Genomic DNA, 57034 nt, shown 5'->3' with positions numbered 1-57034 from the left:
CGGCCGCCGAAGTGCGCGGTTCGCCGTCTTCCAGAAAGGGCCACTGCAGGCTCCCGTGGAAGATGTTCCCACCGGACATGTTCAGTGCATGTTCAAGGTCCAGGGTGGTTTTGGCTTCAACGCAGGGATTTCCGTCGGCATCGGCCAGCAGCAGATCCTCAATGGGTTCGGCCAGGACGGAGTTAAGGGAAGCCAACACTGCGGCGAGCAGTTCAGCCCGCAACTGCTCGTTGTTCTCCTCGGTGACCAGCCGGTGGGGAGTGTGCAGCCCAAAAATGGTCAGGGTCTGTGCTCCGGCCTGGACGAGCTCGTCGGAGAGGATGCTGGGATCGGTCAGGGAGTGGCAGTAGATCTCGCAGGGCAACGGGTCCGGGATGGCACCCTCCAACGCTGCCTGGTAGGCGGCTTCCAACTGTCCGTAGTCCTCGTTGATATGGAACGTGCCCCCGAAAGCTGCTTCCGGGGCCACCGACGCGTCGCGGAGCTTCGGCAGGCGGCGAAGGAGCAGGTTGACCTTGATTTGCGCTCCTTCCGGGGCGCTGCCCGCAGCAGGGGAGCCCCCCAACAGGCCTTGCAGAACCCACGGTGACACATTGGACAGCACGCGCTCCGCGTTGAAGGCGTGCGATACGCCGCCGCGCTGGAACTGGACTTTGCCGTCGTCGGATATGGCGGTGACTGTCGCGCCTGAAATCAGGGTGGCGCCGGCCTCACGGGCCACCCGCTCAAGCTCCTTGGAAACCGAGCCCATGCCGCCGAGGGGGATGTCCCAGTCGCCGGTTCCGTTGCCGATCACGTGGTACAGGAAGCAGCGGTTGGCGTCGAGCAATGGGTCATCCAGGGACGTAAAGGTTCCGATGAGCGCATCGGTTGCCACGAGGCCCTTGACCAGCGGATGGCTAAGCCGTGCCGAGATGGCCTGGCCCAGGGGGTTTTCGATGTAGGCGTTCCACAGTTCGTTGTCGCCGACGAGTTCCCGGGCCTCAGAGCGGGTGGGAAGGGGATCGCAGACCGTGGGGAAGAGGGCTTGGGCCAGTTTTCCGGTCTCGGCGTATAGACCCTCGAGCGCATCAAAGTCCGCGGCAGCGTCATCGGAGACGCGGGCAAAGGAGGCGCGGCTTGCCGCAGGGTCGGCCCCATCTATGAGCAGCCCCGTTCCGGGGTTTGCCGGGTTGGGTGTGTAGGACGAGTAGCGCCTGCGGGCGAGATCGATCTGGAGTCCCAGTTCGCTGACGATCCGCTGCGGAAACAGGCTGACCAGGTAGGAGTAGCGGGACAGGCGGGCGTCCACGCCTTTGAAAGCGGCTGCAGAAACGGCGGCCCCGCCGAAGTGGCCTTCCCGCTCCAGGACTGCGACGCTCTTGCCGGCGCGGGCGAGGTAGGCCGCGGCAGTCAGGCCGTTGTGGCCACCGCCGACAATGACGACATCAAACTGTGTTTTTTCCATGGCACGAGGGTAGCCATGCATTGCCATTGCTTACTGAAACTGTTTTTTGACATAAGCAACACTTGGGCTCGTGACTAAAAGGCGGCGGGCAAGCGTAAGCCGCCTGCCCGCCGTCGTGCGTTACTGGACGGTACGGGTCGCCTTGGCGAGATTCTCCCGAAGTTCATCGGCGTTCTGCCGGATGACGTAGGCCGGGCGGTCGCGCTCTACTCGCCAGCTGTCTTCCAGTGGCCCGATGTTGACGGTGTCGAAGCCGAATTCGTCGTAAAGCCTGGTGACGAGTCCGGCGGCCTCCGGGAAGTCGCTCGCGGTGGCAAGTGCGCGCCGGTTGTCGGTTCCGGCGGGGGTGCCGTCCGTGGTGATGTCCTTCGCGAAGATGTGGTTGAAGCCCTTGGCCACCTTGGACGTGGGGAGGTGCTTCTGGAGCAGTCCGGACGTTGTGGCCTCGCCGTTGTCGAGCTCGGGGATCCGGCCGTCACGCTCCCAGTAATAGTTGTTGGTGTCGATGACGACTTTGCCCTCAAGCGGTTCCGCCGGGATATCGCGGTAGTTCTTGAGGGGAACGGTTACGACGGCGAAATCGCCTGCCGCTGCTGCCTCGGCTGCCGTCGCGGCGCGGGCACGCGGGCCGAGTTCCGATACGAGCCCGCTGAGCGTTTCCGGACCTCGTGAGTTGCTGATCACGACGTCATAGCCAAGTTCCACTGCCTTGCGTGCAACCTGGCTGCCAATGTGTCCTGCACCGATAATTCCGATTGTTGTCATATCCACGCCAACAAGAAGTTGCAGGCGCCTATTTCCCGCGTTACGGAATATTTCCAAGGGCTTATACTAAGTAGTCTTACTAAGCTGTTTTTCATCGAACACGAGGAGGTAGTGATGGCCGGGCGCTTGGAACTGGTGGAAACGCCTGATGGGGGATACCGGGTTTTGATGGTGGACGGCACGGATACCTTGATGGGTCTGTCCAAGCGGTTCTCTACGGTGGATGAGGCCGTGGGAGGGGTGGCTGCCATCCGCGAAGTAGCAGGCACTGGCCTCCTTCAAACCGGCTCCGCAGAACGGTACGCCGTGCTGATGCTGGAAGAACCCGCGATCGATTCCGCGCTGGCGGACCAGGGTGCACGGAAGCAATCGAAGGTGGTCAGCTGTGAGCAGTGAACCGACGGCAAAGACGCGCGGCGTTCTGTTCGACGTGGACGGCACGCTGATTGATTCGAGCTATTTCCACGCCATGGCGTGGTGGCAGGCCTTCCGGCGCGAGGGATTCGACGTCGAAATGTCGGCTATCCACCGCTGCGTGGGAATGGGCGGCGACCGGCTCATCCAGAGCCTGGTTTCCGAGTCCACCGAGGAGCTGCAGGAGGCCTTGAAGTCCTCGCACAGCGCAGTTTTCTCCACCTTTTGGCCCGCACTGCGGACTTTCGACGCCACCCGGGACCTTTTGGCGGCATGCTCGGAAGCGGGCCTGGCCGTCGGGCTGGCGTCCTCGGCGCAGGACCGCGACCTGGAGGTCAGCCGAAAGCTTCTCGACGCCGGTTCCTCCATAGATGCGTGGACCAGCTCCAACGATGCCAAGGAGAGCAAGCCTGCTCCCGACATCCTGGAGGCGTGCCTGGAGAAGCTCAAGCTCAGTCCGAAGGATGTGGTCTTCGTTGGCGACGCGGTCTGGGACGTAAAAGCCGGGGCCGCAATCGGGGTTCCTGTTGTTGCCCTGACGTGCGGCGGAATCAGCGAGGCCGAGTTGCGTGACGCAGGCGCCGCGGAGGTCTACGACAATCCGCGGCACCTGCTGGAAAAGCTTGAGGGCAGCCTTATTGGAAAGCTGGCCTAGCGTTCGTCGCTGATTCCCTTGTCGCGGCCGCGGCGGTTTCGCAGGGTCCAGATGATCAGGGCGAGGATGATCACGGCCGCGACGCCACCCAAGACCCAAGGCACGGCGCTGGTGCGGGTCTGCTCCTGGGGGTCGGATTCTCCGGTTCCCGGGTTGGCGGGTCCGCTGCCAGCCGGGTTGGGGGTGCTTGGGGCTCCCGAGGAGGGGGCGGGGTTGGTGGGCTTCTGCGTTGACGGGCCGGAGGGGTTGCTGGGCTCCGGCGTAGGGGTCGCCGTGGTGGCGCCTACGCGGCCCTGCGTGTGGACTGTTGCCGTGGCCGCTGCGTTGGCTGCGACGGCGGTGGAGGCCATGAACCCCGTGAAAAGGGTCAGTGCCAGGGTGGTCGTGGCTAATTTACGAAGCATCGGTATCTCCTGAGTAGGGGGCGTGTTCGCGAATCCTCATACTCGTAAGCATACTGACTAAATTGGCGCAGTGGATGTTCCGGGGGTGCCGCCTTCGCAAAAGGCGGCACCCGTGCCCGGACTACCGGTTCAGCTTGTCCGCGTCCGGCTCCTGGTCGCCAATATGGCCAGGTGCGTTGGCCGCAAGGACACGCTGGACGAACGCGCTGTACTCCTCCATGTAGTGCCGCAACAGCGCAGCGGTGCCTTCATCGCGGACGGAACCGTCGGCGTCGTAAGCGTCTGCGACGAAGCGGATGTACGCCTCCGGCGCGTTCAGCTGCGGAGCGTCAAGGAAGCTCAGGACGCTGCGCATGGAGGACTGCATCACCGCCGTGCCGATGCCGCCCGGCGAAGCGCCGATGATTCCGGTAGGTTTGCGGGCGAAAGAATTGGTTCCCCAGGGCCGCGACCCCCAGTCGATCGCGTTTTTCAGGGCGCCCGGGATGGAACGGTTGTATTCCGGGGAGATGAACAAGATGCCGTCCGAGGCTGCGATTGCATCCTTCAATGCCTTGCCTGCTGGCGGGAAGTCGGCGTCGTAGTCCGAGCTGTAGAGCGGAAGGTCCTTGATTTCGATCTCATGGAACTCAAGTTCAGGCGGTGCCACGCTGATCAGCGCTTTGGAGAGGGTCCGATTGATCGAATTGCTGGCAAGGCTTCCAACGAAATAACCGATTTTGAAAGTGTCCATAGCGGCGTTCCTTTCCGACGGCACGGCCGGAACCGGCTCGTCGACGGTGTTGTTGCGGGTTGACCCGCTCCAACCGACCCTAGTGGACATGTGCGCGGAGCGCAGCCCCTGCTCCTGCCGCCGCCATCTCCGCTGTCACGCCGTGAAGGCAAAATCCTTGGCATGCAGCGGGTGGAGCAAGGGCTTGCGGCAGGCAACTCTCAGGGCCTCCTCAATGGTGCTTGCGGCCATCCGCTCAAGTTCGGTGCCCAACGAACCCGCCGCGTGCGGGGTCAGCAGCACATTGGGGTGCGTGTAAAACGCGGACCCAGGCGGCAAAACCCACGGCGTGGTGACGTCCAGCACGGCGTACAGGGTGCCCTCCTGGATGCGCGCCAGGAGCGCTTCCTGGTCCACGAGCTCGCCGCGTGATGTGTTGATGAAGGTAGCGCCCTTTCGCAGTTGGGCGATCAGCCCGGCATGCAGGAGGTTCTCGGTGGACGCCAACGACGGCGCGTGGAGGCTTACGACGTCGGATGTCGCCACGAGCGCTTCCAGGCTGACGCGTTCGACGCCGAGGGCAGCTGCCGCTGCATCGTCCAGATAGGGGTCGGAGACAACGACGTCGAGGTCATAGGGTGCCAAAAGTCGGATGACATGGCGGCCGATCTTCGAGGCGCCGATGATCCCCACGCGCTTGCCGTAGTTGCCCATGTCGGGGAACAGCTGGTCCGGTTCCACTGCCTTCTTTTCCACGTGGAGTTTTTGGGCCAACTGCAGGATGCGTTTGTTGGCCAGCAGGATCATCGCAACGGTGTACTCGGCCACCGGAATGGCGTTGACCTCCGCCGCCGTGCTGACCTGGATGCCGCGCTCCCAGCACGCTTCCGTGATGTGGTGCTTGGTGGTCCCGCCGGCGTGGAGGATGTACCGGAGCCGGGGCGCGGCGCCGAGGACGGTTTCATCGATGACGGGACAATTCCACCCGGTGATGAGAATGTCCGTGCCCGCCAGGATTTCCCGGGAGCTTTGGCTGGTGAATTCTTCCATGGGCTCTTGGTTCAGGAGCAGGAGGTCCGGGGCCAGCGTGGCAAGCGTGCTGGGTGGGAAGATCCGCGGTGCGACGCCCGGTCCCATGGCCAGGGCTACGTTCAACGGTGTGTGGTTCACTTGACGCTCCCTGCGGTGAGGCCGGACTTCCAGAAGCGCTGCAGCAGGATGAAGGCGACCAGCAGCGGAATGATGGACAACAGCGAACCGGTAATGACCATGGGCGTGAACTCCGGCTGCGGGACCGAATAGCCCTGCCAAATGGAGATGCCGACACTGACGGGAAGCAGTTTTTGGTCCTGCAGCATCACCAGGGGCAGCATGAAGTTGTTCCACACGCCGACGAACTGGAACAGGGCGATGGTGATGTAGCCGGGCATCATCATGGGCAATCCCAGCGAGAAGAAGCTGCGGATTGGTCCGGCGCCGTCCATGCGGGCTGCTTCCAAGGTTTCTCCCGGCACGTAGGACGCCGAATACACCCTGGCCAGGTAGACGCCGAACGGGTTGCACAGGACCGGGATGAGGATGGCCCAGACGGTGTTGGTGAGTCCGAAGACGGAGGCCAGCAGGTACATCGGCAACACTGTGGCGGTGTTCGGGATGAGGACGCCCACCAAGACGAAGCCAAACAGGGAATCCTTGCCGCGGAACTGGAACTTGTCGAACGCATACCCTGCCATGACCGAGATCAGCCCGCCGAAGACAGCCCCGACGCCCGCGTAGAGAACCGAGTTGGCCAGCCAGCGGAAGAACAGCCCGTTATCCTGCTGCGCCACCGCTGCGATGTTTTCGAAGAGGGAGAAGTTTCCGAAGGCGTAGGCGCTGGTGCCGTAGAGGTCCGCCGCGTTCTTCGTGGACGCGAAGACCAGCCACAGGACGGGCACCACCATGTAGGCGGCTCCGATGACCAGGAGGCCGTTGACGGTGAGCTTGCTGGCGAAGCCTGCATTGTGTGGCTTGCGTTTGCTTTTAGGTGGCGTTGATTGCTGTGCCGTACCCCGCGGGCGGGAGAGTGTGGTGGTGCTCATGACTTGTTCATCCTCGAGCTGAAGCGGGTGACTATGAGGGAAAGGACTGCGGCGAGAGCGGCGATGATGATGGAGGCAGCTGCCGCCTGGTTCAGGTTGTGCCTGATGAAGGCTGCATCATAGGCCCAGAGATTGGGGACCCATGTGCTGGTCACCGATGCCGTTGCCTTGGAGATGATGGACGGCTCCGTGAAGAGCTGCAGGGTGCCGATGATGGTGAAGAGCATGATGACGCTGAGGGCCGGGAGGATCAGGGGGAACTTGATGCTCAGGGCTGCCCGGATCTCACCGGCGCCGTCGACGCGGGCCGCCTCCAGGATTTCCCGGGGCACGGCCTGCAGCGCGGTGAAGAGAATGATGACGTTGTAGCCCGTCCACTCCCACACGCCGATGTTGACGATGGAAGGCAACACCAAATGGGCATCCAGGAAGTTGAGTTGAATGCCGCCGCCCTGCAGTACCTGGACCAGGGGGCTGATCCCCGGAGTGTAAAGGTAAGCCCAGATCAGGGCAGCGATCACGCCCGGAACAGCATGCGGAAGGAAGACCAGGAGCTGGAACAGTTTCCTGGCTTTGGCCACTGTGGCATCCAGCAACAAGGAGAACACCACGGCGCCGCCCACCATGGCCGGGATATAGATCAGGCAGTACAGGGCAAGCCTGCCGATGCCCTCGATGAAGGTCTCCGACTGGAATACCTGAAGGTAGTTCTCCAACCCGACAAAGACGGTCTTGGGTTCGCTGAACCCGAGTCCGGATTTTTGTTGCGCGTGGAAGCTCAACACCAGCGAGTAGATCACCGGGGCGATCATCGCGAGGGCGAAGACTGCAAAGAACGGGACCAGGAACAACGCTGCGGTCGGGCCGCCGGTTCCGGCCAGTGCGCGGCCTGATCGGCGCTTGATGGGGGCCTGGGTGGCCATGGGATTCTCCTAGCTGGCCGGGAGCTTCTTCGGGGAAGCTCCCGGCGGGGATGGCTATTCGGTAACGGACAGGCCCGATTGCTTCAGGCCGTCAACTGTTGCTGTCTGTGCGGTGTCCACCGCCTCGCGGATGGTGCCGCCGGTGGTCAACTTGCCGTAGGCGTCCTTGAGGGCGGTGTTGGTGGAATCCCAGTTGGGTCCCCACTGCCAGCCCGGGGTGATGGTGCCGTACGCCTTGTCGAAGACCGCGTAGATGTCATTGCCGAAGTAGCTCGCGTCGTAGGCCTGCTGCGCCACGGGAGTGAGGCCAGGGAAGGCCAGGAACGCCGAACCGGTGTTGCCGCGGGCCTTGATGGCCTCCGGGTTGGTAGTGAGGAACTCTACGAACTTCGCGGCAGCTGCCGGGTTCTTGCTGCTCTTGGTCACGTTGAAGCTCGAACCGCCGTAGAACGCACCGGCCTCCGAGCCCCAGTTGGGGAGTTCTGCCGCGATCCATTGGCCCTTCTGGCCGCTGGCTTCTGTGCGCTTCTGGATGCCGGTGGCGCTCCAGTTCGCACCCACCACGCCGACTACCGTGCCGTTGGCAAGGTCCAGGCTCCACTCATCGCTATAGGCCTGGCTGACTTTCACGATCTTTTCGTCGATCAGCTTCTGCCAGTAGGTGGCCACCTTCTTGGTTGCTTGGTCATTGATGCCGACCTTCCAGCTGTCGCCCTCCGTCCCGAACCACTTGGCGCCGGCTTGCCAGGCCAGGCCGGCGCTCGCAGCCACTTCGTTCGGGTTGAAGCTGGCCAGGTACGCACCGGGCTGCGCGGCCTTGAGCTTTTTGCCCGCCTCTTCGAACTCGTCCCAGGTCTTGGGGACCTCGACGCCGGCCTTCGCGAGCATGTCTTTGCGGTACCACATGATCATCGGGGCGGCGTCGTAGGGCAGGCCGAAGGTCTTGTCGCCGAACTGGACCAGGGCCTTGGTCTCGTCGGTCAGTTTGTCCACTGTGGAGGCCTGGTCGATCAGGCCATCCATGGGAACTACCTGTCCGTTGCTGACGAACTGGGGCAGTTGGGGGTACTCGATGGTGGAGACGTCCGGACCGTTGCCCGCCGTGATGGCCGTGGAGAGCTTGGCATAGCCGCCGTTTGCACCGTTGGGGATGGTCTCGAAAGTGACCTTGATCTTGTCCTGGCTGGCGTTGAATGCTTCTGCCACCTTGTCCATCCCGGCGAGCGATGACCAGAAGGTGATCGACCCGCTGGGGTCCTCAGTGGGTGTTGGCGCGGACGCGGGGGCCGGGCCCGTGCCGCAGGCTGCGAGCAAGAGCGTGCTGGCGGCCAGGCCTGCCACTCCTGCGAAGAGTTGGCGACGCTTCATGGTGTTCTCCTTTGAAGACTTGCGATGCGAACGACGAATTGTGGTTGGGGCCACACATGAGTCCATGAAAGCTCCATGCTTCGAACAACTTCAAGATTTCAAACATTTTCAAACATGGCGATTGAACCGTTATTCGCGCTGTGTCTGGTGAAGTTGATAGGACGCCACTGCCATTTTTGTTCGAACGAACAAAAATGCTGGACGATGCCTCCCTGTGGCTGTTAGATCTTTCGGACACGTTCCCAACCCACACCTACGAAATCGGGGCTCCCATGGACACATCGCACATCAGCAGACGACTGGTCCTGCAGGCAGGTGGAGCAGCGTCGCTCGCTGCCGCGCTTGGACTGGCAGCCGGCCACCCGGCGTCGGCCGCTACCCAAGACCAGCCCGGCGGAAAGGAGACGGAGATACTGGATCTGGGGCCCGCCGTCGTCCAGTTCTCGCTCATGAGCGGTCTGCTGGTGGGCGATACCCTCTACATTGGTTCACGGAACCTGGACCCCGTGCGGATCATCGCTTTCCACGTCCCCAGCGGCAAGGTCACCGGCCAGACAGAACTCAGCAACGGGCATTCCATTCAGACCCTCGCTGCCGATTCATCGGGCCGGTACCTCTATGCCGGTGTGCTGCAGAAGGACGCAGGCACGAAACCGAACTTGTTCCGCTGGGACCTGACAAAGCTGTCCACCGAGGCGACGGCGCTGGGCTACATTGGCGATCGAGATGTCCGGGACATCAGCGTCGCACCCGACGGCCGGGTCTATGCAGTGGGTGGAGGCAGCCCGACCGCCCCCGCGCTGTGGGAATACGATCCCGCCACGGCTCAGATCGTAAGCCTCGGCATTCCGGACCCGGGAGCTACCTTGGCACGGGCGGTTGCGGCGACAGACGCGACCATATTCTTCGGCGCAGGCAGCACCCTCAACGGTGGTGGCAGCGCAAGCCGGGCATGCCTGTTCGCCTATGACCATGCGGGCAAAACCTTCAAAAACGTCACGCCCAAGGAGATGCTCGTTGATCCAAGCATCCGGGACCTTGGCATCGTCGGGGACAAGGTTCTGGTCAGTTCCGCAGGATCGGTGCAGAACTCCAAGGTGGCGGCACTAAGCGTCACCGATCCGTCGTCGTACCTTGTGGCGGCATCCGAAGGAAAAACCTCCAAAAACTTCGCCGAGCTGGGCGGGAAGGCCTACTTCGCCAATGAAACCGGCCTGCTCGCCTACGACCCCGTGGGCAATACGATCTCCGTGATGCCGTACCAAGGCCCGTCCCTGGGCGAAATCTGGGGCGTCGACGCCCGGATGGGCAAGCTGCTGGTGACCTCTGGCTATGGGTTTGTGGCGGAGATCGATCCCGTCACTGGTGCCACGAAGACCACGGACCTTGGCGAGGCAGGTGCCCCGTCCGATCCCCAATCAGTCATGGGCATCGCGGCTGGAGCGGGCTACGTGTATGTGGGCGGCAACGGTGTCATCGCACGCCACGCGCTCGGGTCAGGGCAGGTGACCAATCTGACCGCGCCCGGAGAAGCGAAGGATGCCGTGGTGGTCGACGGCGTCCTGTACACAGGGCAGTACAGCGGGCAGGGCATCTGGAGCTACGATCCGCGAAGCGGCAAGCCGATCTTCCAGGTGGCGTCCTTCCCGAAGGAGCAAAACCGGCCCCTTGATGTGTGCTGGGACGAGGTCAACAAGTTGGTGCTGGTGGCGGCGCAGGCGGACACTGAGGGCGGCGGATCGCTCTGGACGTACGATCCCCGGACCGGCAAGAAGGGCTTCTTCGTGAACCCGATTGACAAGGTCCAGTTGCTGCGTGCCGTGGCTTCCCGGGAAGGGGTCGCGTATCTGGGCGGCGGGAATCCCGGACTGGAGGGTACCGGAACAGTGGTGGCGTTCGACCCCGTGGCAGGCAAGGAATTGTGGCGCTTGGACGCCGGGGCCGGTGCCGGCATCTCGGCGCTGGCTGTGCAGGGGAAGTACCTTTATGGCGTGACCCGCAAGGGCGGGTTGTTTGTCATCGACCTGCCCAAGCAGAAAGTTGTGCACCGCTCGGACATCTCCGCCGCCAGCCATGGCTTCGCCGCCCTCGTGACCAACCGTGGGGTGGTGTACGGCGTCTCCGACACGAGCGTCTTCCGCTTCAATCCCAAGACCTTCGCGGTAACCACAGTTGTGGCGGACATCGACGGCGGCTGGTACAGCGGCTCGCACATCAACAACGACGAGGACGGTTATCTTTACACAATGCGTGGCCGGAACCTGGTGCGCATCGACGACCACCCCCGGAAGTAGTTCGTTGCGAGGCCCGCTCTACGCGCTTCCCGGGCAAAATAGCGCGTAAAGCGGGCCTCACAGCGCGTGCATTCGGTCACCTATGCTTGTTTTGAACTTCTGTTGTTCGAACTTCACTTCGCCTGGAAAGAGAGTCGGCATGCTCAGCGGAGAACGCCACGCGAAGATCCTGCGCGAGCTGGAACTGCGCGGAACACTGACCGTGAACGAGTTTGCCGCCAAGACCGGGCTTTCCACCATGACCATCCGCCGGGACCTGACGCAGCTGGCCGGACAAGGCTTGTTGCGTCGGGTCCATGGCGGGGCAGTCAGGAATGCTTCCGAGCGTTCCGGGGAGGCCGAGTACAGGAGATCCCGGCAGCCCCTTGCCACGCTCGGGCTGATCGTGCCGACCACGGGCTACTACTTTCCGGAGATCATCCGTGGAGCAGAAGCCGCAGCCCGGACCTTGAACGCCCGGCTCATTCTGGGTGTCAGCAACTACTCTGTGGAGGACGAGTACCGGCAACTCCAGCGGGTTGTGGCCAACTCGGTGGACGGTATCCTTCTGGCCTCGGCCGGTCCCGTGGAGCCGGGATCGCCGACGTTCGAGCTGTTGGCAGGGCTCAAGATTCCTGTAGTCCTGGTGGAACGGTCCAGCCGGGCATTTGAGTCCGTGATGTCTGATCACAGCTATGGCGCAGAGCTGGCCATGGAGCACTTGGCCGCGCAGGGGCACCGCAGGATTGCACTCGCCGTCGCAAAGAGCCCTACCGCGCCATGGCTCAAGGAGAGCCACGCGCGGATGGTCGCCAAGCTGGGACTCGAGAGCGACGCGCCCGTCATGGAATATGACCGGCTTGGCCCGGTTGGTGGAAACAATCAAGCAGAGTTCTCCCGGTTCCTGAAGGACTGCCGGCGGACAGGTACCACCGCCGCGCTGGTGCTCCCGGACGAGGAAGCCATCACGCTGATCCACCTTGCGGAGGAGTCCGGAATGGAGGTGCCGCAGGACTTCGCCATCGTGGCTTATGACGACGAAGTGGCTGAGCTGGCAGCTGTGCCGTTGACCTCGATTGCGCCGCCCAAGCGGGATGTCGGCCATGCCGCCGTCACCATGTGCATGGAGCGGCTGGCTGGCAAACAGGGGGCCGGTCTCTCTCCAGCCCTGCGCCGGGTGAACCTGGCGCCGAAGCTCATTGTGCGGGAGTCGTCGAGGACGGCCGAAGAGGAATAGGGGCTTGGGCGCGCACTACCCCTCTCCCTACCCACGGAGCCCCTAGCGCTGAGGCTGTAGCACCGTCTCCACCTCCGGCGCGTCCACACGTCCACGGATGAAGAACAACGACACCAGACCCACGACGATCACCACGATGTTCCCCAGCCCGGCAATCGCGGTGAGCGGGCCGTCCACGGCGTGTGCGGTCTGCAGGAAAATGCTGGGATCGGTGCTGGCGTGCAGCAGGATGGGCACAATCAAGCGGCCAGTCAGCCTGTAAGCCAGATACATGCAGATGCCGAAGGCGAACGTGTACAGCAACTGGAAGGCTGTGACGAACAAAGACTGCCCGGAGAGCAGGTTGGTGGCGTGCAATCCCGCGAACACTGCCGCGGAGATGACGGCCACCACGATTTCCCGGTACCGTGCCCTGCGAAGGAGCCTGATGACGAATCCACGGGTCAGCGTCTCTTCAGCGAAGCCTATAAACAGGCCCGCAAGCAGCCATGTGGCGATGACATCGAAGCCAATGGCGGTGTAGTCAATCGTGGCGAAGCGGAGGAAGTTGAACGCCAAGACTGCGACGACGGCGATCCACATCCACCCGCGGCCACCGATCGGCTGGCGCGCAAAGAGCTCTCGAAGCCAGCCCACGGACCATCCGAAAAGAACCAGCAGGATGCAGCCCACCAGGATTGGCAGTGCGTACACAACAAGAATGAACCCGGCGCCTTCGGGATCGGAGATTTCACCGAGCAGCGGCCCGAAGGCCAAGGAACACAGGTTGTAGAGGATGACGTACGCGACTGCCAGCAGCGCAGCCCGCCACCATCCACCCTTTTCCCAAAAAAGCTTCCACCGAGACGTGCCTAGGTACCCCATTTGTATTGCCCCCTTTTGCGCCGTTCTCTCTGCTGGAAACCGGTCCTCCAAACTTACCCGAGCCCGAGCCCGGCCACCCCGGCACGGGCCATCCGGTGGTAATCGGCGTGCTGCAGCAGGGCGGCTGCTTCCTCGTCGACGATCACCGTTGCACGAGGGTGGAGCTGGACGATGGAACCAGGGACTGACGCCGAAACCGGACCATCCAGGGCGGCAGCGACGGCCGATGCCTTGGCGGGTCCAAACGCGAGCAGAACCAGCTGCCTGGCACGCTGAATGGTGCCGAGGCCCTGGGTGACGCAGTGAGTGGGCACGTCCCCGGGAGAGCCGAAGAACCTGGCGTTGTCCGCCCGTGTCTGTGCAGCCAATGCTTTGATCCGCGTGGTCGAGGCAAGGGAGGACCCCGGCTCATTGAAGCCCACGTGCCCGTTGGTGCCGATGCCCAGGATCTGAATGTCGATGCCACCGGCCGCGAGGATGGCGGACTCGTATTCGTCCCCGGAAGCCTGGACGCCCGTCCCGAAACCGCGAGGGGTATGGATCAAGGATGGCGTCAGCCCCAGCGGCACAACCACTTCGGACGTGATGACGGAGCGGTAGCTCTGCGGGTGCTCCGGTGGCACTCCCAGATACTCGTCCAAGGCGAAGCCACGCACCTGTGAAACGTCCAGCCCCATGTCCCGGATTGTTGCGGCCAGAGCAGCATAAGTGGACAGAGGCGTGGAGCCCGTGGCCAGTCCCAGGACGGTATCGGGTTTGCGCTGCAGCTGCTCGACGACCAGGGACGCTGCGATGCTTCCCGCCTCTTCCTGGTCACGGACGATGATGACTTCTGCCATGGACTGTTCTCCCTTGTTATTGGTTATCGAGCTCGACGCAGCGTCTGCATGGCCTGCTGGTCATCGATCCGGACGAGGTTGGGTCCTTGCAGCGTGTACAGGAGGCCGTCCTCATCCGCGGTGATGTGTGGGCCGCTGTACCAGCCGCCATTGATGCCGGCCACCACCACGGTCACAGCGAACGTCATGGGGTCGATGCGGAAAACGGTGGTGTCCGAGACTCCGTACACAATGCCGCGGCTGACCTGCAGGGCGCCGAAGTCGGTGCACACGCTGCTGAGGTCGCCACGGTGGACCACTTGCCGGGTCTCAAGGTCGACGACGAACAGGCCCGCCGCACGACGCGACATGCCGTAGAGGTACTTTCCCTGGACGGCCATGGCGGCGATGCCCGCGGTCTGGCCAGGATCGATACGCCACAATTCCTGATTGGCCACTGGATCCCAAGCCACCACGGTGCTGCGTGGGCCGTTGGCGTAGATGTTGTCGCCGCCAAGGTATGCCACGCCGTTCCGGGTGGCCACCGCACGGACCATTTGGAGGTCGTCGATCGGGTTCACTTTGGTGATGACCTGCGTAGTCGCGGGGTTGTAGGCCGCGAAACAACCACCGCCGCCGGTGTCGTTCTGGGCGCCGGCGATCACCAGGCCGTTGACGGCGTCCCAGCAAACATCCAATGGCCTGTTCTGCCCGGTTGGAAGCGCAGCAACCTGGTAGGGGAGTTGGCCGGTGGTGGGATCGTAGGCGAGGATTCCGCGGGAGTTGTACTGTCCTGTGAACAGCACACCACCCACGACCACGGAATCCTTCGCTTCACCGGTGGCACGAAGATAGGAGACGCTATCCGAAGCCAGTTGGTGCCGTGCGATCACGCCGGTCCCGCCTACGTAGACATCCCCGGCACCTGCGGCCAGGCCCATGCAAAGCTGCGGCCCACCCGGCGCTCCGGCCTCGGTGAGATCGTGCTTCACCGCGGTCCTGGCCACGGGGTCGATCTCGATCACGTCGTAGGAGGAAACCGTCAGCGCCTTGCCGAGATAGACATCCAGGCCCCACATTGCACCAACATCCTCGGTAAGGATCTGCGTGATCTTTTTGGTGGTCATGTTGTAGGCCCACACGCCCGGTTCCTTGACGAAGAAGACCTGATTTCCCAGCTGCCGGAACATGACTCCGGTCTTGGCGATGATCGTGTACTTCGAGTGGTCCGCGAGGTTGATCAGCACGGACTTCCCCGGCCCCTTCACGCCAACGCCGAGCTGTCCATCGAGCACACTGAGCGAGGTGACCGAAACCCCGGCTGCGACCTCCGCTGGGAGGATGTTGGTGAACGCCTTCGTGGTCCGGTCAAAGGCGAACAAGCGCCCAGGACCGGATCCGTTGCCTCCGCCGAGCGTGCTTCCGGTGCCGAAGTACACGTAGCCCGCCGTGGCGGCAACGGCCTGGGCGATGGTGGCGCCCGGGTCGGGGATCCCCCAACTGGTGGTGGCGTTCGTGGCGGGATCGTATTCCCACAAGGACGGGGCAGTCGTCGTGACACCGCCACCGGCCGCGTACACCTTGCCGTCGGGCGCTACTGCAAGGGCGCGGATATCGCGATCGCCCGTTTCACCTACGCCCACCGCTGGAGAGGAGGGCGTGCTCAAGTCCCAACGGTAAATGTTCGGCTTGCCGTCGATGCCGTCCCGCAGCACGCCGGCGTAGAGGTACCGGCCGCCCGGATCGGCGGCAAGGGCCTGGATGCTGTAACCCGAGCCCAGATCCGTCCGGGATGTCACCCGCCCAGTGGGCAGGTGGTAGCCGATGATCCGGACGGGATTCAGGTTCCGCGAACCGATGTACACGGTATCGCCCACCAGGAGCGAACTCATCAGCGAGAACTGCACGACGGCGGGTCCGAGGTCAGTGATCTGCGGACCTGAGGCGTTCAAAGGCCGGGCGGCGTTGGCCGTTCCGGAAGACATTGAAGCGAAGGCGGTGGCCAATCCGGCGACTCCGCCGGTCTGCAGCAACTGACGACGATTCAGGGAAAAGGACATGGAAGGTCTCCTCGTTGAGTATCCCGTTGGGGGTCCAGGGGGTGGTAGCTTCCGAGACGTTCCGGATACGTTCAGGGCACCTGCGAACAATGTTCCCGCCCTCGGTGCGCGAATTCCAGAATTCGAACATTTTCAAACCTCCCTACGCCTATCGCCGTCCCGCCCGCGTGCATAAACTCGTGGCAACCACGTTCTGGTCGGTTCCGGAGAGGGGCGGCGTTGAAAGCAGGCATTGCACGCGAGGCGCTCGACGGCGAGCGGCGGGTGGCGGCCACCCCGGAAACCGTCAAACAACTGACGGGGCTGGGACTTGACGTCGAGATCGAGTCAGGTGCCGGCGTCGCCTCCGGCCACAGCGACGCCGACTACCAAAACGCCGGTGCCGCCGTCGTCCCTTCCCTGGACCTCGGCACGCTCGACATCTACTGCCACGTTCGTCCCATGGATCCGACGACGGCGGGAGCCCTACGCCGGGGCGCCGTCACCGTGGGGCTGGGGTCGCCGTCGTCGGAGTTGCCCACCGTCCGCGCGCTCGCCCAAGGTGGCATCACGTCGTTCGCGCTTGAGCTGGTGCCCCGCATTTCCCGGGCACAGTCGATGGATGCGCTGACCTCGCAGGCCCTCGTTGCCGGCTACCGTTGTGTTCTCGAAGCAGCAATGCGCCTGCCCCGGTTCTTTCCCCTGTACATGACCGCCGCGGGGACCATCCCGCCGGCCCGCGTGCTCGTTTTGGGCGCAGGTGTGGCCGGGCTGCAGGCGATCGGCACGGCCAAGCGCCTTGGGGCCCGCGTCTCGGCCAACGACATCAGACCAGCCTCGGCCGACGAGGTCGCGTCAATGGGTGGCACCTTCATCAAACTCGACCTCGAAACCGCCGAGGCCTCGGGAGGATACGCCCGCGAGCTCAGTGCCGATCGGGGTGCGCTGCAGCGGGCCCTCCTCGCCCCGCACGTTGCCCAAGCAGACGTCCTCATCACCACCGCGGCAGTTCCCGGCAGGCGTGCGCCGCTGCTGGTGAGTCGCGAAATGGTGCAGGGCATGCGCGCCGGGTCCGTGGTAGTGGACCTCGCGGCGGAGTCCGGCGGCAACGTGGAGGGCGTCATTCCCGGGCAGGACCAGCACATCCCCACCGCTGACGGCCAGGGCACCATCACGCTGGTCGGCCTCAAGGATCCCGCGTCCGCCATGCCCGCCGATGCCTCCCGTCTCTTCGCCAAGAACGTCTCCAACCTGCTTGCGCTCATCACGAAGGACGGGGTGGTCGCCCTTGATTTCGACGACGAAGTGGTGTCAGGCACCTGCTTGACGCACGACGGCGTCATCCGGCACGCGCCCACGGCGGAAGCTCTCGCGGCGCTCGCCGGGGAGACGGCCGGGGAAGTACATGGATCGGAAGGAGCACACTGATGGATGGCCTGAGCTTGCTGACGATCACAGTGCTGGCGGTTTTCGTGGGATTCGAGGTGGTCTCCAAGGTCTCCAGCACCCTGCACACGCCTCTGATGTCCGGGGCCAACGCCATCCACGGCATCATCCTGGTGGGCGCGATCATCGTGGCGGGACAGGCGGCTGACATCTGGGTCCTGGTTATCGCGCTCCTGGCCGTGGTCCTCGCGACGGCCAACCTCGTCGGTGGCTTCGTGGTGACAGACCGCATGCTGGAGATGTTCCACGGAAGGCGGCGACCGCCGTCGGACGTTAACCCGGTGGGGAAGGCAGGCCGGGCAGCAGAGGGACGCCGACCGTGACGCTCATGAACCCGACGTGGACCGCCCTCCTGTACCTCGGGGCGGCGGTGTGTTTCATCCTCGCGCTGAAGGGGCTCAGCTCGCCGAAGACCGCACGCCGCGGCAACCTGATTGGCGCGTTCGGGGCGCTGGTGGCTGTACTGACAGTCTTCCTGTCCGTGAAGCTGGACAACATTCCGTGGATCCTCGGGGCGATCGTGGTGGGCTCCGGGATCGCAGCACCGGTGGCACGACGTGTGCAAATGACCCAGATGCCGCAGCTTGTTGCCTTGTTCAACGGCGTCGGCGGCGGTGCGGCCGCATTGGTTGCCCTGCTTGAGCTGCCCCACACGGAGGACCCGTGGGTGCGCCTGGCCATTGTGTTCACGTTGCTGGTTGGCGCGGTGTCGTTCGCCGGCTCGGCTGTCACTTTTGGCAAGCTGCAGGGGATCATGACCACGCGGCCTGTCACCTTTCCGGGGCTTCCGGTGCTGATGGCTGTGGTGTTACTGGCGGCTGTTGCTGCTGGTGTGGTGGTTATTGCCAGCGGGGCGCCAGGCTGGGCTTGGGTGTTGCTGCTGCTGGGACTCGTGGCTGGTGTCCTTCTGGTCCTTCCGGTGGGCGGCGCCGACGTGCCGATCGTGATTTCGCTGCTCAACGCTTTTACCGGCTTGGCCGTGGCCGCTTCGGGCCTGGTGCTGGGGAACGTGCTGTTGGTGGTCGCCGGAACGTTGGTGGGCGCCTCGGGCACCATCCTCACCCGGGCCATGGCTGCGGCCATGGGCCGCAGCGTTGCCGGCATCCTGTTTGGCGCCTTCAAGGGAGGTTCGACGGCAGGATCCACCGCAGTGAGCGAGCGTCCAGTGCGCTCGTCGAGCGCAGAGGACGTGGCAGTGCTCCTTGGCTATGCACAACGGGTGATCATCGTGCCCGGCTACGGACTGGCCGTGGCGCAGGGGCAGCACACGGCAGCAGAGCTTGCGTTGGCGTTGGAATCCCGCGGAACTGAAGTGGATTTCGCCATCCATCCCGTGGCCGGACGCATGCCGGGGCATATGAACGTGCTGCTGGCGGAGGCGAACGTGCCATACGAGTCGCTGAAGGAGATGGGCGACATCAACTCCGAATTCAAGACCGCCGACGTCGCCCTGGTGGTGGGCGCCAACGATGTGGTGAATCCCGCGGCCAAGACCACTTCGGGCTCGCCCATCTACGGGATGCCCATCCTGGAGGTCGCCGATGCCCGGCAAGTGGTGTTCCTCAAGCGTTCCATGCGCCCCGGCTTCGCCGGCATTGAGAACGATCTCCTGTACGAACCCCAAACGACGTTGTTGTTCGGCGATGCCAAGGACTCCCTGACCAAGGTGCTTGGCGCGGTGAAGGCGCTGTGAAGCCTATTAAGTTGTGGACATAAATTAAATAAGTGGGGGAATCGCGTCAGAATTTCCGCGTTGGCGGCACACCTTCTGTAAAGGGTTTTGTAGACGCGAGGAGTGATCCGTTGCAAGAGGGTGGGAACAATTCGCTGTTCGGGGCGCGTTTTGACCGGGCTGTCGGAAAACGGGTGTCCGACTGGAAGTTGCTCGCGGGCCAAACTGTCCAGATCCTTCGGGGAAAGGAAATCGTGGACGAAGGCATCGTGGATGCAGTGACCTTTGATGGCAATGTCCTGTGGCTTCGGCAGAAAGGGCCCATCGGCCGCCGGATGGTCCTGAAGGAGCGGGGCACGGGCATCAGGGTGCGGCTCCTCAAATAGGGCTGGGCTACTGCTTCCTGCGGCGCCGACGCTTTCGGAGTGGTGGGCCATCGGCATATGGTGAAAGGTGAGAAGCATCCTGTCCTTTTACCAATGCACTCCGAATCGAGGGTTGAGAAATGGCCGTGAAACTCAACAAGAAGGCATTCGAGAACGCAAAGCACCTCATCCGCGACGGCAAGGCTGTCAAGGACGAACGTGATGACTGGAGCGAGCACGCACCCTCCACCAAGGAGGAGAACGCCTTCCTGGACAAGCACGATTTCGTTGACTACGGCAAGTGGTACCTCGGCGTCGACGACGACCACCCCGACGACCAAAAGGGCCACTACAAGTTCCCGATCGGCGATTTCACGAAGATCCACCGCTGTGGAGTCATCTCTGCGGAAAGCCGCGCCGGCCAGAACGACTACGACGACATCCGGGACGCCCTGGGCAAGCTCCTCGAGCTGATCGACAAGGACTGAGACGATCCCGAAGGAGTTGCCCGAGGGCCGCCCTGACGCCCTATGCCAGCAGCCGGCCCCACTTCGGGTCCAGCAGCGGTGCCCCGGCCAGCTTCAGGGCATGCCAGAGGGTGACCGCCACGGAATCGAGAACGGGTACTCCGGTGCGGGCCTCCACCTCCGCCGTGATGTTGGCGCCGTACAGGTTGGTGCAGAGGTACACCAAGGCATCCGGATGCGATGCGGCCAGTTCGAGGGAGCCGGGCAGCATCTCCTGGTCCGTCACCCGGGCAAAAGATTCGTTGTCGCTGAGATCCAGATGCCTGTGGTCTATGGTTTTGATGCCCTCTCGGGCGTAGGAAGCGATCACGGCGTCGTTCACGTCCGCCGTGTACGGGGTGAAGAGCCCAATCCGCTCGGTGCTGAACGCCTCAAATGCGGCCAGATAGGCCAGAGTCGAGGTGGTGGCGGGGATGCCGGTGGCTTCGGTGATCTCGCGGACGATCGCGTGGTCGTGTTCAGCTCCAAGCCAGGAACCCGAGGTCCCGTTCCAAGCGATGACATCCACATTCGCGGTGGCGAGGAGTTCCGCGGCGTCGCGCATCACGGTGGCATCGAATTGCTTGTCCGAGGAATCATCCAGGGCAATGCGGGTGACGGGAATGCGCGTGGAGTGGACGGTGACGTCCCGGCGCTCGCCGAGAATCCGGTACGTCTGCGGTTCAAGGCAGGTGTTGGAGGACGGCACAATCATGCCGATGCGGGTGGGTCGGTCAAGGGTAGGCATGAGGACTCCTTAGACAGAAGCGGAAATGGGCACGGACAGGGCATCGCGGTGCTCGGTGAAACCGTTCCGCGCGACGAAACGGCCCACGGGGCCGGGATCGTGGAAGCCCTCGGTATCGAGGACCACGCGTCCGGCGGAGACCACGACGGCGGGCCAACCGTTCAGCGTTTCTCCTTCGAAAGGTGAGAAATCAGTCCCCATGTGCAGCGCACCGCCGTCGACGGTTCGCTGTGCGGCGGGATCGAAGATCACCAGGTCCGCGTCGAAGCCCTCCACGATTGCGCCCTTGGAAGGGAGCGCGTTGATGCGGGCGGGGCCCGCCGAGAAGACCTCAACGAAGTCCTCCACGGAGCCACCGGCCTCGGTGACCAGGGCAGTGAACGTGACAGGCATGCGGGTCTCGACGCCGGGCAGGCCGTGGGGCATGAAGCGGATGTCGTCGGTGCGTTCCCGCTTCTGGGAGAGGTCGTAGCAGGAGTGGTCCGAGGAAACGGTGTGGATGGCGCCCGCTGAGAGGCGTTCCTTCAACGCAGCTACAGTTTCGGCGCTGCGCATGGGTGGGCAGCAGGCATACCATTCAGGGAAAGTCGAGCCGTAGACCGTGTCGTCCAGGGTCAGGTAGTGCGGGCACGTTTCGGAATACGCCTCCATTCCCCGCGTTCGGGCCTCGCTGACCAGATCCACCGCGCCGGGTGTGGACTGGTGCACGAAGTACACAGGAGCTCCCGTGTACTCGGCCATGGCCAAGGTTTCCTTCACGGAAATCTCCTCGGCGAGCTCGGGCCGCGTGCGGTGCAGATGCTCGATACCGATCAGTCCGTCCGCGGCGTGCTCTTCCGTGCAGTCGGTGATAATGGCGTCGTGCTCGGCGTGGATGTAGGTCAGGCCGTCCAGCCGCACCATCTCACGCATCACCTTCAGGATGGTGTCGTTGTCCGCCATGGTCGATCCGCGGTTGGTGGTGTACATCTTCACTGACCGGATACCCTCGGCAGCCAACTGTTCCAATTGCCACGGCACGGTCTCGTCCCACGAGATCACCGAGCCGTGCAGGGCAACATCGCAGCGGGATTCCGCGGCGAGGCGCTTCTTGTTGAGGGCTGCATCCAACGGGGTTTCCTGGGCATCGCGTGGGATGCCGAAGTCGATGATGGTGGTGGTTCCGCCCCACAAAGCAGCTGTGGAGGAGATGTTGTAATCGTCCAGCGTTCGGAAACGGCCGGTTACCTGGGCTACATGGCAGTGTCCGTCCACGCCACCGGGGATGACCAGCATGCCGGCAGCGTCAATGGTCCGGCTTGCGGCGGGTACGGGCTCGGCGGCGTCGATCAGCGCGGTGACTTTGCCGGCGTCGACGACGACATGGGCGGCCTGCCGCCCGAAGCTGTTCACCACCGTGCCGTTGGCGATCACGAGGTCTGGGAGTTGGGACATCATCGTCCTTCTTTCTGGAGAGTCTTAGGCCGTGGGGGAGAGCTGGGCCGACTGCGCGGCCGTCAGTGCGGCGTCGAGGTTGGCGGAAAGGCCGCGTCGGGTCTTCACCGGCGGAGCCGCGAACGAACCACCACGGTGGACGCCGGACTTAAGCGACACCACGGCTTCGGCCATGCGCACACCGGCGGAGATACCGTCCACAACGGGCACGGGGATCTGGCCTTCAAGCTCACGGGCCAGCCCCGCGAGCGGCGCACCGGCCAGGATCACGACGTCGGCGCCGTCCTCTGCGACGGCCTGCCGGCTCAGTGCCAGGAGGGTTTCCTTGAAGTCTGCCTGGACCGAGCCGATGGAATTGAGGGACTGATTGATGGAACGGATGGACGCGAGGCGGCCGCCGAAGCCGAAGCGCTCCACGCAATCGCGGTACCAGGCCTGGATGCGGTCCGAGATGGCGATGATGGAGAAGCGCTGGCCCTGCAACGCGGCTGCGCACAGGGCGGCCTCGGTGATCCCGATGATCGGCACGTCCACGAGTTCCTTCAGCGCGGGCATGCCCGGGTCGCCGAAGGCTGCCACCACTATGCCGTCCACGGCGGGACCGGCGCTGGGCTCACCAAGGGCCGTGCCGCCGTCGTGCGCGTATTCGGCGATCAGCTCCGCAACCGCACCCGCGGCGATGAGTGACTCGAAGCGCGTCTCGATGTACTCGACGCCGTGCCCGGCGGTCCGGACGATCAGCTCGGTGTCCGCACTGGCGGAACGGAGGGCTTCGGCTTCGATGAGCGCCGTGACGTCGTCGCTGATGTTGGGGTTGATGACCAGGAGTTTCATGGTTTCTTCCGTAGCTGGGGCTCCGTGGCGCTGTAGTCCTCGGGAAACTGGTCGCGGTACTTGCCAACGTGTGACGCCGACTGGGCGGCAGCGCGGTCGGCGTCACCGCTGGCGATCGCTGCGTAGAGTTCGCGGTGTTCGCGGATCAGTTCGGGGAGGTCGCTGACGTGGCGGAACAGCCAGTGCATGCGGCCTTGGAGGGGTTCGAGCGCGGAGCGGAGAAAATCGTTGTTGGCGATGCCGGTGATGGCATCGTGGAATTCGCTGTTGGCGCGGTGGGCTTCCAGGACCGAGCCCTTGGCGAGGAAGTGCTCGGCCTGGTCCAGCAGCCCGGAAAGGTGTTGGAGGTCCTCCGGCATGGCGCGCTTCGCGGCGAGCCGGCAGGCCAGGACTTCCAGGGATTGGCGGACATCGAACAAGTCCTCCACATCCTTGGGGCTCAGGCCGCTCACTTCGGTGCCCCGTCCCGAGCGGTCCCGGATGAGCCCTTCCTGCCGGAGCATCCGGAGGGCTTCGCGGATAGGCAGTCGGGAAACGTTGAACTCGGCGGCGAGGTCCCGCTCCACCAGCCGGGTGCCGGGCGCATAGTGGCCTTCGAAGATCCGGGTACGGAGCGTGTCACGCACGGATTCCCGAAGGGGGCGGTCCGTGGTGTTCGTGTCTTCTGCGGTCAGCATGTCAGCTCCATTTCCGTGATGTGTAAGGCGATGCGCCCGGCCCGGTGGTGTCCGGCGTTGGGTGGTTCAGGACCCTCGGCCGGCCCGGTGAGTGCGAGTCAGACCGGGAGCCGCTTGTTGTAATCCAGGGCCAGGACGGAGACGCCCATGACTACCGCGGACCCAACAAAGTAGATCAATGCCCAGGTGTAGGAGCCGGTTGCCCCGACAATCAGGCCTACCACAATCGGGGTGATGAACCCGGCAATGTTGCCGCTGAAGTTCATTGCCCCACCGAGGACGCCGGCGTTGGTGCGGCCGCCCAGGATGGACGGGATGGACCAGAACAGGCCGACCCAGCGGAGGAAGAACAGGACTACCGAAAGAAGCACGACGGCGGTGATCGGGTCTGCGACGACGGTAACGCCAACCAGTCCGCCCACTACTACGACGCTGGAAATGCCCAGCAGGGTACGCATGACCTTGTTGGCCGAAGCGCCGGCGGCACGCCACTTGTCCGCAATGGTTCCACCGAGGATTTCCCCGACGAACCCGGCGCCGAAGATCACGAACGTGGACCAGCCGATGGTCTTCAGGTCGAAACCCTTTGCCTGTGCAAGGTAGAGCGGGCCCCACGTCAGCAGGCCGTAGAACACTCCGTTGAAGCCGAGCCAGCCAAAGCACATGGCCCAGAAGGAGCGGAATTTCAGGTAGGGCAGGAGTGCGCGCTTGCCCTGGGCGCCTTCGCGGGCGGCTTCTGCGTCTTCCTCGGCGTGGGAAGCTTCGATGTACTCCGCTTCGGCGTCGTTGACGCCCTTGTGCTGGCGGGGATTGTCGCGGATGTACCACCAGACGGCCAGGCCCATGAGGATGGTGGCTGCGCCGGCGATGATGAACGACATCCGCCAGCTTCCGGTGGAAGCGATCAACCAGGTGATGAGGATGCCGCCAAGGCCTGCGCCGAGGGGAGCGCCTGCGTCAAGGATCGTGGCGCCGCGGCCCCGCTCCTTCTTGTGCATCCAGATGGCGTTGAGCTTGCCGCCGGCGGGCATGACGCCAGCTTCAGTGACGCCGATGCCCAGGCGGGCGATGAACATGCTCAGGAAGCCTCCGGCGAAACCGGAGGCGGCCGTGGCCGCGCCCCAGCCGATGCAGGACGCCGTGACCACCTTGCGGGGGCCGAACTTGTCGATCAGCCAGCCGACAGGGATCTGCATGAGGGCGTAGGTCCAAAAGAAGGCAGAAAGGAGCAGGCCGACGAGTTCGGGAGCCAGGTTGAATTCTTTTTGGATGATGGGCAGGGCTACGGAGATGGAACCGCGGTCGATGTAATTGACGGCGACCAGGACCAACAACAGGATGAAGAGCTTCCAGCGGACGTTCGTGCGTCGCTGCACGCCGTCCTTGCCGGGCTTTTGTTCGTTGTCCTGGGTTGCCACTTGGGTGTTTTCGAGAGACACAGCTTCTCCTTCAGTAGGAGTCAACGGGTGGGAATGTCTTTGGGGCTTTTTGGGGCTTTTGGGGGGATGAGCCGGGCGGGATACCGCTGCAGCCTGACCCGTGCCGGCGGCAACTGTTGCGGTCCCTGCCCGTTGATTGAGCCGGGCCGCAGCCGGTGCTGGATCTTTTGGGATCCCGTTTTGGGATCCCAAAATCAAAGGTAGATGTGACGGGCGGCACTGTCAAGGGGTTTGGTATACAGATCGTCTCAGCAGAATGTGACCGAGGCGGGCTTAAGAACCTGTTGCTGAGCACTTGAGACCTCTCGACAGGGCCTTGGCATGGGAAAACCCGACCATCCCGCGAAGGGAAGGCCGGGTTTTGCACGAGATTCCGGAAGGAGTGAGTCGCGGCTTGGGATACCGCTAGCCCGTGGCGGACCTTCCGACCGCCGGGTTGTATGCCAAAATCTCAGCCAGTTCGGCCAATCTGTGGGCCCTTGCCGACTCCGCCGGGGTGAACGGCTCGCCGGGCCGGGAGAACAAGAGCGGGCCATGCCAGGCGGTAGGAATCTTCAGGATGTCTGCGGAACGTCCGACGGCGGTGCCAGCCCCGGGTGCCGGGTGTTCAGTACCTGTGGGGACCACTTTGGCGGACAGGAGTTCGGCGACGGCCAATGGCAGTTCCTGCGGATTCCCGGCAATCCGGGCCGCGAGGCTGAGGGCTTTGGTTTGCCCGTCCGCCATGGCCAGCGCAGTGGTGGGCCAGACGTGGGACTCGCGCCCGCCGCCGTCGTGCATTGCCTGAAGCAGTTCCTGCTCGGTGAGGTGCCCCGGCGCGGACAGGACGAACTCATCCATCACGCTGCCGGGGAGTCCCGCCCCATCCATGGGGTGGACGTGGATGCTCAGAATGTTCGTGTCCAGCTTGGCGAGGGACTGGGTGATCTTTTGCAGCGAACCCGGTTGGTCGCGCAGCAGGGTACGGGCACGCCAGAGAGCGGGTGCTGTCTGCAGCCTGCGGCGGTGTTTGAGCGCCGGGGCATGCAGCCAACGCCGCAATACTTTGGCGGCAGACGGCTCGGCCACCCAGATCACCAGGACAGTCGCGGTGACGGTCAGGAGCAAGACCTTGGTCACATAGGGCAGATGGGTCTCCACCACCGCCGCGTGTACCAGCAGCTCAATGGGCAGCATGACGGCGATGTTGGCCAGGGTGAGCCGGGCCTTGGGAGGTTCAGGCAGCTGGCCGCAGACCTCGCACAGGAGGTCGGCCGTGACGGGAGAGCTCGCGTTGGGCTTCATGGACCCATGCTGCCGCGCAGGTGTTTCGTCTGCGTTGCTCCTGCGTCACGGTCTCGCGGCGGGTGCTGCCTAGCGGATCGGGTCCTCGTCCAGGTCGCGGTTGCCGCCACGGGCTGCTGCGGCGTCCTTGAGGAGGTCGCGGATCTCGGCCAAGAGGGCGGTGTCCGCCGGAATCGGCTCTTCCTCGGGCTCTGCGGTGGCCAGTCGGTCCTTGACCATGGAGTTGATCTTGTTCATGGGCGCCACGAAGATGAAGTAGACAACGGCGGCGGTGATCAGGAAGGTCACCATGGCGGTCAGCACGGCGCCGATGTTGACGAACGTGGCCTCTTTGTCCGGCCAGATCCGGAAGCCCAGTCCGTCCGCGTTGACGCCACCGGCCGCGGCGATCACCGGATTGATGATGTTGTTGGTGAAAGCGGCTACCAGTGCCGTGAAGGCACTGCCGATGACGACCGCGATGGCCAGTTCGATCACGTTGCCGCGGAGAATGAAGTCCTTGAAACCCTTAAACATGGAGTGTCCTCTGGTCGGTACGGGGCGTATGGCTCGAGCAGAGTTCAAACTACCATTCCCGCGTATCAGCGGGTTGTCACGTCGGTTGCCGCTGTGATCGCCTGGGCAGCTGACGACGGCGGCCCAGCCACCTTTCGGCGGCGCCCATGACTTTGGTGACCAGCGCCCAATAGCCGATGCCCGCTGCAAGCGATGCCGCAACGGCCAGGCCGAGGGCGGCGTCCGGTGCCGACCCGGGCTTGCCCTCGACGATCAGCGGATAGACGAGCCAGTGCGTCACGTAGATGTACAGGGAGGAACTGGCCAGCAGTGCCGTCAGCCGATGCAAACCCCGTGGCACAGGCAGCGTGGCTACCCATAGAAGCACGAGGAAGCCAACCAGGACTGTCGCGCTGCGTGGCTCGCTGGTGAAGAACCCGGGGATGGTCAGGAAGGCTGCCACTGTGGTGGCCGCACGTTGCCACCATGTCCTGGACAACGCGGCCACCCAGCCGAGCGCGAAGAGCCACAGCACCGGACCTTGGCCGGGATACGGCAGCTCAACGATGTCGAAGCGTTGCAGCAGGTCCGCGCCCCCGAGTGCCAGGGGGAGCAGCCAGGGCCACCGTCGCTGGGCCCTGTCCAACGCCGGAATGGCCAGGAGGGCAGCCATGCCCAGGAGGATGTGAACAAGGATTTCGATGAACCAGAACCGTGACATGTCGGTCCAACCCTGCGGACCCACCAACGTGTTGAGCAGGAAAATGTTGTGCCAGCCGTAATCGTCCGTCACCGCGAAGGCCACGCTGATCACCACGATGCTGGGCAACGCGATGCGCGCGACGGCTTTGAGATGGCGCGTCAGCCGCTCCCGGCACGAACCCGCCAACTGGAAACGGGCAAAGTTGTAGCCGGCCACGGCGATCAGGACATGCGCGGTCCCTTCCCACCGGAACAATCCAACGTGGGAGGAGACGATGAAGATGATGGCGACGGCGCGAAGGACGATTCCTGTTTCCAGGCGGGCCGTGAGCTTTTTGGGACGCCGTTTTCGTCCGGTGCCGGTTGAAGCCTGGGGTTCCTTGACGCCGGACCCGGCATTGGGCTTTTTCTTTGGGTGCACGCCGTTCGTTCCGGCGGCACCACTGCGTTCGCGTTCGACGGCGGGCGTCAGTTCGCAGACGGGCATCAGGTGCCATCCGTGGGGAAGGTAGCCGAGTGCACGCTCCAGCCTGACCGAGGCGGCGACGTAGGACAGTGAGTCTCCGCCCAGGGAAACGAAAGTGTCCGTATCCGCCACGTCGTCCCGTTCCAGGACGTCGATGAAGATCCTGCGCGCATCGTCCGGCGACTCTGCGGCGGAAGGTCCGGGGCCGCCGTCGTACTTCTCCGCAATCGGGGTGGTCGCTCCCGGAGGCGCGTAGGCATCCGCCGGGGCGAGGGCGAGAATGGCCTGGTAGTCCGTTTTTCCGTTGGCCAGGCGGGGGATCGTTTCTACGCGGCACAGCGTCAGGGCCGACCTTGGGACGCCGAGATCGTGCGCGAGCGCTTTGGTCAGGAGCGGGAGCTCGTGGTTACCTTCGACGGCGGCGACGAGTCCGACGTCGGTCCCGGCCACGGCCGCTGTCACGCCGAGATCCTGAAGGATCTGCTCGACCTGGCCCAGGTCGATCCGAAGCCCCACGATCTTGACGAAGCGGCTGCGCCGGCCAACGATTTCGTAGAGCCCGCTTGGTCCGATCCGGGCGAGGTCGCCTGTGCGCAGCTCGGTGATGTCCCGGCCCCGGGCGAGGTCCGCCGGGTGTTCGGCGTAGCCCAGCATGACGTTTGGCCCGGAGAAGACCAGCTCGCAATCGTCCAGTCCAGGAACAGGTTCCAGCCGGAAGGATCCCCCGGGAATGGGGACGCCGATGGCATGGGGATGCTCCTCGGCCTCGTCCGGCGGGAGGTACGCCATCCGGGCCGTCGCTTCGGTTTGGCCGTACATGACGAAGAGGTCCCAGCCTTGTTCCTGTCCGAGCTGGGCGTAGCTGCGTACCCGTTCAGGCGCCAAACGCCCTCCGGCCTGGGTGATGTACCGCAGGCTGGGCAGGTCCATGCGGTCGAAGCCCACACGCTCCAGAAGATCGAAGGTGTAGGGAACCGCGGCGAACGAAGTCACGGATTCGCGCCGCATCAGATCCCAAAAACACGGATCCACCACGGACAGATCGGTGAGCGCTATCGACGCCCCCACCAGGAGATGGCTGTGCACGACGCTCATGCCGTAGCAGTAGGACAACGGAAGCGTCGTTGCTGCCCTGTCTTCCGGGCGGAGGTGCAGGTACTGGGCGATGGCGGCCGCGTTGGCCTGGATCGACCCTGCCGAGATGCGGACCAGTTTCGGGGCACCCGTTGAACCGGAAGTGCTCAGCAACAGGGCGAGGTCAGGATGGAGTTCGTGGCCGCTGCGCTCCCGGCGCACGTCCAGCGAGACGCCTCCATCCACCGAACGTGCCACAATGTCCGGCTCATAGGCCGAGATCAGCGCTTCCGCGGCCTGCCCGCCCCCGGAAGGAAGGACCAGCAACGGTTGTCCGGATGCCAGTGCTGCAAGGTACACGGTGAGGGAAGGCAACGTGTTTTCCGCTTCGAGGGCGATAAGGCGCCGGCCGTCGCCAAAGGACCTGGCCATCTCCTCGACACGGGCCGCCAACTGCGCGTAGGTCACTGTTTCGGCTGCCAGGCGTACTGCGGGCCGGTCTCCAAACGATGCCAATCGGGCGGCAAAGGCTACTCCGGCCACATCGGACTGAATACTCACCCGGAAAAGTTAGAAGGTATGGCTAACCTAACTCAAATGGATTTGCGCGGGGGACCGGAACATGACGTTGGCGTGATGTGAGCGGGGGATCGGGAATTGGCGGTGGGATGTGAGCGAGGGATCGGGAATGGGCGGTGGGATGTGAGAGAGCGATTGGTATCAGCAGACGCTCGCTCACATCCCACCCGTTTTTTCGGGACCCTCGCTCACATCCCACCCGTTTTTTCGGGACCCTCGCCACGGGTTCGAATTTAGCCGCTGAGGCGAGCGAACGACGTCGGCACCCGGGTGGGTGCCGACGTCGCGGTTTTTGGGAAGGTTGTTCGCGCTTCTGCGCCGAAGCGTCAGAGCGCAGCGGCCTCAAGATCGAGACTGGCCGGCGCCGCCGTCTTCCCGCGGTTGACCATGAGTGCCAGCAGGTCGAAAACAACGGTGGCGGCGGCCACGCTGGTGATGTCGGCGTGATCGTAGGCAGGGGCGACCTCTACTACGTCCGCTCCCACGATGTTGATACCATCCAGGCCGCGGAGCAGGGCGAGAAGCTCGCGTGAATGCAGGCCGCCCATCTCCGGAGTTCCAGTGCCGGGTGCATAGGAAGGATCGAGGACATCGATGTCGATGGAAACGTAGACGGGCGTGTCGCCAAGGCGTTCCTTGACCCGCTCAATGGCGGCCGGCACGCCGATGACGTCCAGGTCCGAGCAGCGGATGATCTGGAAGCCGAACTCGTGGTCCCGGAGGAAATCGTTGCGGTCATAGACAGGTCCGCGGATACCAACGTGCATCGACTTGTCCTCCACAAGAAGGCCTTCTTCAAAGGCGCGGCGGAAGATGGTCCCGTGCGTGATCGGCTGGTCGAAGTACGTGTCCCAGGTGTCCAGGTGGGCGTCGAAATGCAGGAGCGCGACCGGCCCGTGGACCTTGTTCAGTGCCCGCAGCATCGGCAGGGCAACGGTGTGGTCGCCGCCGATGGATACCAAGCGCTTCGATTCGCTGATGAGGGGCAGGGCCTGTTCCTCAATTTCGCGGACGGCGCGGGTGATGTCGTAAGGGGTGCAAGCGATGTCGCCTGCGTCAACAACCTGGGCTTCGTACACGGGCTCGACGTCGAGCTCCGGGTGGTAGCCCGGGCGCAGGAGCCGCGATGCCTCGCGGACCGCGGCAGGACCAAAACGCGCCCCGGGCCGGAAGGAGGTGCCGCCGTCGAACGGCACACCCACAACGGCGATGTCGTAGTCCGGAACGCGGTCGATCTGGGGGAGTCGGGCGAAGGTGCCGAGGCCGGCGTAACGGGGAACCTTGGTTGCGTCGACGGGGCCGATGGGCTGGTGCGTGGTCATGAGAGGGATCCTTCGTTGATCTTGCTGTCATTGGACGTGCTGGGCTGGTGTTCGGTGGTGAGCTCCGAAAGGGACTTGTTTGCCGTTTCGGGAGCCAGGAGGAAGGTGGCGATGAGCCCGATCAGCGAAATGACCGCGCCGATGAGAAGCGATCCGGCCGCGCCAAACGACACGATCGCCAATGGCATCAGGTAAGTGCTTGCCGCCGATCCCACCCTGCTGATGGCGGTGCCGAAGCCGACGGCCGTGGCGCGGACTTCCGTGGGGAAGAGCTCGTTGGGGTAGACGACTTCAAGGAAACTCGATGCTCCGGACGCCAGGGCAAAGACGGCCAGGGCAATAAAGAGCGGTGCGGCTTCCACATTGGGGATGAAAGCCGGAATGGCTAAGGCAACAACAATGATCCCGAACGTCCACAAAAGCAGCTTTCGGCGCCCGATCTTCTCCACAAGCCAGAGTCCGGGAATGCCGCCGACAACAAACAGCATGGAGATCAGGAATGAGCCACCGTAGAGGTTGGCGTCGCCATGCATGCCAAACGAGGTCAGCAGGTCCGGGGCGAAAGTGTAGACGGCAAACAACGGAATGACCTGTGCTGTCCAAAAGATGGAGACGAACAGGGTCCGCTTCCAGAACTGACCTCGGAAAATATCCAGGAAGCTGCCTTGCTTCAAGGGTCCCTCGCTGTCGGAAGAGATATCAGCCAGTCCATACTGAGGGCCGTAAACCTTCTTGAGGACGGCATCGGCCTCATCGCGGCGCCCTCGTGATAGCAACCACCGTGGAGACTCAGGCGTGCCGAGCCGGCAGAGCAGCGTGATGATGGCGAAGACAGCCGGGCTGGCAACCATGAAGCGCCAGGCCTCCGGTCCCGCATCGCGCAACAAGTAGCCGACGGCGTAAGCCGCCGCGGCACCTATGGCCCACACCACGAACGTGGCACCGAGCAGGCGTCCGCGATGTTTTTTGGGAAGGAACTCGGCCAGGAGCGAGGTAGCGATGGGGTAGTCGGCGCCGATGGCCATGCCCAGGAAGAGCCTGCACAAGACCACTTGCCACATGTCGGTGGCAAAGCCGTTCAGGACGGAAAACACCGCAAGCGCAATGAGGTCCGCGATGTACATCTTGTGGCGGCCGATCCTGTCGGTCAGCCAACCAAAGATGGCACCGCCGAAAAAGATGCCCACCAGGCTTGCCGCACCCACCAGGCCAATTTCAGCGGGGGTCATCTCCAGTCCGGGGGCCATGGTGATGAGTGCGATGCCAATGATGGACAGCGCGTAGCCGTCGATGAACGGACCGCCGGACGCGAAGAACGTCAATTTCTTGTGGAACCGGGTTAGTGGGGCGTCATCAATGAGGTTGCTGGTTGCGCTCATTGCCAACCCTCTCTCGTGAATGCTCGTCTTTGAGCGGTGAAGTAAGTAGTTCCAGTTTTGGTGATACAGCTCACCGGGTATACTCATCCATTGTTTACATCTGACGAAGTCACCTAGACAAATGTCTAAGATCAAGACAGGACGCAGAAATGGCCATCACCGTCGCCGAACTCGTGGCTGAGCCGCAGCTCGGACTCACGCTCCTGGCCGGATCTGCGGGCACCGGCAACCGCATCACCTGGGCCCACACCTCTGACCTCCCGCGGCTGTGGGAGTGGGTCACCGGCGGGGAACTCATGATGACCAACGGCCTCTCCATTCCAGCGGATTCGGACGGACAGGTGGAGCTTGCTGAGGCCCTGGTGGACGCCGGTGCCAGTGCGTTGGCGATCGGCGAGAAGATGCACGCGCCTCCACTGACAGCTGAGTTCCTGGCTGCTTGTGAGCGGCTGGCCCTGCCCCTGATCAACATTCCCTACCCGCTGCCGTTCATCGCCATTGCGCGGTCCGTGGCCGAGTCGTCGCTGCTCGAAGAATCCCGCCGTCTCCGCCAGACAGCCCGCGTCTACGACCTCCTGCGCACCGCCGGCGCGTCCGAGGATCACTGGCAAAGTCTGGTCCTTCGGCTCGCTACCGAACTGGATTCGGAGCTGTTCGTGGTGGACCGCCGCTGCCTGCACCCGTGGCATCCGGAGGGCCATCCCCTGCCGGAGTTCCTTGTGGAGGAATGGTCGCCGCAACCGGGCCGCGTATCCGTGGCGGGCAAGAACTTCCAGTGGCACCGGATCCGTGGCCGGCACGTGCTGACCATGGACATTCCCACCCACGCGAATGCGCTCCTCGTAGTGCTGCCCGGCAGCGAACCGCACCCTGACGCCGTCGTACTTCTGCATGCCGCAACCGTGCTGGGACTGCAGTTGGCGCGCATCGTACTCTCGCTCGAAGGGCGGCACCGGCTCGCCGGCGAGTTCCTGCTGCAGGCCCTCGATGGGCGGCTCGGAACGGGCGAGATCGAGCGGCGGTTGACGGCTTTCGAGGTGCCTCCCCAGGAGTTTGTGGTCGCCTCGATGTTGGCGGACGACGGCGGCAGGCTGGCCAACGTGCACGTCGAACTCTGGCGGCATGGCGTTCCGGCGGCCTCCCTGCGGCGGAACGACCGGCTTCATGTGGTGGTCGCCGCGGACGTCGCGGATGATCTCCTGGTCCACTGCGCCGGGTCTGAAAGCGTCATCGGCGTCAGTTCAGCGGCCTCCGTCGCGGGACTCCAACAGGCCCTTCAAGAATCGTTGTGGGCGCTGGGTTCGGCGCGTGCCAACAAGCTGGGGCTGGCCCGCTACGCCGAGGGTCCCAGCTGGCTTGGACTGACGGGATTCGAGGAAGGAACCGCGTTGGTGCAGCGTCTCCTGGGGCCGGTTTTTGCGTACGAGCAACGCCAGGACGGCGACCTGACGGTCACATTAAAAACCTATTTGGACTCGCAGCGGTCGTGGCAAAAAACCGCGTCCGCGCTGTTCACGCACCGGCAAACCATCATCTACAGAATCCGGAAAATCGGCGAACTGACGGGGCTGGACATGGGTGAAACGTCCACCTTGGCGCAGCTCTGGCTGGCCTTGCAGATCCACGAGGCGATGCGCGGTTGAGCCGTGTGGAAAACAACCGCCTTGCGCTTTTTCGAAATGACCCGCTATGGTGTGAAGCGTGTCACTGACGTGGCGCAAACGCTTTTGATCTGCGGCGGGAGAGTCCTGCCGGGTACATCCAGTCAGGCGCCGTAGGAGCAAATCCTCCCCAGGAATCTCTCAGGCCCATGTACCGCCGCGGCGAGGCAACTCTGGAAAGCAGCCCGGGCAACCGGGCTCACCGACGGTGCAAGTGGGCAACCAAGTCCACGGAATCTCTCAGGTCCAATACAGAGCGGGGAGGAACCCATATTCAACGTGGCGTCTGTGGGACGCCTGAATCCTGGAGTTCCTCTTGACTGTTCAATCCTCCCCAACCGCTTTCGCGGACCGGCATATCGGCGCCCGCCGCCAGGCCGATGTTGACACCATGCTCAAGGCGATCGGCTACGACTCGGTTGATGGCCTGGTGGATGTCGCCGTCCCCGATTCCATCCGCCAGTCCTCGCCCCTGAGCCTGCAAAAGGCGCTGAGCGAGACGCAGGTCCTGGCCGAGCTCCGCAAGCTCGCGGCGAAGAACAAGACCGCCGTGCAGATGATCGGCCAGGGCTACTACGACACCATCACCCCGCCGGTCATCCGCCGCAACATCCTTGAATCCCCGGCCTGGTACACCGCCTACACGCCGTACCAGCCGGAGATTTCCCAGGGCCGCCTTGAGGCGCTCCTGAACTTCCAGACCATGGTCCAGGACCTCACCGGGCTCCCGATCGCCAACGCTTCCCTGCTGGATGAAGCCACCGCCGTGGCCGAAGCCGTGTTGCTGATGCGCCGGGCCAACAAAGCTGTGAAGGACGGCAAGACCGTCCTGGACGCCGACCTCCTCCCGCAGACCATCGCGATCGTGAAGGGCCGCGCCGAGGCGCTCGGTTTCGAGGTCCTCGTTGCGGACCTTTCGGCCGGATTGCCCGACGGCGACATTAACGGCGTCGTCCTGCAGCAGCCGGGCGTTTCGGGCCGGGTCTTCAACCACGCTCCCGTGATCGCTGAGGCAAAGGAACGCGGTGCACTTGTCACCGTCGCGGCCGATCTGCTGGCGCTCTCCCTCATCACGCCCCCGGGCGAACAAGGTGCCGACATCGCCGTCGGAACTGCGCAGCGCTTCGGTGTTCCGCTGTTCTTCGGTGGCCCGCATGCCGCTTACATGGCGGTCCGGAACGGTATGGAGCGCACGCTTCCCGGCCGCATCGTGGGCGTGTCCAAGGACAACGCGGGCGTTCCCGCCTACCGCCTCGCCCTGCAGACCCGCGAGCAGCACATCCGCCGCGAGAAGGCCACGTCCAACATCTGCACGGCGCAGGCATTGCTGGCCATCGTTGCCTCGATGTACGCCGTGTACCACGGCCCGGACGGCCTGAAGGCGATTGCCGAAACTGTCCACGGCCACGCCCGCGTGCTGGCTACTGCCTTGCAGAAGGCAGGCCGCGAACTCGTCGCAGACTCCTTCTTCGATACCCTCACCGTCCGCGTTCCGGGCAAGGCCTCAAAGGTGATCGGCGCGGCCGAAGCGCGCGGCATCAACCTCCGCTACATCGATGAGGACACCGTAGGCGTCTCCGTCGATGAAACCACGACGCCGGAGGTCCTCTCCGCTGTCGCCGTCGCCTTTGGTGCGGGTCCCGTAGGGGACGCCGCCGGGTTCGAGCTGGCTTCCGACGTAGTCCGAACCTCCGATTTCCTGCAGCACCCGGTGTTCAACACCCACCGCTCCGAGACGCAGCTGTTGCGCTATATCCGCAAGCTGTCCGACCGTGACCTCGCGCTGGACCGCACCATGATCCCGTTGGGCTCCTGCACCATGAAGCTCAATGCCACGGCTGAAATGGAGGCTATCTCCTGGCCGGAGTTCGCCTCGATCCACCCGTTCGCGCCGGATCACCAAACTGAAGGTTGGCGTGAGCTGATCTCCGGTCTGGAAGCCGATCTGACCGAGATCACGGGCTACGACCAGGTCTCCATCCAGCCGAACGCCGGTTCCCAGGGTGAGCTGGCAGGCTTGCTCGCGATCCGCGGATACCACCTGTCCCGCGGCGATGACCAGCGCAACGTGTGCCTGATCCCGGCTTCGGCGCATGGCACCAATGCTGCCTCGGCTGTGCTGGCAGGCATGAAGGTTGTCGTGGTGGCTACGGCTGCCGACGGAACCATTGACCACGCTGACCTTGCCGCGAAGATCGAAGCCAACCGCGATGTGCTCTCGGCCATCATGATCACGTACCCGTCCACGCACGGTGTGTACGACGCCGACGTCGTTGAGGTGTGCGACGCCGTTCACGAGGCCGGTGGCCAGGTGTATGTGGACGGTGCCAACCTCAACGCGCTGGTTGGTTTGGCCCAGCCGGGCAAGTTCGGCGGCGACGTCTCGCACCTGAACCTGCACAAGACCTTCTGCATCCCGCACGGTGGCGGCGGACCGGGTGTCGGCCCCGTTGCTGCGAAGGCCCACCTGGCTCCGTTCATGCCGGGTGACGCGAACAATGCTTCCTCCTCGGAGGGCGGCGTGGCCATCTCCGCATCCCGTTTCGGTTCCGCCGGCGTGCTCCCGATTTCCTGGGCCTACGTGAAGCTCATGGGCGGCGAAGGGCTGACCGAGGCCACCAAGTCGGCATTGCTGGCCGCCAACTACGTTGCTTCCCGCCTGGATGAGCACTTCCCTATCCTCTACACGGGCGAAGGTGGACTCGTGGCGCACGAGTGCATCCTGGACCTCCGTGAGCTGACCGCGCGTACGGGGGTCACGGCCGAGGATGTGGCAAAGCGCCTGATCGACTTCGGCTTCCACGCCCCGACGCTGGCGTTCCCGGTTGCCGGCACCCTCATGGTGGAGCCCACCGAATCCGAGGACCTCGCCGAGATCGACCGCTTCATCGAGGCCATGATCACCATCCGCGCCGAGATCGAGCAGGTAGCTGCCGGTGACTTCTCCGTGGAGAACTCTCCGCTTCGCAACGCGCCCCACACGGCAGCCGCCGTCGTGAGTTCCGCCTGGGAGCGCGACTACCCGCGAGAGCAGGCCGCCTTCCCGGTGCCGAGCCTCAAACAGGACAAATACTTCCCGCCGGTCGGCCGGATTGACGGTGCTGCGGGCGACCGCAACCTGGTCTGCTCCTGCCCTCCGATCGAAGACTTCGAGAACTAAAGGACCCTGTGATGTCTGAGAACTACACCGCTCTCTACGAGCAACACAAAAAGGCCGGCGCGTCCTTCACGGACTTCGGCGGCTGGCAGATGCCCCTCAAGTACGAGTCCGAGTTGGCTGAGCACCACGCGGTACGCCAGGCGGCCGGCTTGTTCGACCTCTCCCACATGGGCGAAGTCTGGGTGACCGGCCCCGAGGCAGCCGCCTTCCTGGACTACGCCCTGGTGGGCAAGCTGTCCGCGATCGCCGACGGCAAGGCGAAGTACTCGCTGATCTGCAACGCCGACGGCGGCATCATCGACGACCTCATCACGTACCGCCGCGCGGAGGACAATTTCCTCGTGGTACCGAATGCGGGCAATGCTGCGGTTGTCGCCTCGGAGTTGAAGAAGCGTGCGTCAGGATTCGATGTTGTTGTCGAGGACGCCTCCGCTGAGACCTCGCTCATCGCCGTCCAAGGCCCTCTTGCTGAAGCCATTCTGTTGCGCCTGGTCCCGGCGGAGCAGCACTCCCTGGTCACCGGGCTGAAGTACTACGCCGCTGTGGAGGTGACCATCAGCGGACAGGACCTGCTGCTGGCTCGCACGGGCTACACGGGCGAAGACGGGTTCGAGATTTACGTCCCGAACCCGGACGCTGCCTCGCTGTGGGAAGCGTTCCTTGAAGCCGGCGAAGGCCACGGGCTTATCCCGGCGGGCCTGGCCGCCCGCGACTCGCTTCGCCTCGAAGCCGGCATGCCGCTGTACGGAAACGAGCTCTCCCGGCACGTCAACGCCTACGCAGCCGGACTGGGCCCTGTGGTGGCGCTGTCCAAGGAGGGCGACTTTGTCGGCAAGGACGCGCTGGCCGCGATCAAAGCCGCAGGTGTTGGCTCCACGATCGGGCAGAAGCTGGTGGGCCTCAAGGGAGCCGGCCGTCGTGCAGCCCGCGGTCATTACTCGGTCCTCAAGGACGGTTCCCTGATCGGTGAGGTGACCTCGGGGCAGCCGAGCCCCACGCTCGGTTACCCGGTGGCCCTGGCGTATGTCGACGTCGAGCATTCCGCCGTTGGCACCGTGGTGGACGTCGACCTCCGAGGCAAAGCCGAACCGTTCGAAGTAGTTGCCCTGCCGTTCTACAAGCGTTCCAAGTAGTCACGAGAGAAGGAATTGACATGAGTAAAGTTGTTGCCGAGCTGAAGTACTCGGCTGAGCATGAATGGGTTGCCGTCGATGGTGGCGGCCCGGTGGGCATCGGCATCTCCGCCGTCGCCGCCGACGCCCTGGGTGACATCGTCTACGTGGACCTTCCCGAGGTTGGTTCCACGGTGACCGCGGGGGAGACCTGCGGCGAGGTGGAGTCCACCAAGTCCGTGTCCGACCTCTACTCACCAGTGACCGGTGAAGTGACCGAGATCAACGACGCCGTCGTCGCAGATCCGGCGCTCATCAACAACGACCCCTACGGTGCGGGCTGGCTCTTCAAAGTCGCTGCCACCGAAGAAGGCCCGCTCATGACGGCCGAGGAATACGCAGCAGCCAACGGAGGCGAACTGTGAACCCGGTATCCGTGAGCGAGTTCGAGCAGGTCGTGTCGCCGTCGCTGGACGCCCAGCTCTCGGAGCTCGACCCCGAGATCGCGGCAAAGATCGACGACGAGCTGGCTCGCCAGCGCGGTGGCCTGGAAATGATCGCCTCCGAGAACCACACCGCCGTGGCAGTGATGCAGGCCCAGGGTTCGGTACTGACCAACAAGTACGCCGAGGGCTACCCGGGCAAGCGCTACTACGGTGGCTGCGAGCACGTGGATGTCATCGAGCAGCTCGCGATCGACCGCATCAAGTCGCTCTTCGGAGCCGAATACGCCAACGTCCAGCCGCACTCCGGCGCACAGGCCAACGCCTCCGTGATGCACGCGCTCATCAAGCCGGGCGACACCATCATGGGCCTCAACCTGGCACATGGCGGCCACCTCACCCACGGCATGCGGATCAACTTCTCCGGCAAGCTGTACAACGTGGTTCCGTACGGCGTCCGGGAGGACACCCACACGGTGGACATGGCTGAGGTGGAACGCCTGGCTCAGGAACACAAGCCTGCTTTGATTGTGGCCGGCTGGTCCGCATACGCGCGGCAGCTGGACTTCGCCGAGTTCCGCCGGATCGCCGACTCCGTTGGCGCGTACCTGATGGTGGACATGGCACACTTCGCGGGTCTGGTCGCGGCCGGCCTGCACCCGTCGCCGGTTCCGCACGCCCACGTCACCACCTCCACCACGCACAAGACCCTTGCCGGTCCCCGTGGCGGAATCATCCTGTCCAACGACGCCGACATCGCCAAGAAGATCAACTCGGCGGTCTTCCCGGGGCAACAGGGTGGACCGCTGGAGCACGTGATTGCGGGCAAGGCCGTGGCATTCAAGATCGCCGCGTCCGAAGAATTCCGTGAGCGCCAGAGCCGGGTTTTGGCAGGTGCCCGCATCCTCGCCGAACGCCTGGTCCAGCCCGACGTCGCCGCGGCAGGCATCTCCGTGGTCAGCGGCGGCACCGACGTGCACCTGGTCCTGGTGGACCTGCGCAACTGCGAACTCGACGGCCAGCAAGCCGAAGACCGCCTGGCAGCGATCGACATCACCGTCAACCGCAACGCCGTCCCGTTCGACCCCCGCCCGCCGATGGTCACTTCCGGCCTGCGCATCGGCACGCCTGCCCTGGCGACGCGCGGTTTCGGCGAAGCGGCCTTCCGCGAGGTTGCGGACATCATCGCTGAAGCGTTGATTGCCGACGCCGGCACGGACCTCAGCGGACTGCGTCACCGCGTCGAGGCACTGGCTGAAGCGCACCCGCTCTACCCGGGAGTCGCAACCCTGGGATAGTCGCCAGGTTCGCCCGCGGGTGGTTGGGAAGGCGAACCGCGCATATTGATCTACCCGGGTGGGGCATTTGCTGGGAACGAATGCCTCACAGCAATACCGGGTTGGAGGTTCGCACTGGGACCTCCGGGGGCTGGGCCGCCTTGGCTCGGGATTGGCCCAGCCCCCACCTTTTTGTTTGTTCTTTACTCCTCCCTGAAAGGGATCACGGCTATGGCTGTTGGTGTTTTCGATCTGTTCTCCGTGGGTATTGGCCCGTCGAGCTCGCATACCGTGGGGCCGATGCGTGCCGGGGCGGTGTTTGCCCGGGAACTGCGTGAATCCGGCGTGCTGCCTGCCGTGGCGTCGTTGCGGGTGGATCTGTATGGTTCCTTGGCCGCGACGGGCAAAGGTCATGGCACGTTCACTGCCACGCTGCTGGGTCTGGAAGGCTACGAACCGGAGTTGATCCTGCCTGATGAGGTGGAGGAACGCCTCGCGTCGATCGAGGAAACCGGCAAGCTGAATCTCGCCGGAGAAGTCCTGCTGGAGTACGGCGTTGCGGATATGGTGTTGCATCCGTTGACGGTGTTGCCGCGGCATACGAATGGGATGAAGTTCGTGGTCTCTGATGCTGAGGGGGCGGTGCTGAGGGAGGCGACGTTTTTTTCGGTGGGTGGCGGGTTCATTGTGCGTGAGGGTGAGGAGAGCACGGCCCGGGCGGAGTTGGAGGAGTCCAAGGCGGAGTTGCCGTTGCCGTTCCGGACGGCGGCGGAGTTGTTGGGCCGGTGCTCATCCAAAGGCTTGGGCATCAGCGACATCATGTTGATCAATGAGCGGGCGTCCCGGTCGGAGGAAGAGATCCGGGAGGGTCTGCTGCATATTTGGTCGGTGATGGAGGCCTGTGTTGAAACGTCCCTGAAGCGTGAGGGGGTGCTGCCGGGCGGGTTGCGGGTCCGTCGTCGTGCTCCTGACTGGTTGGAGCGGCTCCTGAAGGAGGACAAGGACCGGAACGATCCGAAGTATTGGCAGGAGTGGGTGAACCTGATCGCGTTGGCGGTCAATGAGGAGAACGCTTCCGGGGGCCGGGTGGTGACGGCCCCGACCAATGGTGCGGCGGGCATCATCCCGGCTGTTCTTTACTATGCGTTGAATTACGCTCCGGGCATGGATCAGGCCACCCAGGCCGATAAGGACGATGTGGTGGTGCGGTTCTTGCTCGCCGCGGGCGCAGTGGGGGTTTTGTACAAGGAGCAGGCGTCGATTTCGGGTGCTGAGGTGGGGTGCCAGGGTGAGGTTGGTTCGGCGTCGTCGATGGCTGCTGCGGGGTTGGCTGAGGTGATGGGTGGTTCCCCGGCGCAGGTGGAGAACGCGGCGGAGATCGCGATGGAGCATAACCTGGGGCTCACGTGTGATCCGATTGGTGGGTTGGTGCAGATTCCGTGTATTGAGCGGAACGCGATTGCTGCGGCGAAGGCGATCAACGCGGCGAAGATGGCGTTGTGGGGTGATGGGACGCACCGGGTCTCGTTGGATGAGGTCATCGTGACCATGCGGGAAACGGGCAAGGACATGTCCCATAAGTACAAAGAAACAGCGATGGGCGGCCTCGCCGTCAACGTCGTCGAATGCTAGGCAAGGAAGCACCTCACATGACTCTCGCCCCTGAAGGCCGCAAGTTGCTGCGTGTTGAGCAGCGTAACTCGGCGGTTCCTGTTGAGCGTAAGCCTGAGTGGATCAAGGCCAAGGTCCAGATGGGTCCGGAGTTCGTCGGGTTGAAGAATCTGGTGAAGAAGGAAGGCCTGCACACGGTGTGTGAGGAGGCCGGGTGCCCGAACATTTTCGAGTGCTGGGAAGACAAGGAAGCGACGTTCCTGATCGGCGGGTCCGAATGCACCCGGCGCTGTGATTTCTGCCAGATCGATACCGGCAAGCCGTCCCCGCTGGACCGCTTCGAACCGACCAAGGTCGCCCGCTCCGTGCAGGCCATGCAGCTGCGCTACGCGACCGTTACCGGGGTGGCCCGTGACGACCTCGAAGACGAAGGCGTGTGGTTGTACGCCGAAACGGTCCGCAAAATCCATGAACTGAATCCCGGCACCGGGGTGGAGTTGCTGATCCCGGACTTCTCCGGCAAACCCGAACACATCGCCGCGATCTGCGACTCCAAACCCGAAGTGTTCGCCCACAACGTCGAGACCGTGCCGCGGATCTTCAAGCGGATCCGGCCCGCGTTCCGCTACGAGAGGTCCCTGGATGTCATCACCCAAGGCAGGGACCTGGGCATGGTGACCAAGTCCAACCTGATCCTGGGCATGGGCGAGACCCGCGAGGAAATCTCCGAAGCCCTGCGCGACCTGCACGCCGCCGGATGTGACCTGATCACGATCACCCAGTACCTGCGCCCGTCCGAACGGCACCTGCCCGTGGACCGCTGGGTCAAACCCCAGGAATTCGTGGACCTCCAGCACGAAGCCGAAGAGATCGGCTTCCTCGGCGTCATGTCCGGGCCCCTGGTCCGTTCCTCCTACCGCGCCGGCCGCCTCTGGGCCACCGCCATGCGCAAAAAGGGCTGGGACATCCCCGAAGCCCTCGCCCACATCGAGTCCTCCGGCACCACCCGCCAGGAAGCCTCCACCATCCTCGCCGCCCACCACTGAACCTGCGCTGCAGGGAATCCTGCGGGCGGTGGCCGGCCTGGCCAGAAAAGCAACTTTACGACGGCGGTCGGTCGCCTTAACACGGCGACCGACCGCCGTCGTGGTGTAAGACAGGGTGACAAAACCATCGAACACCAGCGCAAGTTTTGCTCAAGATGAGCACAATGTTCGCGCAGCGACGCGGGACTGACGAGCGGGGCCCACGCAGAGGTGGTGTCAACTCCATGGACACCGTTCGAGAAGGCGAGTACCGCCGGTCCCGCCATGGCAGGGATGACAGCAGCCTTACTAAGTAGTCCTGCCCGAGAAGGCGAGTACTCGCATCCCGCAGGTGGGTATGTGAGGGACGTTGTTCGAACGAAAAATTGAGGTATTCCGAATCGTAGCCATCGGACTTGCCATGCCTGAACCATTGGGTGCATCGCTTCATCCGCCAGCAACGGACGGATGCTGGGGGTTGCACAGCGGCTCCCCGGACCAGACCAACCAAGGAGTCACATCATGCGCAAGCTTTCCAAGAAGAGCCGGATCACCGCCGCGGTCGCAGGCGTCGCACTGGTAGCAGTGGGTGGCGGAGCCGCCTACGCCTACTGGACCACTACAGGCTCAGGCACCGGAACTGCGACCAACTCGGCCGGCGGCGGAACCGTCACCCTGCACGCCAACTTCGCGGGCGGCCTCGCTCCGGGAAACTCTGTCCCGGTGACGTACACCGCTGACAACTCCACCACCTCGGGCACTGTGGTCGGAGCCCTGACCGCCAGCGTGACCACCAATGTGGACGCTTGTCTGCCCGCCTGGTTTGCGGTCACTGCCGTCACGTCGAACAGCTCCGTGGCAGCAAACACCACCGGTACGCAGGTGGGCACCGGAACGCTGAAGTTCAACGACAGCACCACCGTCAACCAGGATGCCTGCAAGTCGGCCATCGTGACGGTCACCGTTGGCAGCGTCTAAAACCTCGACGCCGGGGTCCGCCTTGTGATGGCGGGCCCCGGCTCACCCCTTCCACCCTGCTTTCCCAACGCACCCAAGCCAACGTCCGAAAAGAGCTTCCATGGACCACCGCCCAGAGCGCACCGTACCGTTCCACCGAGGTGGAGTCATTCGTGCGTTGCTGCTGGCCTTGCTGGTGGCCGTCACGCCGGTTGCGGCCCTCGCCGCCAGCAACAGCCAGTCGGGCGGGCAGGGGAGCGCTGCGAAAGTACCGGCCGGAATCACTGTGGCGTTGTCGCCGTCGAGCCGAACGGTTGACCAGGGACAAGCCGCCACGTTCACGGTGTCCGCCACATCAACAGGTGGATTCGCCGGAACAGTAACGTTCACAGTTAGCGGGCTCCCGGGCGGGGCCACCGCGACCTTCGCGCCGGCGTCGGTCAACCTCACCTCCGGAGCCACCGCGCAGGCAAACCTGACTGTCGGCACTGCCACCACGACACCGGTCGCCAAGACCGATTTCACGGTCAAGGCGAGCAGCGGAACGGTCGTGTCCAACACGGCACCCGGCCAATTGCAGGTCCTTGAAGTCAAGAGGAATTTCGGCGTATCAGGGGCCGTGAACGGGTCGCTCGCCCCCGGTGTTTCGAGGTCACTGGAGCTGCAGATCTCCAACCCGGAGAAAAAGAGCATCGCCGTGACCAATCTTTCCGTCTCCATCAGCCAGGTGGTCCGCACCCAGGCGGCAATAGCGGCCAACCTTCCCTGCACCACGGCTGACTACAAACTCACCCAGTACTCCGGCGCGTACCCGTTGACTGTTGAACCGGGCAATCGGGGGCTTTCGGCCCTCGGCGTGCCGGAATCAAGCTGGCCCCGGATCACGATGCTGGACACTCCAAAACTCCAGGATGGCTGCAAAGGCGCCACCATCCAGCTCACGTACTCCGGCACGGGACAAGGCAACTGACATGAAGACCACAGTCCGGACACCGCGGATGGCCCCGACAGGCCGACTCGCACGAACCGCTGCAGCCACTGTTGCCCTGTTTGTGCTTGGTGGGGTTGGAACGGCCTACGCCTACTGGACCGCTACCGGCGTCGGGAGCGGATCCTCTACCAATGGCACGATGCAGAACGTTACGGTGAGCGCGCTGGTCACGGGGGACACCTTGCAAACCAGTTTGGTTCCCGGAGGAACCGCCGACGTCCTGGTGCGCGCCACGAACCCCAATCCCCATGCGGTCACGATCTACGGATTCACAGCCAATGGGCCTGTTTCTGTCGACGACGCCCACGCATCCTGCACCACCACCGGAGTAACTTTCACGCCCCCCGCCGCGCCGCTCAGCCCGCCCATCTCCATCGCGGCAAACAGCTCCATCCTGGTGACGTTGCAGGGTGCAGCAAGCATGGGTGCCGCATCGATGTCTGCCTGCCAAGGCGCCCAATTCGCCATCCCCGTGACGCTGGAGGTACGGAAGTGAGCAAGGACCGTCAGCCTTCGCGCATCACCATGGGGCGGTGGAACCGCTTCATGGTCATTGTCTTGGGCATGCTCCTCATCTCCTTTGCCGGCCCTGCGGCCAGCGCCTTCTGGGGTTCCGTCAGCAGCGGCTTCGGCGCCGCAAAGGCCGATTCCGTAGCGCAAGGGGCAAAGCCGACCACCATCGTGACCGGCACCACCGTGACGGTCAATTGGGCGGCCAGTACGACGGCGGCCGGCAAGTCAGTGACCGGCTACAGCATCGGCCGCTACAGTTCGCTCAGCGGCGGTACGCGGATGGCTGCCACAGGAACGTGCCAAGGTACGATTTCGGCTCTTTCCTGCACTGAGTCCAACGTCCCGGCCGGGACCTGGTACTACGCTGTGACGCCCATGTTGTCCCTCTGGCAGGGCGCCGAGAGCGTCCGTAGTGCGGGGACCACCCCCGTTACGGACACCACGCCACCCAACGCCCCGGTGGTCAGCGCCGTCACCGTGATCAATGCGGCCCTCGCGGACAAGGTTCCGGTGAGTGGCACCGCAGAGGCCAACTCGTCGGTCACCCTCACTGTTTCAGGTACGGGTGGCCAGCCGATATCGCAGACCTTGGCGGTGAATGGTTCAGGGAACTGGACGGCTTCGCCCGTTGATGTCAGGACCTTTGCCGACGGCACCATCAACTACTCGGCCAAAGCCACGGACGCGGCCGGAAACGTCAGCATCGCCGGAACGGCGACGTCGTCCAAGGATGCGACAGCCCCGACTGTGACAAACGTCCAGCTTGGCAATGGCACCGGCGGCACAGTGGGCAAGATCGACACGGGCGACACTGTGACCATCACATTCTCCGAGCCACTCACGGCCAGTACCATCTGCAGTACGTGGACCAGCAACACTGGCCAGACCCTGAGTGGTGACAGCCAAGTCAAGGTCAATATCTCGACGGGCAGCGTGATGACCTTGTCCACTCCCGGATGCGCATCCTCATCGGTCGGAAGCGTGACGCTTGGAGCCTCGTACAACAATGGCTCCACGGTCCTGACTTACTCGGGCGACTCCAAGCTGGTATGGAACCCGACGAGCAAGACGCTGACCGTCACCCTGGGATCAACTGTGACGGGAACTCCGAGCAACGCCAGCCGCAACCAGTTCCCAGCCGTTTACACTCCGGTTGGACAGCTGACTGACGTGGCGGCCAATCCGCTGGGTACCGGTCCGGTGTCAGGAACTCCGTCTCGCTTCTAGGTGACGTGGGGCACTATCTTCCCCATAAGCCGCAGTAGCCCAGCAGCCCGGGCGTAACCTTGAGAGCGGACGCCAGCGCCGCCGTCGTACGTTTGATCCTGCGACGAAAGGCGAGCCGCCCCTTGAAGGCTGTAGCGGAAATGTTCACGATGGGTCCTGGAAACAAGGACCACCATCCCGCCCTCCGCTGCGCAGTAGGTGTGTTCGTCCCGCTGATCACGCTGATGCTGATCGGCCGCCTGGACCTCGCAGTGTTTGCCTCGTTTGGTGCCTTTACGGGTATTTATGGGCGCAACGAACCCCATAGCGTCCGGTTCCGGAGTCAGTTGCGGGCCGGTGGCTTCATGCTTTTCGTCATTCTCCTGGCGACGTTGACCGCCCGGCTTGCTCATTCCTGGGGCATCGAAGGTGTGACGTATTCATGGCTTCTGACCGCTGCCACAACCCTGGTTGCGGGCGGGTGTTCGGTGGTGGTGGCTGCATGGCGTTTGCGGCCGGGCGGCTCGCTCTTTCACATCTTCGCCTTCGCCGCCATCGCCTCGATCCCGGCCCAGCCCCCGCTTGGGGAAGCCCTTCTGGTTGCTGTGGGGACCACGGTTCTTTGCCTTGCGATCGGCATGTCGGCCCGCGTGGTCAAGAGTCACAGAACTCCGTGGAAACGTCCGCCGCCGATTCGGCACATCCCCGCCGAGCGCAGGGCGATCTGGTTGGAAGGCGGCGGTTATCTGGTGGCTGCCGGCCTGGCGGGAACGATCGCGACGCTGGTGGGGGAGCGGCTCGGCTTCGGTCACACGTATTGGGCAATGGTTGCGGCGGTGGTTCCCCTGGTGGGCCACTCAACCCGGCACAGGGTCAGCCGCGGCATCCAAAGAATTGCGGGTACTGTGCTTGGGCTCGTGCTGCTGGCCGGCATTCTGTGGCTGAATCCCGCGCCGTGGGTCATGGTCCTGGTGATTGCGGTGTGCCAGTTTGGTGCGGAAATGTTCATCGCCCGCCAGTACCTCGTGGCGCAGGTGTTCGTGACGCCGCTGGCGTTGTTCGCCACGCTTCTGGCTGCTCCGGTGGATCCCGCTCTGTTGCTGCGCGACCGGATTGTCGAGACCGTCATTGGTGCCGCCGTCGGTGCGGCCGTGGTGGTGGCTCCGGCCCTCTGGCACCGTGCAGGAATTCGTCGCGCCGCCTCCTGACCGAGTTGCGTTGGTCACTCGACCAGCCATAAACCAATACATCGTCTAGTATTAATTGGTTAGACAAGCGAGATACATGTCTACCAAAGGACTGGTGATGACCGATATAAGTGAACGTCAGGGCTATTGGTACGGGCTGGAGAGCCGCAAGCAGATGGGCGCTGTGGACGTCCTGAATGCGCTCAGGGACTACCGGACCGCAGAAGCGGAGATGCGGCGCCGGACGCGCGCATCCATGGGAATGGGCGAAACCGACCTGCTGGCTTTGCGGTACCTTCTTGAAGCCCAGCGTGCCGGCCGCGAGGTCGGGCCTAAGGAGCTGGCTGTCCGGCTCGGCGTAACGTCCGCTTCGATGACTTCGCTTGTCGATCGTTTGGTGAGGTCGGGATACGTGGTCAGGGAGCCCCATCCGACCGACCGGCGCGCCCTCATTTTGCGCCCCACCCCCGGCTCGGACCAGGAGGTGCGCAGCACGCTGGGGGAGATGCATGCCCGAATGATGGACGCCGCTGAATCGCTGAGCGGCGAGGATGCTGCGGTGGTAGTGGAGTTCCTCCGGCGTATGAGAAAGGCGATCGACGGCATCGCTGCTGCATGACGGGAAGCGGGCCTGAGTGAGGAGGTCGGACTGGACATTATTCATAAGTACACATATAACTAGATAGCCAAGCTACTTACTAGTGAATGTGTGGAAGAACGATGACAGTTTCGCTGCGTGAACCAAGCTCCGCACCAGCGGCTGAAACCGCCGTGGAAGTTCTCACGGATCAACTGGTTCCCATGGGACCAGTGCACTGCGGGTCGCACATGGCTATCTCCGCCGGGCCGGCCTACGACGCAATGAAGTGGGTCTCGGTGGAACCCATCTGGCCGGAATGGGCCTGCGGATGCGGTTTCCGGATGGACATTGATGCCCTGGATCCCGTGAGCGCCGTATGGATCGCGGCACTTCGCAGGCAGAGCCTCCAGCACGAGCTGGCCATCTCCCAGAACACCCTTGCACTGGCCTTCAAGAAGGCCGTTGACGCCGGAGTCAACCCCCGTGCCCTTGCAGAGGTAGCAGGAGTCCCTGCTGCCGAAATCGAAACCCTCCTCGGATGACAACGCTCGACGTTGCGGCTGTCCGCGCTGATCGCGGGGCCGCGAGTCAAAGCGCTGTGCACCCGGAAGTGGTGTTGCAACGCGAAGCCGCGGCGCAGCCGGAAGTAGTGATTGCCGGCCGGTATCGCCTGACCGACCCCCTGGGTGGCGGCTCGGAAGCCTATGTCAAAGAGGCGCTCGACCTCCACACGGGCAATGCCGTGGCAATCAAGATCTTCCGGAACCCTGATCCCGTCAGCGATGTCCCCTTCCGCAGGGAAGTGGGTATCCATGGGCGCCTGCGACATAAGAACATCGTCCGGGTCCTCGATTCCGGCGCCACCGGGGAAGAGCACGGCGGGGGGAACCGCAACTTCCTGGTGATGGAGTTGGTGGAAGGAAAGGACCTGCGGAGCATCCTGCACCAGCAGCCGGCCTCGCCGCGTGAGACAGCGGAGTGGATGGGCGGCATTGCCCGGGCACTCGCCTACATCCACCGCAAGGGAATTGTTCACAACGACGTCAAGCCCGGCAACATCCTGGTGAACTTCGCGAGCGATCCGGGTGGCCCCGGCGTAGCGCAGTTGACCGACTTCGGCATCGCCATCACCGGTGGTCCTTCCACGGCGTCCTCGTCCTCCGGCACCCCGCATTACCTCAGCCCGGAAGAGGTCCGTGGCGGAACGTCCACAGCTGCCAGCGATATCTATTCGCTCGGTCTGGTCGCCCTCGAGTGCCTGACCGGGACGAAAGCATTTCCTGGCCCTCCCCTTGAGTCCATGGTTGCAAGGACCCTCGGGGAACCCCGAATTCCCGGCACGGTCCGGCGGCGCTGGTCCATGGTGCTTCATGCCATGACCGACCCTGAACCTGCCGGCAGGCCGTCTGCCAGCCAAGTTATCGGAATGTTCCGACGACTCAGCTGGTAGCCATCAATCAGGTCAAGGTCCGGCATGCATCTTCCTGCCGGACTGGGACCTCCCTAAGAAAGAGAGAATGGAAAATGGGCATCATCGGTTGGATTGTTTTGGGCTTGATTGCTGGAGCCATCGCCAAGGCCATCAAACCCGGTCGGCAGGGCGGTGGCTGGATCGCCACGCTGCTGCTCGGAATCGTCGGCGCCATCCTGGGCGGTTGGATCGGCAGCGCGCTCTTCAACGTCGGCATCAACCAGTTCTGGTCGCTTTCCACGTGGCTTCTTGCCATCGGTGGATCGTTGCTGGTCCTCATCGTCTGGGGACTGCTGACGCGCAAGAAGGCCTAGCTTTCCAGGAAGGCCCTGGCTCCGCGGTTTGCGCCGCGGACCAGGGCCTTTTCTTGCTTTCCGGGGGCTTTTTACGGTCACAAATACCCCGTAGGGAGACGACTGCGGGCTCCGTCGACAGTTTCGCTACGCTACTCGAAGTCACCACGCTTCCGCACGCCAAGGGTCCCCAATGACGCACTCTTCAGCCGACACATCTGCCGCCTCAGCACCTGAAACAGAGGGCCCTGAAACGACCCTGGCTTCTGAAACGACGCAGGCTTACGGCGCGGCCGGCACAGCATTGGGGGCGTTCGGCATGGCTGCGGCAGTGGGTCTGTTGTCCTTGGTTCTGCACTTCCTGGCGCAACAGCCATCCGGGGCGGTTTCGCCCCACTCTGTGCCCAACGACCCCCTGCTTTCCAGCCTGCGACGGATCCTCGGAGACATGACCGAACCCCTTTTCTATAAGTCGGAGGTGGCAGCACTCGGGCTGCTCGCCGGCGCCGCGTTGGCGTGGTGGATTGGCCGTTCGGGCAAGAGGTGGGCGGGCTCGCTGACCTATGACACCGGGCTCTGGCCCTGGGCGCTGGGCGCTGCCTCCCTGAGCCTGCTGCTGTCCAACCTCGCGTTCGGATGGATGCTCGACGGCGGCTGGCAGCCGACGTTCGTGCCTTTCGTTTGCGTCGCGCCCGCCATGGTCCTCCTCTACGGTGGGGGATGGCGCAGCTGTCTCACAGGGGCGGTACTGGGAGCCGGCATCGTGACGCCCTTGGCCTTGTTCTTCATCCCTGTTTTGTCCACCCCGTTGGGCTTGCCGCCTGTGGTCGGCTGCGTCCTGGCAATGGCGACTGGCTCGGCCATCGCCTTTTCGATTGCCCGGCACTTGCCCTGGCTTGCCCTGCGGAAAACGCAGCCAGCAACGGCAGGTGACCACCCGCCGTCGGACGCTGAACGACCTGTCCTCAATGACGCCGTCCGGGCAGCACGCCGCGTCCTCAAGGACTTCACGGAAACGCACTTTTTCGCCAATGAACTGGCCGCTCTGGGAGTGATCCTGGGTGTGTCCGCGGCATTCGTGATCGATCCCGGACTGCCGTCGTACGGTTCCGGGTTGCTGCCCCACATCCTGTTCGCGCAAGCCCTGACTTCAGCCGTGGGTGTCGTCCTGTGGCGGCGCTGGTACCGGGACGAGGGCTGGGCCGCGACGTACGCATCCGTGGTGTCGGTGGCCCCTGCTGCCGTCCTGGCCTCGGGAGGTTCGTGGACGGGGATCATCGGCGGAGCAGTGCTGGGGGCACTGCTCGCCCCGCCTATCGCCCGGGCGATCTCCTCGCGGCTACCGGCCGGATTCCACCCGGTGATCGGCAATACTGCCGCAATGGCTTTGTCGACGGCGGTTGCCTTGCCGGTGCTTGGGCTGCTGAACACCTGACATTCAATGCGGCGGACAGCGCTCTGGCGGCCCGTTCCCGGTGCAGTTCCAGGGCTCAAAATGGGTGTTTCACCTGGTGCTGATGGTGCTGCGGTTTTCTTGAGGTTTTCCTGAGGAAGTGTTGCGGGTTTGCAGGATTTGTTCTTGATCCAGGCCCGGCAAAGTAATTCCTGTCAGCCACACAGGCTGGAACAACAGGCCGGCCGGTCTCACGGTGGCCACAGGAAAGGAACACTGATCCCCATGGCCATCAGCCTCAAAACCACCACCGGAAAAATCCTCGCCTCCGTCGCACTGGTCGGCACCGCAGCCGCCGTCGCCGGCATGGGAACCTACGGCGCGTTCACCTCCTCCACCTCCGCCTCCCAAGCCGTCACCGCAGGCACCGTCACCATCGCCCTGGGCGCCCCCGGCCCCGCCAACACCCTCAACGTCCCCATCGCAGGACTGCTCCCCGGTGACAAAGTCGAAAAACTCGTCACCCTGGCCAACACCGGCAACTCCGACCTGAACAACGTCACCCTCACCACCTCCGCCGGAGCCACCGGATCCCTGCTCACCACCGACACCACCAACGGCCTGCAACTGACCATCGAAAACTGCAGTGTTGCCTGGACCGGTGCGGCAGCCCCCTACACCTGCGGCGGAACCAAAACCACCGTCCTGGCCTCGGCCCCGGTCATCACAGCGAACAAGGTCCTCAACAACCTCACCTCCCTGACCTCGACCAAGACCGACAACCTCAAAGTCACCACCGCGTTCCCCACCACCGCGGACAACACCTTCCAAGGCGCCACCTCCACCATCGCCTTCGCCTTCACCGGCACCCAACGCACCGAAACCACCAAATAACCACTGAGCCCCGCCGGGCCTGGTCGGGCGCCCCCCTGCCCGATCAGGTCCGCCGGTACGGCTTCCGCTATCCCAAAAGCAATCTCCACAGAACGAAAGGAACGCCAGGACATGAGCGCCATCGAGACCCTCAACGGACCAGCACTCCACGGCCGGCGTTCCGCTGCGAACGTTTCGGCTTCCAAGGCCACTGCCCGGAAAGGTACCGCCACCGCCGTGAGCGACACCGCCGTCGAAAGCCCCGCCGTCGAAAGCCCCGCCGTCGTAACCCCCCTCGAGACTGTCACCGAAGGCACCGAAGCCGCGGCAGCAAAAAGCCCCCTCCGCCGGGTTGCCGGTGCCGTGGCAAGGGTCATCGGAGTGGGTTTGCTGGTCCTGGGCGCGCTGGTGTTCCTGTTTCTGGCCATCGGGCCCCGTGTCCTGGGCTACCAGACCTCCACCATGCTGACAGGATCAATGTCTCCCCTGATCAATCCGGGAGACGTGGTGGTGACCGTTCCGACGCCGATCCAGGATGTCAAAGCAGGCGACATCATCACGTACCACATCCCGGTGGAGGACCAGCGGGTGGAAACCCACCGCATCGTCGAGATCACGACCACCGCAGACGGTGGTGTCGCCGTGCAGACCAAGGGCGACGCCAACAACGGCCTCGATCCCTGGATCGCCACGCTTCAGGGCAAGACCGTCGACAAGCAGGTCGCGACCATCCCCTACGTGGGCAACGCCATTCGCGCCCTCCGTGAACCGATGGTGCTGAACACCCTGATGTATGGCGCGCCGGCCCTTTTGGTGATCGGAATGCTGGCTTCCATCTGGACCAAAGACCCCAGCAAGACGGCGCCGGAAGGCGCTGCACAGACCCAGGCAGCAAGCGGTGAGTGACCGTCCGGCACCCGCCCCCGGCTCCAATCCGCTGGAACCGCGCAGGCTGCAGGCGCTGGCCGACGAGTTGGGAGACTCCCGGCTGGCGCTGCGTTTCTTCTCCACTTATCTTGCGATGCTGCCCGGGCGGCTCCACAAGTTGTCCAATGGCCTGGGACGGCACGACCTCGACGCCAGCATGGACGCGGTTCTCAGCCTCAAGATTTCCTCAGCCATGGTGGGTGCCGTGGAAACGGAAACCCAGTGCCGGGCCATCGAAATGATGATCCGGGAGGACCACTTCGAAACGGCAGTAGAGGCACTCCCGGAGCTGAGGAAGTCTACCGACCGGTGTTTTGCCGCCGGGCCGCAGCTTCTGGGGACGGGCAGGGATACCTCCTGCCGGAGTCCCCGGAACGCTGCTAGCGGTCAGCCCTGACAGCTTCCTCGGTGTTCTTGACCTCGTGCGGGACCAGGAAGAGAGCGGCAACAGCCAGCACACCCGCCGCGGCGAACACGTAGAAACCGGCGGGGTAGGCGATATTGGCCGCAACCAGGGTTCCCGTCACGGCCGGGCCGACGATGGCGCCGAGCCGGCCGACTCCGGCGGCGAAACCAAGTGCGGTTCCGCGGAGCGTCGAGGGGAACAGCTGGCTCACCCACGCGTACACCAGCACCTGGGAGCTGAAGACGAAAATACCCGTCACGAAAACGGCGGCATTGAGCAGGAACTCGTTCTGGATCTTCACGCTCAGGATGGCAAGGAATACAGCCGAGAGCCCGAACCACATCAGTACGATCTTCTTGGTGCCGTGCTTGTCGGCCAGGACGCCAGCCAGGAACAGTCCCGCAACAGCCCCAAGGTTCAGGACCAGCAAGAGCGTCAGCCCCGTGCTCACGGGGTATCCGGCGGCGGCCATCAGCTGGGGCAGCCACGTGTTGAGACCGTAAACCAGCAGCAATCCCATGAACGACGCCACACCGATGCCCAGTGCCACCACCGGATACGGCTTCTGGAGCAGGTCACGGAAACCGGTTCTGGGTGCTGCTTTGACGGACTGTGCGACTTTGGTGGAACGCTCGACGACGGCCACCGGCTTGGGTTCCCGCCCCGCCGTCGTTGACGCTGCTTCGGGCAGTGACTCGGGCAACTTGGCCCAGAGGAAGGGCAAGAGCACCAAGCCCGCAACGCCGCCAATGATGAACATGAGGCGCCAGTTCGGCACGATGATGATGGCCAGAAGGGCTGTGGCGACGGCGCCGACGTGATATCCGGTCATGGTCCTGGTGGTGGATTTTCCGGCCGTGCCTGTCGGGGCGTAGTCGTTCATGTAGGCCAGGGCCGCGGGAAGGCAGGCGCCAAGGCCAAGACCGGCCAGAAGACGCAATGCAGAGAACACGGCGACGTTAGGCGCAAAAGCCACTCCGATAGTGAAGATCGAGAAGCCTGCCACGCAGGCGATCAGCAGCTTGCGGCGACCGAACTTGTCCGAAAGCGGTGCGATGAAGAGTGCGCCCAAGCCGACACCAACCAAGGAGATGGTGGCAGCGAAGGTGGCTCCCACAGCGTCAAAGCCAAGCTCGCCGGTCTTGATCAGCGTGGGGATGACGGTTCCCAGGACCACAAGGTCGAAACCGTCCAGGACCATGGCCAGCCAACAAAGCCAGACAGGCCATTGGGAGCGGCGGGCAGATGACATCGTTGGCATAGCGTCCTCATTATTGGGGTGCCGGTCACCTGAACGACCGGTCGGTTACGAGATTTGTATCACTGCTCCTTGTAACGCCGCACACGTTCTACCATTGAATGGAATCCTGGCTGTTTGGCGTCTGGATCCTGAGTGAGGGCCTCATCGTTCGACGCCCTTGAGTGTGTTTCATGCGTCAATGATGCGCGTGCAGGAAGGTGGCGAACTGTGGCCAACTCAACGTCCGGCGACTCCGTGGTGGAGCGGGTGGTCAGGGTCATCTCCGCATTCCCGGAAGGTGCGACTTCGCTGCAGCTGAGCGAGCTCGCCGAGCGGGCTGGCCTGCCGTTGTCCTCCGCCCACCGGTTGGTGCGCCAGCTTGCAGAGCAGGGGCTGCTGGATCTTGGGGCGGGCGGAACCGTGCGCCTCGGGCTGCGCCTCTGGGAACTCGTCAACCGGAATTCACCGACACTGGAACTGCGCCAGGCAGCGATGCCGTTCATGGAAGACATCCAGCAGGTACTGAACCAAAACGTCAATCTGGCGGTACTCGAAGGCTGGGAAGCCCTCTTTGTGGAGCGACTTTCCCGGCGGGGCTCCGTGGCCAACCGTGCCAAGGTCGCAGGGAGGATGCCTGTCCACATCTCCTCGGCCGGGCTTGCGTTGATGTCCAACCAGTCCCGCGAACTGCAGGCGGAGTACCTCAAACAATTCCGCGACCCTGCCGGAAAGGTTACTGCCGACGTCGTTCGTCATCTCCTGGCCGAAGCCGCCCAGCAAGGCTATTCGCAGTTGGCGGGCGTGGTGGATCCGGACACCTGGGGGATCGCGGTTCCGGTCATGGACGCCAGGCGCAGAACGGTGGCCGCGCTGGGAGTGGTGGTACCCCTTGCTGAGATGCGTCTGCAGGCGTTGGTGCCCGCTTTGCAGACCGCGGCGCGGGGCATCGGCCGTCAGCTGGGAAGTAGTCACGACTTCCGTTCAATGGAATTGGTGTAATGCCACTCACTTCCCGGAAGGCACACTGATTCCAAGCTCAAACCCGTTCAGCAGAGGACGGGAACCGCAACGAAGCGAGGAATCATGGCACGCACACCGATCACCACACAGGTCGCCATTATGGGCGGAGGCCCGGCCGGGCTCATGCTCTCCCATCTCTTGGCCAAGCAAGGAATCGAATCCGTGGTGGTGGAGATCCGCAGCCGCAAGGACATCCAGGAAACGGTCCGTGCCGGAATTCTGGAGCACGGTACTGTGAACCTCCTGGTGGACTCGGGTGTGTCCGACCGGGTTCTGCGCGAAGGCGACCGCCACGATGGCATCGAACTGCGCTTCAACGGCGAGAGCCACCGCATCAACTTCAAGGAACTTGTTGGTGAGTCCGTGTGGTTGTACCCGCAGACGGATGTGTTCATGGACTTGGCTGCCCGCCGGGAGGCCGACGGCGGCGACGTCCGTTACAGTGTTTCGGATACTACCGTCCACGACCTCGAAGGCAAGCCGAAGGTTTGGTTCACCGATTCGGAGGGCCAGGAGTTCGAGATCCAGGCCGACTTCCTCGTGGGGGCCGACGGATCGCGCAGCCACTGCCGCTTCCAAATTCCCGAGGCCAACCGCAAGTGGTACTTCCACGAATACCCCTTCGCCTGGTTCGGCATCCTGGCAGAAGCCCCGCGTAGCTCCGATGAATTGATCTACGCAAATTCCAAAGATGGATTCGCCTTGATCAGCCAACGCACCGAGACGGTCCAGCGCATGTACTTCCAGTGCGACCCCAAGGAGAATCCGGCTGACTGGGACGACCAACGCATCTGGTCTGAATTCCGCAAGCGCGTCAACGGCAACGGCTTTGAGCTCAAGGAAGGGCCGGTCCTTGAAAAGATGGTCCTTCCTTTCCGCAGCTTCGTTCACACCCCGATGCGGCACGGCAACCTCTTCCTTGCCGGCGACGCCGCGCACACGGTTCCTCCAACAGGGGCCAAGGGCCTGAACCTGGCCATCCATGACGTCAAGGTACTGTTCGAAGGCCTCGACTCCTTCTACTCCAACGGTTCCACGGCCCTTCTGGATTCGTACAGCGACCGCGCCTTGGAGCGGGTCTGGAAGGCACAGCACTTCTCATATTGGATGACGTCCATGCTGCACACCGTCCCGGGAGCCGATGACTTCGACCGTGCCCGCCAACTCGGCGAGCTGCACTCAGTGGTCACCTCCGAGCACGCCAAGGCTTACCTTGCGGAGTCGTACACAGGGTGGCCGACGTCGCGTTGATTCTGGCGCGTTGAT

The 57034-nt window shown here is 63.8% G+C and carries 53 protein-coding genes and 1 riboswitch (1 of these 54 only partly in view); of the genes, 31 read left to right on the top strand and 22 right to left on the bottom strand.

The annotated features are described in order from the left end of the window. Both N5P29_RS20060 and N5P29_RS20055 read right to left on the bottom strand, forming a co-directional pair. A protein-coding gene (locus N5P29_RS20060; RefSeq protein WP_262276526.1) for a phytoene desaturase family protein crosses the window boundary here: on the bottom strand, positions 1–1447 show its 5' portion. It extends 131 nt beyond the left edge of the window; only the first 1447 of its 1578 coding nucleotides appear in the window; it begins with the start codon at positions 1445–1447; its stop codon lies off the left edge, out of view. Positions 1448–1567: 120 nt separating this feature from the next. Then, positions 1568–2212, bottom strand: a complete 645-nt coding sequence (locus N5P29_RS20055; protein WP_262276525.1) for an NADPH-dependent F420 reductase — start codon at positions 2210–2212, stop codon at positions 1568–1570. Between the two features lie 114 nt (positions 2213–2326). Between N5P29_RS20055 and N5P29_RS20050 the strand changes: the two genes are divergently transcribed. Next, positions 2327–2608: a hypothetical protein gene (locus N5P29_RS20050; RefSeq protein ID WP_262276524.1), complete on the top strand. Its 282-nt coding sequence runs from the start codon at positions 2327–2329 to the stop codon at positions 2606–2608. Further along, the gene (locus N5P29_RS20045; RefSeq protein WP_262276523.1) at positions 2598–3281 is read left to right on the top strand and encodes an HAD family hydrolase; all 684 of its coding nucleotides are present in this window, start codon (positions 2598–2600) and stop codon (positions 3279–3281) included. The genes N5P29_RS20050 and N5P29_RS20045 overlap by 11 nt, the downstream gene beginning before the upstream one ends. Here the strand turns inward: N5P29_RS20045 and N5P29_RS20040 are convergent. From N5P29_RS20040 to N5P29_RS20015, 6 genes are all read right to left on the bottom strand, one after another. After that, positions 3278–3685 (bottom strand): hypothetical protein, encoded by a 408-nt coding sequence (locus N5P29_RS20040; protein ID WP_262276522.1) that lies wholly within the window; start codon positions 3683–3685, stop codon positions 3278–3280. The two genes, N5P29_RS20045 and N5P29_RS20040, sit on opposite strands and share 4 nt — an antisense overlap. 121 nt (positions 3686–3806) lie before the next feature. Then, the gene (locus tag N5P29_RS20035; protein WP_144660664.1) at positions 3807–4418 is read right to left on the bottom strand and encodes an NADPH-dependent FMN reductase; all 612 of its coding nucleotides are present in this window, start codon (positions 4416–4418) and stop codon (positions 3807–3809) included. Positions 4419–4553: 135 nt separating this feature from the next. Continuing rightward, positions 4554–5567, bottom strand: coding sequence for a hydroxyacid dehydrogenase (locus N5P29_RS20030; RefSeq protein ID WP_262276521.1), 1014 nt, complete (start codon positions 5565–5567; stop codon positions 4554–4556). Then, entirely contained in the window at positions 5564–6478 is a 915-nt protein-coding gene (locus N5P29_RS20025) for a carbohydrate ABC transporter permease (RefSeq protein WP_262276520.1), read from the bottom strand. The genes N5P29_RS20030 and N5P29_RS20025 overlap by 4 nt, the downstream gene beginning before the upstream one ends. Beyond that, on the bottom strand, positions 6475–7401 hold the full coding sequence (locus N5P29_RS20020) for a carbohydrate ABC transporter permease (protein ID WP_262276519.1): 927 nt from the start codon (positions 7399–7401) through the stop codon (positions 6475–6477). The genes N5P29_RS20025 and N5P29_RS20020 overlap by 4 nt, the downstream gene beginning before the upstream one ends. Positions 7402–7455: 54 nt before the next feature. Beyond that, positions 7456–8769, bottom strand: coding sequence for an ABC transporter substrate-binding protein (locus tag N5P29_RS20015; RefSeq protein ID WP_262276518.1), 1314 nt, complete (start codon positions 8767–8769; stop codon positions 7456–7458). A 272-nt stretch (positions 8770–9041) separates the two neighbouring features. Here N5P29_RS20015 and N5P29_RS20010 point away from each other — a divergent pair, with 272 nt between their 5' ends. Then, the gene (locus N5P29_RS20010; protein ID WP_262276517.1) at positions 9042–11063 is read left to right on the top strand and encodes a BamB-related PQQ repeat family beta-propellar protein; all 2022 of its coding nucleotides are present in this window, start codon (positions 9042–9044) and stop codon (positions 11061–11063) included. A gap of 139 nt (positions 11064–11202) precedes the next feature. Continuing rightward, the gene (locus N5P29_RS20005; protein ID WP_262276516.1) at positions 11203–12279 is read left to right on the top strand and encodes a LacI family DNA-binding transcriptional regulator; all 1077 of its coding nucleotides are present in this window, start codon (positions 11203–11205) and stop codon (positions 12277–12279) included. 42 nt (positions 12280–12321) lie between these two features. On the opposite strand, the gene N5P29_RS20000 is transcribed toward N5P29_RS20005, so the two are convergent. From N5P29_RS20000 to N5P29_RS19990, 3 genes are read right to left on the bottom strand one after another with little or no spacing between them, the layout of a single operon-like run. Beyond that, on the bottom strand, positions 12322–13143 hold the full coding sequence (locus N5P29_RS20000) for a CPBP family intramembrane glutamic endopeptidase (protein ID WP_262276515.1): 822 nt from the start codon (positions 13141–13143) through the stop codon (positions 12322–12324). A gap of 53 nt (positions 13144–13196) precedes the next feature. Further along, the gene (locus N5P29_RS19995; RefSeq protein WP_262276514.1) at positions 13197–13982 is read right to left on the bottom strand and encodes a glucosamine-6-phosphate deaminase; all 786 of its coding nucleotides are present in this window, start codon (positions 13980–13982) and stop codon (positions 13197–13199) included. 23 nt (positions 13983–14005) lie between these two features. After that, a complete protein-coding gene (locus N5P29_RS19990) occupies positions 14006–16021 on the bottom strand; it encodes an NHL repeat-containing protein (protein ID WP_262276513.1) in 2016 nt (671 codons plus the stop codon). A 219-nt stretch (positions 16022–16240) separates the two neighbouring features. Here N5P29_RS19990 and N5P29_RS19985 point away from each other — a divergent pair, with 219 nt between their 5' ends. The 5 genes from N5P29_RS19985 (at position 16241) to N5P29_RS19965 (ending at position 19971) form a co-directional block, all read left to right on the top strand. After that, the gene (locus N5P29_RS19985) at positions 16241–17428 is read left to right on the top strand and encodes a Re/Si-specific NAD(P)(+) transhydrogenase subunit alpha (RefSeq protein WP_262276512.1); all 1188 of its coding nucleotides are present in this window, start codon (positions 16241–16243) and stop codon (positions 17426–17428) included. Further along, positions 17428–17769 (top strand): NAD(P) transhydrogenase subunit alpha part 2, encoded by a 342-nt coding sequence (locus tag N5P29_RS19980; RefSeq protein WP_262276511.1) that lies wholly within the window; start codon positions 17428–17430, stop codon positions 17767–17769. Before N5P29_RS19985 ends, N5P29_RS19980 begins: the two co-directional genes overlap by 1 nt. A gap of 5 nt (positions 17770–17774) precedes the next feature. Further along, the gene (locus N5P29_RS19975; RefSeq protein ID WP_410007932.1) at positions 17775–19139 is read left to right on the top strand and encodes an NAD(P)(+) transhydrogenase (Re/Si-specific) subunit beta; all 1365 of its coding nucleotides are present in this window, start codon (positions 17775–17777) and stop codon (positions 19137–19139) included. A gap of 173 nt (positions 19140–19312) precedes the next feature. After that, positions 19313–19504, top strand: a complete 192-nt coding sequence (locus N5P29_RS19970) for a hypothetical protein (RefSeq protein ID WP_262276509.1) — start codon at positions 19313–19315, stop codon at positions 19502–19504. Positions 19505–19623: 119 nt separating this feature from the next. After that, positions 19624–19971, top strand: a complete 348-nt coding sequence (locus N5P29_RS19965; protein WP_262276508.1) for a hypothetical protein — start codon at positions 19624–19626, stop codon at positions 19969–19971. Between the two features lie 40 nt (positions 19972–20011). Here the strand turns inward: N5P29_RS19965 and N5P29_RS19960 are convergent, their stop codons facing one another. The 10 genes from N5P29_RS19960 to N5P29_RS19915 all read right to left on the bottom strand — a co-directional run bounded on the left by N5P29_RS19960 (position 20012) and on the right by N5P29_RS19915 (position 32422). Beyond that, a complete protein-coding gene (locus tag N5P29_RS19960) occupies positions 20012–20737 on the bottom strand; it encodes a maleate cis-trans isomerase family protein (RefSeq protein WP_262276507.1) in 726 nt (241 codons plus the stop codon). Positions 20738–20746: 9 nt separating this feature from the next. Then, positions 20747–22174 (bottom strand): amidohydrolase family protein, encoded by a 1428-nt coding sequence (locus N5P29_RS19955; RefSeq protein WP_262276506.1) that lies wholly within the window; start codon positions 22172–22174, stop codon positions 20747–20749. 21 nt (positions 22175–22195) lie between these two features. Continuing rightward, the gene (locus N5P29_RS19950) at positions 22196–23005 is read right to left on the bottom strand and encodes an aspartate/glutamate racemase family protein (protein ID WP_262276505.1); all 810 of its coding nucleotides are present in this window, start codon (positions 23003–23005) and stop codon (positions 22196–22198) included. Further along, positions 23002–23682 (bottom strand): GntR family transcriptional regulator, encoded by a 681-nt coding sequence (locus N5P29_RS19945; protein ID WP_262276504.1) that lies wholly within the window; start codon positions 23680–23682, stop codon positions 23002–23004. The genes N5P29_RS19950 and N5P29_RS19945 overlap by 4 nt, the downstream gene beginning before the upstream one ends. Positions 23683–23780: 98 nt before the next feature. Then, positions 23781–25121, bottom strand: a complete 1341-nt coding sequence (locus N5P29_RS19940) for an MFS transporter (RefSeq protein WP_262276503.1) — start codon at positions 25119–25121, stop codon at positions 23781–23783. 405 nt (positions 25122–25526) lie between these two features. Then, positions 25527–26405, bottom strand: a complete 879-nt coding sequence (locus tag N5P29_RS19935) for an amino acid-binding protein (RefSeq protein WP_262276502.1) — start codon at positions 26403–26405, stop codon at positions 25527–25529. A gap of 69 nt (positions 26406–26474) precedes the next feature. After that, positions 26475–26921, bottom strand: a complete 447-nt coding sequence (gene mscL / locus N5P29_RS19930; protein ID WP_262276501.1) for a large conductance mechanosensitive channel protein MscL — start codon at positions 26919–26921, stop codon at positions 26475–26477. Between the two features lie 76 nt (positions 26922–26997). After that, the gene (locus tag N5P29_RS19925) at positions 26998–29703 is read right to left on the bottom strand and encodes an AMP-binding protein (RefSeq protein WP_262276500.1); all 2706 of its coding nucleotides are present in this window, start codon (positions 29701–29703) and stop codon (positions 26998–27000) included. A 344-nt stretch (positions 29704–30047) separates the two neighbouring features. After that, positions 30048–31043, bottom strand: coding sequence for an agmatinase (gene speB / locus N5P29_RS19920; RefSeq protein WP_262276499.1), 996 nt, complete (start codon positions 31041–31043; stop codon positions 30048–30050). Continuing rightward, positions 31040–32422: an MFS transporter gene (locus N5P29_RS19915; protein WP_262276498.1), complete on the bottom strand. Its 1383-nt coding sequence runs from the start codon at positions 32420–32422 to the stop codon at positions 31040–31042. Before N5P29_RS19915 ends, speB begins: the two co-directional genes overlap by 4 nt. A gap of 149 nt (positions 32423–32571) precedes the next feature. On the opposite strand from N5P29_RS19915, the gene N5P29_RS19910 reads away from it, so the two are divergent. The 20 genes from N5P29_RS19910 to N5P29_RS19815 all read left to right on the top strand — a co-directional run bounded on the left by N5P29_RS19910 (position 32572) and on the right by N5P29_RS19815 (position 53499). Next, on the top strand, positions 32572–34065 hold the full coding sequence (locus tag N5P29_RS19910; protein ID WP_262276497.1) for a PucR family transcriptional regulator: 1494 nt from the start codon (positions 32572–32574) through the stop codon (positions 34063–34065). 85 nt (positions 34066–34150) lie between these two features. Then, a riboswitch (glycine riboswitch) is annotated at positions 34151–34250 on the top strand. Positions 34251–34399: 149 nt separating this feature from the next. Next, the gene (gcvP, locus tag N5P29_RS19905; RefSeq protein ID WP_262276496.1) at positions 34400–37243 is read left to right on the top strand and encodes an aminomethyl-transferring glycine dehydrogenase; all 2844 of its coding nucleotides are present in this window, start codon (positions 34400–34402) and stop codon (positions 37241–37243) included. 11 nt (positions 37244–37254) lie between these two features. Then, positions 37255–38376: a glycine cleavage system aminomethyltransferase GcvT gene (gcvT, locus tag N5P29_RS19900; RefSeq protein ID WP_262276495.1), complete on the top strand. Its 1122-nt coding sequence runs from the start codon at positions 37255–37257 to the stop codon at positions 38374–38376. Between the two features lie 20 nt (positions 38377–38396). Beyond that, complete coding sequence (gene gcvH, locus N5P29_RS19895) at positions 38397–38780, top strand: glycine cleavage system protein GcvH (protein WP_262276494.1); 384 nt, start codon at positions 38397–38399, stop codon at positions 38778–38780. Then, positions 38777–40096, top strand: a complete 1320-nt coding sequence (gene glyA / locus N5P29_RS19890; RefSeq protein ID WP_315973365.1) for a serine hydroxymethyltransferase — start codon at positions 38777–38779, stop codon at positions 40094–40096. Before gcvH ends, glyA begins: the two co-directional genes overlap by 4 nt. Before the next feature lie 210 nt (positions 40097–40306). Further along, entirely contained in the window at positions 40307–41707 is a 1401-nt protein-coding gene (locus N5P29_RS19885; protein WP_262276493.1) for an L-serine ammonia-lyase, read from the top strand. Positions 41708–41724: 17 nt separating this feature from the next. Beyond that, positions 41725–42732: a lipoyl synthase gene (gene lipA / locus N5P29_RS19880; protein WP_262276492.1), complete on the top strand. Its 1008-nt coding sequence runs from the start codon at positions 41725–41727 to the stop codon at positions 42730–42732. A gap of 501 nt (positions 42733–43233) precedes the next feature. After that, positions 43234–43689, top strand: coding sequence for a hypothetical protein (locus tag N5P29_RS19875; RefSeq protein WP_262276491.1), 456 nt, complete (start codon positions 43234–43236; stop codon positions 43687–43689). A 100-nt stretch (positions 43690–43789) separates the two neighbouring features. Beyond that, positions 43790–44638 carry a COG1470 family protein gene (locus N5P29_RS19870; protein ID WP_262276490.1) on the top strand — a complete coding sequence of 283 codons (849 nt, stop codon included), beginning with the start codon at positions 43790–43792 and terminating at the stop codon, positions 44636–44638. Position 44639: 1 nt separating this feature from the next. Continuing rightward, on the top strand, positions 44640–45155 hold the full coding sequence (locus N5P29_RS19865; RefSeq protein WP_262276489.1) for a hypothetical protein: 516 nt from the start codon (positions 44640–44642) through the stop codon (positions 45153–45155). Further along, positions 45152–46399 (top strand): Ig-like domain-containing protein, encoded by a 1248-nt coding sequence (locus N5P29_RS19860; protein ID WP_262276488.1) that lies wholly within the window; start codon positions 45152–45154, stop codon positions 46397–46399. The genes N5P29_RS19865 and N5P29_RS19860 overlap by 4 nt, the downstream gene beginning before the upstream one ends. Before the next feature lie 122 nt (positions 46400–46521). Beyond that, positions 46522–47586, top strand: a complete 1065-nt coding sequence (locus tag N5P29_RS19855; RefSeq protein ID WP_262276487.1) for an FUSC family protein — start codon at positions 46522–46524, stop codon at positions 47584–47586. 76 nt (positions 47587–47662) lie between these two features. Beyond that, entirely contained in the window at positions 47663–48184 is a 522-nt protein-coding gene (locus N5P29_RS19850; RefSeq protein ID WP_262276486.1) for a MarR family winged helix-turn-helix transcriptional regulator, read from the top strand. Positions 48185–48285: 101 nt separating this feature from the next. Further along, entirely contained in the window at positions 48286–48687 is a 402-nt protein-coding gene (locus tag N5P29_RS19845) for a hypothetical protein (RefSeq protein ID WP_262276485.1), read from the top strand. Then, a complete protein-coding gene (locus tag N5P29_RS19840) occupies positions 48684–49595 on the top strand; it encodes a serine/threonine-protein kinase (protein ID WP_262276484.1) in 912 nt (303 codons plus the stop codon). Before N5P29_RS19845 ends, N5P29_RS19840 begins: the two co-directional genes overlap by 4 nt. 74 nt (positions 49596–49669) lie before the next feature. After that, positions 49670–49930: a GlsB/YeaQ/YmgE family stress response membrane protein gene (locus N5P29_RS19835; RefSeq protein WP_262276483.1), complete on the top strand. Its 261-nt coding sequence runs from the start codon at positions 49670–49672 to the stop codon at positions 49928–49930. A 172-nt stretch (positions 49931–50102) separates the two neighbouring features. Then, positions 50103–51344, top strand: a complete 1242-nt coding sequence (locus tag N5P29_RS19830) for a hypothetical protein (protein WP_262276482.1) — start codon at positions 50103–50105, stop codon at positions 51342–51344. Between the two features lie 243 nt (positions 51345–51587). Next, a complete protein-coding gene (locus tag N5P29_RS19825) occupies positions 51588–52196 on the top strand; it encodes a TasA family protein (protein WP_262276481.1) in 609 nt (202 codons plus the stop codon). Positions 52197–52307: 111 nt separating this feature from the next. Then, positions 52308–53081, top strand: coding sequence for a signal peptidase I (locus N5P29_RS19820; protein WP_262276480.1), 774 nt, complete (start codon positions 52308–52310; stop codon positions 53079–53081). After that, on the top strand, positions 53074–53499 hold the full coding sequence (locus N5P29_RS19815) for an Hpt domain-containing protein (protein ID WP_262276479.1): 426 nt from the start codon (positions 53074–53076) through the stop codon (positions 53497–53499). Before N5P29_RS19820 ends, N5P29_RS19815 begins: the two co-directional genes overlap by 8 nt. Here N5P29_RS19815 and N5P29_RS19810 read toward each other — a convergent pair. After that, positions 53483–54769, bottom strand: coding sequence for an MFS transporter (locus tag N5P29_RS19810; protein ID WP_410007887.1), 1287 nt, complete (start codon positions 54767–54769; stop codon positions 53483–53485). The genes N5P29_RS19815 and N5P29_RS19810 overlap by 17 nt on opposite strands. Before the next feature lie 207 nt (positions 54770–54976). On the opposite strand from N5P29_RS19810, the gene N5P29_RS19805 reads away from it, so the two are divergent. Together N5P29_RS19805 and N5P29_RS19800 are read left to right on the top strand one after the other, a co-directional pair. Then, a complete protein-coding gene (locus N5P29_RS19805) occupies positions 54977–55747 on the top strand; it encodes an IclR family transcriptional regulator (RefSeq protein ID WP_262276478.1) in 771 nt (256 codons plus the stop codon). A gap of 84 nt (positions 55748–55831) precedes the next feature. Continuing rightward, positions 55832–57019, top strand: a complete 1188-nt coding sequence (locus N5P29_RS19800; protein ID WP_262276477.1) for a 4-hydroxybenzoate 3-monooxygenase — start codon at positions 55832–55834, stop codon at positions 57017–57019. Positions 57020–57034: the final 15 nt, after the last annotated feature.

Origin of the sequence: Paenarthrobacter sp. JL.01a (genome assembly GCF_025452095.1) — a bacterium.
In the GTDB taxonomy this organism is placed as follows: domain Bacteria; phylum Actinomycetota; class Actinomycetes; order Actinomycetales; family Micrococcaceae; genus Arthrobacter.
The sequence above is the reverse complement of the archived record's forward strand: the minus strand, read 5'-3'. Positions and strand labels throughout refer to the sequence as shown.

Bases quoted from the DNA above. Each gene is read 5' to 3' on its own strand.
- N5P29_RS19965 (WP_262276508.1), top strand. From the start codon at position 19,624: ATGGCCGTGAAACTCAACAAGAAGGCATTCGAGAACGCAAAGCACCTC.
- N5P29_RS19995 (WP_262276514.1), bottom strand. From the start codon at position 13,982: ATGGCAGAAGTCATCATCGTCCGTGACCAGGAAGAGGCGGGAAGCATC.
- N5P29_RS20025 (WP_262276520.1), bottom strand. From the start codon at position 6,478: ATGAGCACCACCACACTCTCCCGCCCGCGGGGTACGGCACAGCAATCA.
- N5P29_RS19990 (WP_262276513.1), bottom strand. From the start codon at position 16,021: ATGTCCTTTTCCCTGAATCGTCGTCAGTTGCTGCAGACCGGCGGAGTC.
- N5P29_RS19915 (WP_262276498.1), bottom strand. From the start codon at position 32,422: ATGAGCGCAACCAGCAACCTCATTGATGACGCCCCACTAACCCGGTTC.
- N5P29_RS19975 (WP_410007932.1), top strand. From the start codon at position 17,775: ATGAACCCGACGTGGACCGCCCTCCTGTACCTCGGGGCGGCGGTGTGT.
- N5P29_RS19825 (WP_262276481.1), top strand. From the start codon at position 51,588: ATGGCCATCAGCCTCAAAACCACCACCGGAAAAATCCTCGCCTCCGTC.
- N5P29_RS19800 (WP_262276477.1), top strand. From the start codon at position 55,832: ATGGCACGCACACCGATCACCACACAGGTCGCCATTATGGGCGGAGGC.
- N5P29_RS19835 (WP_262276483.1), top strand. From the start codon at position 49,670: ATGGGCATCATCGGTTGGATTGTTTTGGGCTTGATTGCTGGAGCCATC.
- N5P29_RS19875 (WP_262276491.1), top strand. From the start codon at position 43,234: ATGCGCAAGCTTTCCAAGAAGAGCCGGATCACCGCCGCGGTCGCAGGC.
- mscL (WP_262276501.1), bottom strand. From the start codon at position 26,921: ATGTTTAAGGGTTTCAAGGACTTCATTCTCCGCGGCAACGTGATCGAA.
- N5P29_RS19885 (WP_262276493.1), top strand. From the start codon at position 40,307: ATGGCTGTTGGTGTTTTCGATCTGTTCTCCGTGGGTATTGGCCCGTCG.
- N5P29_RS19955 (WP_262276506.1), bottom strand. From the start codon at position 22,174: ATGATGTCCCAACTCCCAGACCTCGTGATCGCCAACGGCACGGTGGTG.
- N5P29_RS20020 (WP_262276519.1), bottom strand. From the start codon at position 7,401: ATGGCCACCCAGGCCCCCATCAAGCGCCGATCAGGCCGCGCACTGGCC.
- N5P29_RS19865 (WP_262276489.1), top strand. From the start codon at position 44,640: ATGAAGACCACAGTCCGGACACCGCGGATGGCCCCGACAGGCCGACTC.
- N5P29_RS19870 (WP_262276490.1), top strand. From the start codon at position 43,790: ATGGACCACCGCCCAGAGCGCACCGTACCGTTCCACCGAGGTGGAGTC.
- N5P29_RS19840 (WP_262276484.1), top strand. From the start codon at position 48,684: ATGACAACGCTCGACGTTGCGGCTGTCCGCGCTGATCGCGGGGCCGCG.
- N5P29_RS20040 (WP_262276522.1), bottom strand. From the start codon at position 3,685: ATGCTTCGTAAATTAGCCACGACCACCCTGGCACTGACCCTTTTCACG.
- N5P29_RS20000 (WP_262276515.1), bottom strand. From the start codon at position 13,143: ATGGGGTACCTAGGCACGTCTCGGTGGAAGCTTTTTTGGGAAAAGGGT.
- N5P29_RS19845 (WP_262276485.1), top strand. From the start codon at position 48,286: ATGACAGTTTCGCTGCGTGAACCAAGCTCCGCACCAGCGGCTGAAACC.
- N5P29_RS19810 (WP_410007887.1), bottom strand. From the start codon at position 54,769: ATGCCAACGATGTCATCTGCCCGCCGCTCCCAATGGCCTGTCTGGCTT.
- N5P29_RS19935 (WP_262276502.1), bottom strand. From the start codon at position 26,405: ATGAAGCCCAACGCGAGCTCTCCCGTCACGGCCGACCTCCTGTGCGAG.
- N5P29_RS20050 (WP_262276524.1), top strand. From the start codon at position 2,327: ATGGCCGGGCGCTTGGAACTGGTGGAAACGCCTGATGGGGGATACCGG.
- N5P29_RS20005 (WP_262276516.1), top strand. From the start codon at position 11,203: ATGCTCAGCGGAGAACGCCACGCGAAGATCCTGCGCGAGCTGGAACTG.
- gcvH (WP_262276494.1), top strand. From the start codon at position 38,397: ATGAGTAAAGTTGTTGCCGAGCTGAAGTACTCGGCTGAGCATGAATGG.
- N5P29_RS20055 (WP_262276525.1), bottom strand. From the start codon at position 2,212: ATGACAACAATCGGAATTATCGGTGCAGGACACATTGGCAGCCAGGTT.
- gcvT (WP_262276495.1), top strand. From the start codon at position 37,255: ATGTCTGAGAACTACACCGCTCTCTACGAGCAACACAAAAAGGCCGGC.
- N5P29_RS19850 (WP_262276486.1), top strand. From the start codon at position 47,663: ATGTCTACCAAAGGACTGGTGATGACCGATATAAGTGAACGTCAGGGC.
- N5P29_RS20035 (WP_144660664.1), bottom strand. From the start codon at position 4,418: ATGGACACTTTCAAAATCGGTTATTTCGTTGGAAGCCTTGCCAGCAAT.
- N5P29_RS19960 (WP_262276507.1), bottom strand. From the start codon at position 20,737: ATGCCTACCCTTGACCGACCCACCCGCATCGGCATGATTGTGCCGTCC.
- N5P29_RS19945 (WP_262276504.1), bottom strand. From the start codon at position 23,682: ATGCTGACCGCAGAAGACACGAACACCACGGACCGCCCCCTTCGGGAA.
- speB (WP_262276499.1), bottom strand. From the start codon at position 31,043: ATGACCACGCACCAGCCCATCGGCCCCGTCGACGCAACCAAGGTTCCC.
- N5P29_RS20010 (WP_262276517.1), top strand. From the start codon at position 9,042: ATGGACACATCGCACATCAGCAGACGACTGGTCCTGCAGGCAGGTGGA.
- N5P29_RS19820 (WP_262276480.1), top strand. From the start codon at position 52,308: ATGAGCGCCATCGAGACCCTCAACGGACCAGCACTCCACGGCCGGCGT.
- N5P29_RS20015 (WP_262276518.1), bottom strand. From the start codon at position 8,769: ATGAAGCGTCGCCAACTCTTCGCAGGAGTGGCAGGCCTGGCCGCCAGC.
- N5P29_RS19980 (WP_262276511.1), top strand. From the start codon at position 17,428: ATGGATGGCCTGAGCTTGCTGACGATCACAGTGCTGGCGGTTTTCGTG.
- lipA (WP_262276492.1), top strand. From the start codon at position 41,725: ATGACTCTCGCCCCTGAAGGCCGCAAGTTGCTGCGTGTTGAGCAGCGT.
- N5P29_RS19910 (WP_262276497.1), top strand. From the start codon at position 32,572: ATGGCCATCACCGTCGCCGAACTCGTGGCTGAGCCGCAGCTCGGACTC.
- N5P29_RS19830 (WP_262276482.1), top strand. From the start codon at position 50,103: ATGACGCACTCTTCAGCCGACACATCTGCCGCCTCAGCACCTGAAACA.
- N5P29_RS19950 (WP_262276505.1), bottom strand. From the start codon at position 23,005: ATGAAACTCCTGGTCATCAACCCCAACATCAGCGACGACGTCACGGCG.